At 72.9% G+C, this 57671-nt stretch carries 47 protein-coding genes (1 of these 47 running past the window's edge); 18 read left to right on the top strand and 29 right to left on the bottom strand.

Translation table 11 applies throughout. From position 1 onward, the window contains the following. Positions 1–1466, bottom strand: the 5' portion of a protein-coding gene (locus ACZ45Z_RS26420; protein WP_468367166.1) for an FAD-binding dehydrogenase. Its footprint begins 190 nt before the window's first position; the window shows 1466 of its 1656 coding nt (coding positions 1–1466); the start codon lies at positions 1464–1466; the stop codon falls past the left edge of the window. 237 nt (positions 1467–1703) lie between these two features. On the opposite strand from ACZ45Z_RS26420, the gene ACZ45Z_RS26415 reads away from it, so the two are divergent. The 7 genes from ACZ45Z_RS26415 to ACZ45Z_RS26385 all read left to right on the top strand — a co-directional run bounded on the left by ACZ45Z_RS26415 (position 1704) and on the right by ACZ45Z_RS26385 (position 7570). After that, positions 1704–2600, top strand: coding sequence for a DMT family transporter (locus ACZ45Z_RS26415; RefSeq protein WP_468367163.1), 897 nt, complete (start codon positions 1704–1706; stop codon positions 2598–2600). A gap of 45 nt (positions 2601–2645) precedes the next feature. After that, positions 2646–3197, top strand: a complete 552-nt coding sequence (locus ACZ45Z_RS26410) for an NUDIX hydrolase (RefSeq protein WP_468367161.1) — start codon at positions 2646–2648, stop codon at positions 3195–3197. A gap of 42 nt (positions 3198–3239) precedes the next feature. Continuing rightward, complete coding sequence (locus ACZ45Z_RS26405; protein ID WP_468367158.1) at positions 3240–3650, top strand: YidH family protein; 411 nt, start codon at positions 3240–3242, stop codon at positions 3648–3650. A gap of 69 nt (positions 3651–3719) precedes the next feature. Continuing rightward, positions 3720–4031: a DUF202 domain-containing protein gene (locus ACZ45Z_RS26400; protein WP_468367155.1), complete on the top strand. Its 312-nt coding sequence runs from the start codon at positions 3720–3722 to the stop codon at positions 4029–4031. A 109-nt stretch (positions 4032–4140) separates the two neighbouring features. Next, the gene (locus tag ACZ45Z_RS26395) at positions 4141–5175 is read left to right on the top strand and encodes an MBL fold metallo-hydrolase (RefSeq protein WP_468367153.1); all 1035 of its coding nucleotides are present in this window, start codon (positions 4141–4143) and stop codon (positions 5173–5175) included. 110 nt (positions 5176–5285) lie between these two features. Beyond that, positions 5286–6347 carry a phosphotransferase family protein gene (locus ACZ45Z_RS26390; protein ID WP_468367150.1) on the top strand — a complete coding sequence of 354 codons (1062 nt, stop codon included), beginning with the start codon at positions 5286–5288 and terminating at the stop codon, positions 6345–6347. An 8-nt stretch (positions 6348–6355) separates the two neighbouring features. Beyond that, positions 6356–7570 carry an acyl-CoA dehydrogenase family protein gene (locus ACZ45Z_RS26385; protein WP_468367147.1) on the top strand — a complete coding sequence of 405 codons (1215 nt, stop codon included), beginning with the start codon at positions 6356–6358 and terminating at the stop codon, positions 7568–7570. Between the two features lie 75 nt (positions 7571–7645). Here ACZ45Z_RS26385 and ACZ45Z_RS26380 read toward each other — a convergent pair whose 3' ends face one another. From ACZ45Z_RS26380 to ACZ45Z_RS26370, 3 genes are all read right to left on the bottom strand, one after another. After that, positions 7646–8251, bottom strand: coding sequence for a TetR/AcrR family transcriptional regulator (locus ACZ45Z_RS26380; RefSeq protein ID WP_468367144.1), 606 nt, complete (start codon positions 8249–8251; stop codon positions 7646–7648). A 56-nt stretch (positions 8252–8307) separates the two neighbouring features. Further along, positions 8308–9969 (bottom strand): class I adenylate-forming enzyme family protein, encoded by a 1662-nt coding sequence (locus ACZ45Z_RS26375; protein ID WP_468367141.1) that lies wholly within the window; start codon positions 9967–9969, stop codon positions 8308–8310. Positions 9970–10090: 121 nt separating this feature from the next. After that, on the bottom strand, positions 10091–10861 hold the full coding sequence (locus ACZ45Z_RS26370; RefSeq protein ID WP_468367139.1) for an SDR family oxidoreductase: 771 nt from the start codon (positions 10859–10861) through the stop codon (positions 10091–10093). A 161-nt stretch (positions 10862–11022) separates the two neighbouring features. Here ACZ45Z_RS26370 and ACZ45Z_RS26365 point away from each other — a divergent pair, with 161 nt between their 5' ends. Further along, positions 11023–12297, top strand: coding sequence for an exo-beta-N-acetylmuramidase NamZ family protein (locus ACZ45Z_RS26365; protein ID WP_468367136.1), 1275 nt, complete (start codon positions 11023–11025; stop codon positions 12295–12297). 45 nt (positions 12298–12342) lie between these two features. On the opposite strand, the gene ACZ45Z_RS26360 is transcribed toward ACZ45Z_RS26365, so the two are convergent. After that, positions 12343–15165 carry a penicillin acylase family protein gene (locus ACZ45Z_RS26360; protein ID WP_468367134.1) on the bottom strand — a complete coding sequence of 941 codons (2823 nt, stop codon included), beginning with the start codon at positions 15163–15165 and terminating at the stop codon, positions 12343–12345. A 259-nt stretch (positions 15166–15424) separates the two neighbouring features. Here ACZ45Z_RS26360 and ACZ45Z_RS26355 point away from each other — a divergent pair, with 259 nt between their 5' ends. Next, on the top strand, positions 15425–16033 hold the full coding sequence (locus ACZ45Z_RS26355; RefSeq protein ID WP_468367131.1) for a hypothetical protein: 609 nt from the start codon (positions 15425–15427) through the stop codon (positions 16031–16033). Between the two features lie 135 nt (positions 16034–16168). Next, complete coding sequence (locus ACZ45Z_RS26350) at positions 16169–17608, top strand: amidase (protein ID WP_468367128.1); 1440 nt, start codon at positions 16169–16171, stop codon at positions 17606–17608. 43 nt (positions 17609–17651) lie between these two features. On the opposite strand, the gene soxR is transcribed toward ACZ45Z_RS26350, so the two are convergent. Continuing rightward, entirely contained in the window at positions 17652–18194 is a 543-nt protein-coding gene (soxR, locus tag ACZ45Z_RS26345; protein ID WP_468367125.1) for a redox-sensitive transcriptional activator SoxR, read from the bottom strand. Positions 18195–18301: 107 nt separating this feature from the next. Here soxR and ACZ45Z_RS26340 point away from each other — a divergent pair, with 107 nt between their 5' ends. Next, entirely contained in the window at positions 18302–18763 is a 462-nt protein-coding gene (locus tag ACZ45Z_RS26340; protein WP_468367122.1) for a MaoC family dehydratase, read from the top strand. A gap of 82 nt (positions 18764–18845) precedes the next feature. Here the strand turns inward: ACZ45Z_RS26340 and ACZ45Z_RS26335 are convergent, their stop codons facing one another. Both ACZ45Z_RS26335 and ACZ45Z_RS26330 read right to left on the bottom strand, forming a co-directional pair. Next, positions 18846–19487: a TetR family transcriptional regulator gene (locus tag ACZ45Z_RS26335; RefSeq protein WP_468367119.1), complete on the bottom strand. Its 642-nt coding sequence runs from the start codon at positions 19485–19487 to the stop codon at positions 18846–18848. A gap of 142 nt (positions 19488–19629) precedes the next feature. Then, a complete protein-coding gene (locus ACZ45Z_RS26330) occupies positions 19630–20781 on the bottom strand; it encodes an acyl-CoA dehydrogenase family protein (RefSeq protein WP_468367116.1) in 1152 nt (383 codons plus the stop codon). Between the two features lie 136 nt (positions 20782–20917). Between ACZ45Z_RS26330 and ACZ45Z_RS26325 the strand changes: the two genes are divergently transcribed. Beyond that, on the top strand, positions 20918–21562 hold the full coding sequence (locus ACZ45Z_RS26325; RefSeq protein ID WP_468367112.1) for a TetR/AcrR family transcriptional regulator: 645 nt from the start codon (positions 20918–20920) through the stop codon (positions 21560–21562). A 177-nt stretch (positions 21563–21739) separates the two neighbouring features. Then, positions 21740–22819 (top strand): urea transporter, encoded by a 1080-nt coding sequence (locus tag ACZ45Z_RS26320; protein WP_468367109.1) that lies wholly within the window; start codon positions 21740–21742, stop codon positions 22817–22819. A gap of 28 nt (positions 22820–22847) precedes the next feature. Here ACZ45Z_RS26320 and ACZ45Z_RS26315 read toward each other — a convergent pair whose 3' ends face one another. The 6 genes from ACZ45Z_RS26315 to ACZ45Z_RS26290 all read right to left on the bottom strand — a co-directional run bounded on the left by ACZ45Z_RS26315 (position 22848) and on the right by ACZ45Z_RS26290 (position 32028). Then, a complete protein-coding gene (locus tag ACZ45Z_RS26315) occupies positions 22848–24221 on the bottom strand; it encodes an MFS transporter (RefSeq protein WP_468367106.1) in 1374 nt (457 codons plus the stop codon). A 183-nt stretch (positions 24222–24404) separates the two neighbouring features. After that, complete coding sequence (locus tag ACZ45Z_RS26310; RefSeq protein ID WP_468367103.1) at positions 24405–25487, bottom strand: Zn-dependent alcohol dehydrogenase; 1083 nt, start codon at positions 25485–25487, stop codon at positions 24405–24407. 65 nt (positions 25488–25552) lie between these two features. Next, positions 25553–26947: an aldehyde dehydrogenase family protein gene (locus ACZ45Z_RS26305; RefSeq protein ID WP_468367100.1), complete on the bottom strand. Its 1395-nt coding sequence runs from the start codon at positions 26945–26947 to the stop codon at positions 25553–25555. Positions 26948–27267: 320 nt separating this feature from the next. Beyond that, on the bottom strand, positions 27268–28713 hold the full coding sequence (locus ACZ45Z_RS26300; protein ID WP_468367097.1) for a CitMHS family transporter: 1446 nt from the start codon (positions 28711–28713) through the stop codon (positions 27268–27270). A gap of 120 nt (positions 28714–28833) precedes the next feature. After that, positions 28834–31152: a molybdopterin-dependent oxidoreductase gene (locus tag ACZ45Z_RS26295; protein WP_468367094.1), complete on the bottom strand. Its 2319-nt coding sequence runs from the start codon at positions 31150–31152 to the stop codon at positions 28834–28836. 171 nt (positions 31153–31323) lie between these two features. Further along, a complete protein-coding gene (locus ACZ45Z_RS26290; protein ID WP_468367092.1) occupies positions 31324–32028 on the bottom strand; it encodes a TetR/AcrR family transcriptional regulator in 705 nt (234 codons plus the stop codon). A gap of 139 nt (positions 32029–32167) precedes the next feature. Here ACZ45Z_RS26290 and hmgA point away from each other — a divergent pair, with 139 nt between their 5' ends. Both hmgA and ACZ45Z_RS26280 read left to right on the top strand, forming a co-directional pair. After that, positions 32168–33493: a homogentisate 1,2-dioxygenase gene (gene hmgA, locus ACZ45Z_RS26285; RefSeq protein ID WP_468367089.1), complete on the top strand. Its 1326-nt coding sequence runs from the start codon at positions 32168–32170 to the stop codon at positions 33491–33493. 16 nt (positions 33494–33509) lie between these two features. Then, a complete protein-coding gene (locus tag ACZ45Z_RS26280) occupies positions 33510–34259 on the top strand; it encodes a GntR family transcriptional regulator (protein WP_468367087.1) in 750 nt (249 codons plus the stop codon). Positions 34260–34293: 34 nt separating this feature from the next. On the opposite strand, the gene ACZ45Z_RS26275 is transcribed toward ACZ45Z_RS26280, so the two are convergent. Continuing rightward, positions 34294–35685 carry an MFS transporter gene (locus tag ACZ45Z_RS26275; RefSeq protein ID WP_468367084.1) on the bottom strand — a complete coding sequence of 464 codons (1392 nt, stop codon included), beginning with the start codon at positions 35683–35685 and terminating at the stop codon, positions 34294–34296. 222 nt (positions 35686–35907) lie between these two features. Here ACZ45Z_RS26275 and ACZ45Z_RS26270 point away from each other — a divergent pair, with 222 nt between their 5' ends. After that, entirely contained in the window at positions 35908–37194 is a 1287-nt protein-coding gene (locus tag ACZ45Z_RS26270) for a type ISP restriction/modification enzyme (RefSeq protein ID WP_468367081.1), read from the top strand. 244 nt (positions 37195–37438) lie between these two features. Here ACZ45Z_RS26270 and ACZ45Z_RS26265 read toward each other — a convergent pair whose 3' ends face one another. After that, positions 37439–37702 (bottom strand): hypothetical protein, encoded by a 264-nt coding sequence (locus ACZ45Z_RS26265; protein WP_468367078.1) that lies wholly within the window; start codon positions 37700–37702, stop codon positions 37439–37441. Between the two features lie 260 nt (positions 37703–37962). After that, positions 37963–38769, bottom strand: coding sequence for an SGNH/GDSL hydrolase family protein (locus tag ACZ45Z_RS26260; RefSeq protein ID WP_468367076.1), 807 nt, complete (start codon positions 38767–38769; stop codon positions 37963–37965). Positions 38770–39081: 312 nt separating this feature from the next. Here ACZ45Z_RS26260 and ACZ45Z_RS26255 point away from each other — a divergent pair, with 312 nt between their 5' ends. Further along, positions 39082–40323 (top strand): S8 family peptidase, encoded by a 1242-nt coding sequence (locus ACZ45Z_RS26255; protein ID WP_468367073.1) that lies wholly within the window; start codon positions 39082–39084, stop codon positions 40321–40323. A gap of 154 nt (positions 40324–40477) precedes the next feature. On the opposite strand, the gene ACZ45Z_RS26250 is transcribed toward ACZ45Z_RS26255, so the two are convergent. The 12 genes from ACZ45Z_RS26250 to ACZ45Z_RS26195 form a co-directional block, all read right to left on the bottom strand. Then, entirely contained in the window at positions 40478–41590 is a 1113-nt protein-coding gene (locus ACZ45Z_RS26250; RefSeq protein ID WP_468367070.1) for a CapA family protein, read from the bottom strand. Between the two features lie 20 nt (positions 41591–41610). Further along, positions 41611–43371: an ABC transporter ATP-binding protein gene (locus ACZ45Z_RS26245; protein WP_468367480.1), complete on the bottom strand. Its 1761-nt coding sequence runs from the start codon at positions 43369–43371 to the stop codon at positions 41611–41613. Between the two features lie 200 nt (positions 43372–43571). Continuing rightward, positions 43572–44006: a lasso peptide biosynthesis B2 protein gene (locus ACZ45Z_RS26240; protein ID WP_468367067.1), complete on the bottom strand. Its 435-nt coding sequence runs from the start codon at positions 44004–44006 to the stop codon at positions 43572–43574. Then, the gene (locus ACZ45Z_RS26235; RefSeq protein ID WP_468367064.1) at positions 44003–44257 is read right to left on the bottom strand and encodes a lasso peptide biosynthesis PqqD family chaperone; all 255 of its coding nucleotides are present in this window, start codon (positions 44255–44257) and stop codon (positions 44003–44005) included. Before ACZ45Z_RS26235 ends, ACZ45Z_RS26240 begins: the two co-directional genes overlap by 4 nt. A 173-nt stretch (positions 44258–44430) precedes the next feature. After that, complete coding sequence (locus ACZ45Z_RS26230; protein ID WP_468367061.1) at positions 44431–46290, bottom strand: lasso peptide isopeptide bond-forming cyclase; 1860 nt, start codon at positions 46288–46290, stop codon at positions 44431–44433. Between the two features lie 26 nt (positions 46291–46316). Further along, a complete protein-coding gene (locus ACZ45Z_RS26225; RefSeq protein WP_468367058.1) occupies positions 46317–46427 on the bottom strand; it encodes a keywimysin-related RiPP in 111 nt (36 codons plus the stop codon). 524 nt (positions 46428–46951) lie between these two features. Next, positions 46952–48268 carry a cation:proton antiporter gene (locus ACZ45Z_RS26220; protein ID WP_468367055.1) on the bottom strand — a complete coding sequence of 439 codons (1317 nt, stop codon included), beginning with the start codon at positions 48266–48268 and terminating at the stop codon, positions 46952–46954. Then, complete coding sequence (locus tag ACZ45Z_RS26215) at positions 48262–48900, bottom strand: flavin reductase family protein (protein WP_468367052.1); 639 nt, start codon at positions 48898–48900, stop codon at positions 48262–48264. Before ACZ45Z_RS26215 ends, ACZ45Z_RS26220 begins: the two co-directional genes overlap by 7 nt. 127 nt (positions 48901–49027) lie before the next feature. Beyond that, positions 49028–50578: a tryptophan halogenase family protein gene (locus ACZ45Z_RS26210; protein ID WP_468367049.1), complete on the bottom strand. Its 1551-nt coding sequence runs from the start codon at positions 50576–50578 to the stop codon at positions 49028–49030. Positions 50579–50904: 326 nt separating this feature from the next. Next, on the bottom strand, positions 50905–51603 hold the full coding sequence (locus ACZ45Z_RS26205; protein ID WP_468367047.1) for a class I SAM-dependent methyltransferase: 699 nt from the start codon (positions 51601–51603) through the stop codon (positions 50905–50907). A 681-nt stretch (positions 51604–52284) separates the two neighbouring features. Beyond that, the gene (gene panD / locus ACZ45Z_RS26200; RefSeq protein ID WP_468367045.1) at positions 52285–52701 is read right to left on the bottom strand and encodes an aspartate 1-decarboxylase; all 417 of its coding nucleotides are present in this window, start codon (positions 52699–52701) and stop codon (positions 52285–52287) included. Positions 52702–52797: 96 nt separating this feature from the next. Beyond that, a complete protein-coding gene (locus ACZ45Z_RS26195) occupies positions 52798–53562 on the bottom strand; it encodes a thioesterase II family protein (RefSeq protein WP_468367042.1) in 765 nt (254 codons plus the stop codon). A 258-nt stretch (positions 53563–53820) separates the two neighbouring features. Here ACZ45Z_RS26195 and ACZ45Z_RS26190 point away from each other — a divergent pair. Continuing rightward, the coding region (locus tag ACZ45Z_RS26190; protein WP_468367040.1) for an amino acid adenylation domain-containing protein at positions 53821–57671 on the top strand (3851 nt) is incomplete at its 3' end.

Here is a 57671-nt window from a genome sequence, read left to right as displayed (position 1 = left end):
TCCAGTCCGCCGAGGGTCTTGCGGGTGAGGATGTTCAGTCGTACGGCGATCAGCGGGCCGGCTTTCGGATCCAGCAGCCGGTGCGGGGCGGCGGTGCGGATCAGCCGGTCGCCGAGGTATTTGCGGGCCCCGCGCATCGCCGTGACCTGGAGGTCCTTGGTGAAGGAGTTCGCGATCTCGCGGTCGCGCGCCACGATCTCGCCGCGCAGCGCGGCCTCGTCGATCAGCGGTTCCTTGGTCAGCGCGTTCATCCGCCGCACCAGGTCCGTCAGGGAGCGTTCGACGATGAAGTCCGCGCCGTGCTCCATGAACGCCCGCACCGGGCCCGGCGCTCCCGATCTGGCCCGCCCGAGGACGTCCCGGACGCTCTTTCCGGTCAGATCGGGATTCTGTTCGGATCCCGAGAGGGTGAACTCCTTCTCGATGATCTTCTGGGTGAGCACGAACCAGGTGTGGTCGTGGCCGGATCTCATGATGTGTTCGAGGGTGCCGAGGGTGTCGAAGCCGGGGAAGAGCGGCACCGGCAGCCGCTTGCCGCGCGCGTCGAGCCACAGCGGCGAGGGCCCGGACAGGATGCGGATGCCGTGCCGCGGCCAGATCGGGTTCCAGTTGTCGATGCCCTCGGTGTAGTGCCACATCCGGTCACGGTTGATGATCCGGCCGCCGGCCGCCTCGGTGATGCCCAGCATCAGGCCGTCCACATGCGCCGGTACGCCGGAGAGCATCCGCTCCGGCGGCGTGCCCAGCCGCGCGGGCCAGTTGGCGCGGACCAGGTCGTGGTTGCCGCCGATGCCGCCCGAGGTGACGATCACCGCCTGGGCCCGGAGTTCGAAGGCGCCCGCCACCTCCCGGCCGCTGGGGGTGCCGCGCTCGGCGTCGGACGGCTCCAGGATCTCGCCGCTGACCGTGTCCAGACTGCCGGCGCTGCGCGCCAGGCCCGTGACCCGGTGGCGGAAGCGCAGCTCGACCAGGCCGCGCGCGACACCGGCCCGTACCCGGCGCTCGAACGGCGCGACGACGCCCGGTCCGGTGCCCCAGGTGACGTGGAAGCGGGGTACGGAGTTGCCGTGCCCGGTCGCGTCGTAGCCGCCGCGCTCCGCCCAGCCGACGACGGGGAAGATCCGCAGGCCCTGGCGGTGCAGCCAGGAGCGTTTCTCGCCCGCGGCGAAGTCGACGTACGCCTCGGCCCACTGGCGCGGCCAGTGGTCCTCGGGGCGGTCGAAGCCCGCCGTGCCGAGCCAGTCCTGCCAGGCCAGCTCGTGGCTGTCGCGGATCCGCAGGCGGCGCTGTTCGGGCGAGTCCACCAGGAAGAGGCCGCCGAAGGACCAGTGGGCCTGCCCGCCGAGGGACTGTTCGGGTTCCTGGTCCAGCAGGATCACCTTGCGTCCGGCGTCCACCAGCTCGGCGGTGGCCGCCAGCCCCGCCAGGCCCGCTCCGATCACGATCACGTCAGCGTCGTACGCCATCTCTGCTCTCCTCATCGGAAAACGCCGGACACGCCGGGCCGCGGGGCGCCTCGCACACCCCGGCCGCCGTGGTGGCAATGATCCTCAGTGCACCCGGCTACGGCGTCAACACCTTGTTACCTGGTGGTAGAGCCGGGTGGGCGGGAGAATGAGGGGTGACGCGGGCCACCACGCGGCCGCCGTCGGATAGCTATCCTCAGGCGCATCCCCCGCCCCGCGCGATACGAGGTGTGCGACGTGACGGTGATACTGCTCGCCCTTGGCGCGGCCTGCTGTCTGGGACTCGGCTTCGTCTTCCAGCAGGCCGCGGCACAGCACGCGCCCAAGCAGGACTTCCTCTCCCTGCGCCTGCTGCTCGACCTCGTACGGATGCCGCGCTGGGTGGCCGGCATCGCCCTGATGGTCGCCGGGATGGCGCTCGGCGCGGTGGCGCTGGGCATGGGCGACATCTCGCTGGTGGAGCCGCTGCTGGCGACGAACCTGCTGTTCGCGATGGCGCTGGCCCGGCGGCTGACCCGGCAGCGGCTCGGCCGGACCGGGTGGGGCGGGCTGTGGCTCCTGGCGGGCGGGGTGACCGCGTTCATCGTGGGGGGCCGGCCGCGCGGGGGCAGCGACAGCGAGGTGGGACAGCTCTCGCAGTGGCTGATCATGGGCGGGGTGCTGGCCATCGCGCTGCTGCTGGCCGCCGTCGCCAAACGCGAGCGGGTGCACGTCAGCCTGGAGGCGTCGCTGCTGGGCCTGGCGGCCGGGCTGGTCTACGGGCTCCAGGACGCGCTCACCCGGATCTGCGGGGAGCGATTCGAGAGCGGCGGCTGGCCGGCCCTGCTCACGACCTGGCAGCCGTACGCCATCGTCGTGCTCGGTGTGCTGGCCCTGGTGCTGGTGCAGAGCGCGTTCGAGACGGCGCCGCTGCGGCTGTCGCTGCCCGCGCTGACCGCCGCCCAGCCGCTGGCCGGGATCGCCTGCGGGGTCGGCTTCCTCGGGGACCAACTGGAGATGACGACCGGCGCGCTGGCCTGGGAGGCGGCCGGGATCGCGGCCGTCGTCACGGGAATCGTGCTCATCGGCAGCCATCCCGCGATGCCGCCGGGCGCCGGGCAGACGGAGGACGCCCGGGAGCTGCAGCCGCACTGAGCAGTCCCCCGGACGGCCCCGCCCCCGTGGTGGTTGCATGGCTCCATGACCGCTCAGCAACCGCTCAACGCCCGGCAACCGCTCAACGCGGACGAGATCCTCGACGTCGTCGACGAGAACGACCAGGTCGTGGGGCAGGCCCCGCGCGGCGAGGCGTACGCCCGCCGGCTGCGCACCCGCTGCGCCTTCGTCCTGGTACGGGACGCCGAGGACCGGATCTTCGTCCACCGGCGCACCCCGCACAAGCTGGTCTTCCCCGGGCACTACGACATGTTCGTCGGCGGCGTGGTCGGCGCCGGCGAGAGCTACGACGAGGCGGCGCTGCGGGAGGCGGAGGAGGAGCTGGGCGTCACCGGCCTGCCGCGCCCGGAGCGGCTCTTCACGTTCCTGTACGAGACGCCGGAGCACACCTGGTGGTCCGCGGTGTACGAGGTGCGCTGCACCCTGCCGGTCGCCCCGCAGGAGTCGGAGATCGACTGGCACGCCTTCGTCACCGAGGAGGAGCTGACCCGGCGGCTCGGACAGTGGCCGTGGACGCCGGACGGCCTCGCGGCGTACGAGCGGCTGGTCGCCCGGGGCGCGGCAGGAGAGCTCTGAGGTCCCGGGGCGCGTCCCGGGACGGCCGGTAGGGTTTCGGCCATGCTCCTCACCGACGCCCTGCGGTCGGCCGGCGCGAGCCTGCGGCTGTGGTGCTCACCGGCGCGGGTCCGCCAGGAGGGCACGACCCCCGACTACCGCTTCTCGCTCGCCAACGAGCGGACCTTCCTCGCCTGGCTGCGCACCGGGCTCGCGCTGGTCGGCGGCGGATTCGCGGTGGACCAGTTCCTGCCCGGCCTGCCCGGCGCGCTGCGGGTGACCGGCACGGTGGTGCTGCTGGCGGGCGGTGCGCTGTGCGCGCTGCGGGCGGTCAACCACTGGGTGCGGTGCGAACGCGCGATGCGGCGCGGCGAGGACCTGCCGCTCTCCCGCTTCCCGACGGTGCTGGCGCTGGGCGTCGGGGTGCTGGCGGGGGCCCTGGTGGTGCTGGTGCTGACAGGACGGACCGGGTAGGTGCGGGGGCCCGGGTGGCGGGAGGGTGCGCGGGCACGGCCCGGGTGGCGGGAGGCGGCCCGGCCCTCGGTGCCCGCGCGGGATCCGGGGTTGCAGCCCGAGCGGACACGGCTGGCCTGGCGGCGGACGACGCTGTCCGTGACGGCCGTCGCGGTGCTGGCCGGGCGGCGGCTGGTGGTGACCGGTGCGCCCGGGGCGGCGGAAGTGGCGCTGGCGGTGCTGACGGTCTCGGTGTGGTGCGCGTTCGTCGCGGTCGCGCACGGCCGGACGCGGGCGCTGGCGGCCGGTCGACCGGCCCGGCTGCCGCCTCGGACCGTACTGCTGCTGGCGGGCTGCACCGTCGCGCTGGCGGTGGGCGGCGCGGTGATCCTGCCGGGGTGAGCGGGGGCCGCCGCGGGTACCGTGACGCGACACCCGCCGCCGCCCGGGACGGACGTGAGGCCGTACGGGCAGCGGGCACTGACCGACCATCAGCCGAGGGGACACAGCCATGGGCAGTACGGCGACGCCGCCGACCAGCGATCCGTACGACGCCGGGCCGCCGGCCCGCGGAGCGAGTGCCACGGACGCACCCGTCGCCGAACCCTCCGCCGCCGCCCCGCCCGGCGGCGCGTCCCCCGTCGGGGAGCCGTATCTCCTCGAACTGGCCGCCGGGGTCCACGCGTTCATCCAGCCGGACGGCGGGTGGTGCCTGAACAACGCGGGTTTCGTCACCGACGGGGAGGACACGCTCGTGGTGGACACCGCGGCCACCGAGCGCCGTGCGCGCCTGCTGCGCCGCCGGATCACCGAGAGCGGCGCTCCGGCGCCCCGCACGGTGGTCAACACCCACCACCACGGCGACCACACCTACGGCAACGGCGTCTTCGCCCCGGAGGCGACGATCATCGGGCACGCGGCCTGCCGCCGGGAACTGCTGGCCGCCGGGCACCAGCTCCACACGATGTGGCCGGGGGTGGAGTACGGCGACATCCGCCTCACCGCGCCGTCCGTCACCTTCACCGACGAGCTGACCGTGCACGTCGGCGGCACGGAGGTCCGGCTGATCCACCCCGGCGTCGCGCACACCACGGGCGACACCATCGTCTGGCTGCCCCGGCAGCGCGTCGTCTTCACCGGCGACCTCGTCTTCCACGGCGGCACCCCCTTCGTCCTCATGGGCTCGCTGGCCGGGTCGCTGCGCGCCCTGGAGCTGCTGCGCTCGCTGGACGCGGAGACCGTCGTCCCCGGGCACGGCCGGGTGACGGGGCCCGAGGTGTACGACGACGTCGAGCGCTACCTGCGGTTCGTCGACGCGCTGGCGCGCGCGGGCCGGGCGGCCGGCCGCACCCCGCTGGAAGTGGCCCGGGAGGCGGACCTGGGGCCGTTCGCGGAGCTGGCCGAGAGTGAGCGGCTGGTGGCGAATCTGCACCGGGCGTACGCCGAGCTGGCGGGCGCCGCGCCGGGGGCGCCGCTGGACCCGGTGGCGGCATTCGCCGCGATGACCGCCATGAACGGCGGGGTTCCGATGCCCTGCCACGCCTGAGGCGCGCCGCGGCGTGACCGACGCCCTACGCACGGGCACTGGACGCCATACCGACTAGTCGGCATGATCGTGGCAGCAACCGAGACGACCCTTCCGTTCGGAGGAGCACGATGAGCAAGGGCACCCCTCCCCCTCAGGACGCGGCCCGGGAGGTTCCCCCGGGCCTCGACCTGGAGCGATTGCGCGAGCATCTGGACCGGGAGCGGCCGGGCCTGGCCGGCGGGCCGCTGCGCGCGCGGCTGATCGAGGGCGGGCGGTCCAATCTCACCTATCGCGTCACCGACGGCGCCTCCTCCTGGGTCGTGCGCCGCCCGCCGCTCGGCCACGTCCTGGCCACCGCGCACGACATGCGGCGCGAGCACCGGGTCATCAGCGCGCTGTACGACACGCCGGTGCCGGTGCCCGAGGCGCTGCTGCTGTGCGAGGACGAGTCGGTCATCGGCGCGCCCTTCTACGTGATGGAGCTGGTGGAGGGCACGCCGTACCGCACCGCCGACCAGCTCCGGCCGCTGGGCGCCGAGCGCACCCGCGGGGTCGTGCTCTCCCTCGTCGACACCCTCGTCGCGCTGCACGCGGTCGACCCGGAGGCCGCCGGGCTCGGCGACTTCGGCCGCCCCGAGGGCTTCTTGGAGCGCCAACTGCGGCGGTGGGGCAAGCAGTTGGCGGCGTCGAGGAATCGCGACCTGCCGGGGATCGACGCGCTCCACGAGGAGCTGGCCAAGGCGCTGCCCGACTCCCCCGCGCCGACGGTGATCCACGGCGACTACCGGCTGGACAACGTCCTGGTCGGCGCCGACGACCGGATCACGGCCGTACTGGACTGGGAGATGTCCACCCTCGGCGATCCGCTCACCGACCTCGGGCTGCTGGTCATGTACAGCGAGCAGCGGGAAACCCCGGACTCCCCCATCACCACCACCCGCGGCGCGCCCGGGCACCCCGAGCCCGCCGAGCTGATCGAGCGCTACGCGGCCCGGTCCGGGCGGGATGTCTCGCAGGTCGCCTGGTACACCGCTTTCGCGTACTTCAAACTCGCGGTGATCTTGGAGGGCATCCACTACCGCTACACCCTCGGCCAGACGCTGGGCGCGGGCTTCGACCGGATCGGCGAGGTCGTTCCGGTCTTCATCGAGCACGGCCGTTCCACCCTGTCCGCTCTCAAGGAAGGCTGAGGCACCTCATGGACTTCGCATTCGACGCCCGTACGGAAGAACTGCGGCAGAAACTGCTGGCGTTCATGGACGAGCACGTCCTGCCGGCCGAGGAGACCGCGCACGAACAGCGGGCGCGGCTCGCCTCCCCCTGGGACACCCCCGCGATCGTCGAGGACCTCAAGGCCGAGGCGCGGCGCCAGGGCCTGTGGAATCTCTTCCTGCCGGACGCGGAGCACGGCGCGGGGCTGACGAATCTCCAGTACGCGCCGCTGGCGGAGATCACCGGCCGCAGCCCGCAGCTCGCCCCGACCGCGCTGAACTGCGCGGCCCCGGACACCGGCAACATGGAGGTGCTCGCGCAGTTCGGCGACGAGGCGCAGCGCAAGCAGTGGCTGGAGCCGCTGCTGGCGGGCGAGATCCGGTCGGCGTTCGCGATGACGGAGCCGGACGTGGCGTCGTCGGACGCGACGAACATCGAGACGCGGATCGAGCGGGACGGTGACGACTACGTCATCAACGGCCGCAAGTGGTACATCTCCGGCGCGATGAACCCGCTGTGCCAGATCTTCATCGTGATGGGCAAGACCGACCCGGACGGCGAGGACATCCGCCGCCAGCAGTCGATGATCCTGGTGCCGCGCGACACCCCCGGCCTGGTGGTCAAGCGCGCAATGCGGGTCTACGGCTACGAGGACCACTACCACGGCGGGCACGCCGAGGTGGTCTTCGACAACGTGCGGGTGCCGGCGGCCCATCTGATCGGCGAGGAGGGCGGCGGTTTCGCCATCGCCCAGGCCCGGCTCGGCCCCGGCCGGATCCACCACTGCATGCGGCTGATCGGCATGGCCGAGCGGGCCATCGAGCTCATGTGCCGCCGGGCGGTGACGCGTACGGCCTTCGGCAAGCCGCTGGCGCAGCAGGGCGTGGTCCAGGCGTGGATCGCGGACGCGCGGGTGGCGGTGGAGCAGTTGCGGCTGCTGGTGCTGAAGACGGCGTGGCTGATGGACACCGTCGGCAACAAGGGCGCGCACACCGAGATCCAGTCCATCAAGATCGCCACGCCCCGGACGGTCGTGGACATCATCGACCGGGCGGTGCAGTTGTACGGCGCCGGCGGCGTCAGCCAGGACTTCCCGCTGGCGGAGCTGTGGGCGGCGGCGCGGACGCTGCGTCTGGCGGACGGCCCGGACGAGGTGCACCAGCGGTCGCTGGCCCGCCGGGAGCTGAAGAAGTACCTCTAGGGAACGCACCGAGGAGCCCCCTGGCCGTGCGGCCGGGGGGCTCCCGCGTCGTCGCCGGTGGGTGCGGGCGCTGCCCTACGGGCGCAGCGCGCGCAGCAGCAGCTCGGCGAGGTGGTCGGCGACCTGCTGCGGGCTGAGCGGGCCGCCCTCGCGGTACCACGTGCCGAGGTGGTGCACCGAGCCGAAGTGGTAGTCGACGACGAGGTCGGCGGGGATGTCGGCGGCGAACACCCCGGTGCGCTGGCCCTCCTCGATCAGCGCCCGGAACCGCTCGTGGTAGCGGCGCCGTTCGGCCCGTACCTGCTTGTCCTTCTCGGGGCTGAGGTGGTGCATGGAACGGAAGAAGATCTTCGTGTCGTCGAGGTTTTCGATGGTGGTGACGACGACATCGGCGGCGGCGTCCCGCAGCCGCCGCTCGACGGGCGCGTCGGAGCCCGCGAAGTGGTCGAGCCGCTCCTGCTGGAGGCGCAGGACGCGGCCGTAGACCTCGTGCAGCAGATCGTCCTTGGAGCCGAAGTAGTGGTAGAGGGCGCCTTTGGTGACGCCCGCCGCGTCCACGATCTCCTGGACGGAGGTGCGGTCGTAGCCCTGCTCCGCGAAGAGCCTGGTGGCGGTGGCCAGCAGCCGCTGGGCCACGGGCTTCGTGCTGCCGTGTCCGTTGCCGTCCGTCGTGCCGGCCATCGCCCTCACCTGTCCTTCGTGCTTGCGCCGCCGATGTTCCCGCGCGGCTTTCGTGGTCACGCGCGGTGGCGCAGCTCCCGTCGGAGGATCTTGCCACTCGTCGTCTTCGGAAGCTCGGGCAGGATCCGCACCTCCCGTGGATATTTGTACGCCGCGAGCCGTTCCTCGCAGTAGGCGGCCAGCTCCGCGGGCTCGGCGGCCAGGTCCGGCCGCAGGCTGACGTAGGCCCGCACCGTCTCACCCCGGTAGCTGTCCGGCACCCCGACGACGGCCGCCTCGCGCACCGCCGGGTGGGTGTAGAGGACGTCCTCGACCTCGCGCGGCCACACCTTGAAACCGGAGGCGTTGATCATGTCCTTCTTGCGGTCGACGACGTACAGCCAGCCGTCGTCGTCCATGAAGCCGACGTCGCCGGTGCGCAGTTCACCGCCGGGGAGGGCCTCGGCGGTGGCGTCGGGCCGCCGCCAGTAGCCGGGGACGACCTGGGGGCCGCGGACCGCTATTTCGCCCTGTTCGCCGAACGGCAGGTCCCGGCCGTCCTCGCCGATGATGCGGACGACCGTGTCGGGGCCGGGCACGCCGACGGCCAGGGTGCCCGAGACCTTGTCGACGGGCGCCTCCCTGCCGGGCGGGACGCTGGCGCAGGGGGCGGTGCATTCGGTCAGGCCGTAGCCGTTGTGGAGGTACGGGCCGAAGCTCGCGCGGAACTTCTCCACGAGGGCGGGCGGCAGCGGCGCGCCGCCCGAGGACATCGTCGCGAAGGACGAGAAGTGGTCGCGGGTGACGCGGGGGTGGGCCATCAGCGCCATGTAGGCGGTGGAGGGGCCGACGGTGTAGGCGGGGCGGTGCTCGGCGAAGGCGTCCAGGACGACGCCCGCCTCGAAGCGGTAGGCCAGCGCGAGGGTGCCGCGATTGGTGAAGCAGGCGGCCAGTTCGCACACCATGCCGGTGATGTGGAAGAGCGGGGCGAGCGCGAAGTAGGTGGCGCCTTCGGGCAGGCCCAGGCCGGTGCGCTGGCGTTCGGCGTTGTAGCTGATGTTCCCGTGGGTGTTGGTGGCGCCCTTGGGGGTTCCGCTGGTGCCGGAGGTGTAGCTGATCAGGGCGAGGTCGGCGGCGGTCAGCCCGGGGTCGGCCGGCACGGCGCGGATGCGGCCGGCCGTGCGCGCGGCGGTCAGCAGGTCGTCGGCGCCCTCGCGCGGCCCGAGCCGTTCGCCGCGCAGGACGCGGCTGTCGTCGCGGGTCTGGAGGTCCAGCTCGCAGGCGGTCAGCGCGATGCGGACGGAGGGCGTGCCGGCCACCGTGTCGCGCAGGTAGGCGTCCCAGGTGCGGTCGGCGCAGATGACGGCGGTGACCTCGGCGTCGTCCAGGATGTGCCGCAGCTCGCCGGACTTGTACATCGGGTTGACGGGCACCGCCACGCCGCCCGCTTTCCAGACGCCGAGCAGGGCCAGCACGAAGTGCGGGGTGTTCTGGAGCATGACGGCGGCCCGGTCGCCGCGCCGGAAGCCGCGCTCGACGAGGTGGGCGGCGATGCCGTCGGAGAGCGCGTCGGTGTCGGCGTAGGACAGCCGGCCGTCGAAGTAGGCGAGCGCCGTGCGGTCGGGGACACGGCGGACCGCGTCCCGGAAGGCGTGCAGCGTCGAGGCGGGCGGCCGGACGGGTGCGCGCTGGGCGTCGTTGAGCTGCGCCAGCCACGGCTTGTCCTGGTAGGAGGTCATCGGGGTGCGGCCCTTTCTTCCTGATCGCCTGATCATCCCTGTAAGGGACCCTGGGGTGCCGTGCGGGGGGGGGGGGGGGGGGGGCGCCCCCCCCCCCCCCCCCCCCCCCCCCCCGGTCGTGTCAGTCGCGGGCCTCGGCCTGTTCCAGCTTCCGCTGGAGGTGGTTCATGCCGGCGAGCCAGCGGTCGGGGTCGGTGGCCCGCGCGGCGTAGTAGCCGGCGACCTCCGGGTGCGGCAGGACGAGGAAGCGGCGCTCCTCGATGGCGGTGAACAGCGCGTCGGCGACGGCGGGCGGCTCGATGGCGCCCGGGTTCAGGACCAGGTCGCCGGCGGCTCCGGTGACCGCCAGCATGTCGGTGCGGACGCCCTGGGGGCAGATGGCGTGCACGTCGATACCGCGGTGGCGGTAGGTCGCCGAGAGCCATTCGGCGAACGCGTACGCGCCGTGCTTGGTGACGCTGTACGGGGCGGAGCCGACCATGGTGAGCAGTCCGGCGGCGGAGACGGTGGACACGAAGCGGCCGCCGCCGCGCTCCAGCCACTCCGGCAGCAGGTCGCGGGCGGCCCGGACGTGCGCCATGACGTTGACGTCCCATGCCTGGAGCCAGACGTCCTCGGCGGCCTCGGGGCCGCCGGCCGGTGCGACGCCGGCGTTGGCGCAGAAGACGTCGACGGTGCCGCCGAGCGCCTCGCGGGCGGCGGGGACGACGGTGGAGGCGTCACCGGGGACGGCCACGGCGCCTATCTCCGCGGCGGTCTTGGCGGCCTTGGCCTCGTCCAGGTCGTTGACCGCGACGCGGGCGCCCGCGGCGGCGAACCGGCGGGCCAGCGCGGCGCCGATCCCCCCGCCCGCCCCGGTCACGACGACGGCCTTGTCCCGTACGGCTTCCACGCGGTGTCTCCCTCGGTCGGGTGTACTCGGCAGGCTGGCAGACTAACCAGTCGGTATGTCCCAGCGGAAGAGGCCACGGCAAGGACGGCCCGGTGCGTTCCTTGTCCGCCCCGGGCGCGTTAGCGTGCGCACGACACGTATCCGCTCACGGAGGTGTACGCATGGCCCTGTCGAGACGCGTTCTGCTCGGGCATCTGGCGGCGACCGGAGCGGCGGGCGCCGCCGTCACCACCGCCACGACCCCCGCCCAGGCCGCGCCGCCCGCCCCGCGCGGGCGCACGGTGCGCACCGGCTTCGACCGGCTGGCCGCGGACGGCTACCGCCCGCTGGCCGGCCGGCGGATCGGCGTCGTCACCAACCCCACCGGCGTCACCTCCCGGCTGCGCCACATCGTGGATGTGATGCACGCCGACGAACGGGTACGGCTGACCGCCGTCTTCGGCCCCGAGCACGGCTTCCGGGGCACGGCCCAGGCGGGCGGCTCGGAGGGCCGCTACGACGATCCCGCGACCGGCCTGCCCGTCTACGACACGTACAACAAGAGCGGCAAGGACCTCGCCGCCATCTTCACCGCCTCCGGCGTCGACACGATCGTCTTCGACATCCAGGACGTCGGCGCCCGCTTCTACACCTACATCTGGACCCTGTACGACTGCATGGTCGCGGCCGTGCTCGCCGGCAAGCGCTTCATGGTCCTCGACCGGCCCAACCCGGTCACCGGCCGGGCGGCGACCGGCCCGGTGCTGGACAAGGCGTACGCCTCCTTCATCGGCCGGGAGCCGATCTCACAGGCGCACGGGATGACGGTGGCGGAGCTGGCCCTGCTGTTCAACGGGGAGTTCGTCCCCGAGGCCGCCGGCCGGCCGGTGGAACTGGAGACCGTCCTGATGTCGGGCTGGCGGCGCGGCGACTTCTTCGACGCGACGGGCCTTCCGTGGGTGCCGCCCAGCCCCAACATGCCCACCGCGGACACCGCGCTGGTCTACGCGGGCACCTGCCTGTTCGAGGGCACCAACCTCTCCGAGGGACGCGGCACCACCCGGCCCTTCGAACTGCTCGGCGCCGACGGCATCGACCGGCACTGGGCCGCCGCCCTCACCGAACTCGCCCTGCCCGGCGTCCACTTCAGGGAGGCGTACTTCGCGCCGACCTTCTCCAAGTTCCAGGGCAAGACGATCGGCGGCGTCCAACTGCACGTCCACCACCGCGCCGCCTTCGACCCGGTACGCACCGGCATCGCCCTCCTGGTCACCGCCAAGCGCACCTGGAAGGACTTCGCCTGGCGCCCGGACCACGGGATCGACCGCCTCACCGGCTCCGCGACGGTACGGAAGATGATCGACGCCGGCTCCGCGACGGACGAGATCGTCGCCGCGTGGCAGAAGGATCTGACACGGTTCCGGGCGGTGCGGGAGCGGTATCTGCGGTACCACTAGGCGGGCGGCGGGCCCCGGGTGTGCTCCCGGGGCCCGCCGGCTGCCCTACCGATGCGCCGGAAACTCCACCACCTGCTGGTAGGTCGGCCGGTTCTGCCAACTGATGGCGGGGTGGGTCAGGCCGCCCACCGCGCGGTGGACGATGGCGTCGGCGCACCACTGGTCGCCGGCCTCGCAGGTGCTGTCGCCCGGGTAGACCTGTTCGGCGGTTTTGGCGGCGGCCCGGCGGAGGGTGGTGAGCAGGGTGGTGCGGCAGGACGACAGGTCGCCGTTGCCGCAGAAGGGGGCGGCGAGGCGGCCGTGGACCGTGTCGCCGAGCACCGACCGCAGGTCCTTGTCGGCGTAGCTCCACCAGCCGTACTGGAAGGCCGATCCGGCGTGCCCGCCGGTCGGGCCGTGGCCGGCCGAGGGGGACTCGTCGGTGGCGAGGTTGGCGCGCAGGGCGTCGTAGAGGTCGCCGCCCAGGCCCGGTTCGAAGACGGCGTCGATCAGCAGCGGCCACCAGGCGTCCATCAGGCGGACCGCGTCGGGATGGGTGTAGGTGTGCGAGCCGGCGGTGGTCTCGCGGCGTTGCGCGCCGTCCTTCCGCCACGCCTCCAGCCGTTGCACGGCGGTTTTCAGGGCCGGGTCGGTGACGGGCGCGCTGCGCAGGACCCGCAGCAGTTCGGGGAGTACGTCCTCGCCGCGCAGGTCGGTGACCGCGGCCTCGGACATGGCGCGGGTGAGCGAGGCGCGGGTCACGCCGCCCTCCTCGGTGAGTTCGCGTACCCGGTCGTCCAGGAGGTCGCCGCGGTGCACGGAGCCGTTGCCGAAGCCGGCGGAGTCGTAGTCGTCGGCCTGTTTGTTGTTCCAGGAGATGTAGTAGTCCTGGTTGACGGACTGCGGGTGCTGGGCGGGCGGGGTGTAGTCGGTGGTGTTGGTCCGCGGGTCGTAGCCCTGCCACTCGTAGGCCCGGCCGGCCTTGACGGGCAGCGCCGGGTCGACGCCGGGGGCGCGGACGGGGTTGAGGCCGCTGTTGTAGAACGCGGTGTCGCGGGAGTCGGCGTAGAACCAGTTGAAGGCGTAGCCGATGTGCTGGGCGGCCTTCTTGAAGGTCGTGGCGTCGCGGACGTAGGAGGGGTCGTTGAGCATCTGGAAGCCGATGATGGAGTCGGCCTCGTGCCGGTAGGTGGTGCGCAGCGCCGTGTAGGCGACGGGCCGGCCGCCGAGGGTGGCGCGGTGGGTGACGGTGCCGTACTTGGTGCGGAAGACCCGCATCCGGTAGGAGCCGGCCGCGGTGGGGTCGGCGATGGTGGGCTTCCAGGAGTTGGCGCGTTCCAGCTTCTCCATGGGGACGCAGGCGCCGTGGTAGCGGTAGGAGGTGGAGTCCTTGGTGGGGGCGGAGCCGTCGGCCTCGCACAGGTCGACGGCGTAGGTGTCGGTGATGTCCTGGCCGGCCGAGGTGGCGCTCCAGGCGTAGTCCTGGCCCCGGCCGAGCTGGACGTACATGCCGACGCCCGCGAAGGAGGCGCCGCGCGCGCTGATGCCGGGGCCCTGGATCTCCTGGAGCATCAGCAGTTGCGGCGCGAAGTAGCCGGTCTGCGGGCCGAAGACGGCGACCGGGTGGCCGCTCGCGGTGTGCTTGCCGGACACCAGCAGGGCGTTGGACATCCCCCGGTGCTGGGTCGGGTCGAAGCTGCCCCCGGGCAGCACCCCGTCCTTGAAGAGCCCTTCCAGCTTCTTGTACTTCGGCGGGGCCTTGACCGGCTCCTCGGGCGGCGTCCCGTCCTTGGCGGTGGCGGCGCCCCGGCGGTCGAAGACCAGCGGTTCGGGGGTGACCGTGCCGCGGTCGGGCAGCGCGGTGCCCTTGGCCTCGGCCGGTTTGACCGCGTAGGGGAAGCTGCTGCCGTCGTGGAGGGTCTTGGTGGCCTCGGGGTCGTCGCGTTCGCGGAAGGACTCCCAGACCTCGGTGCCCTTCTCGACGCCGTACTTCTGCTGGGCGGCGAGCAGCGCTAGGGCGGAGGGCACCTCGCCGCCGCCCCCGTTGCCGAACAGGCCGCCGACGACGGAGGCCAGGGCGATCAGGTCGGTGAGCTTGAAGGGCGCGATCTCCCCCGCGTTGGTGAGGGCGTCGACATGGCCGGTGAGGACGTACTCGCCGGGGAAGTAGCGGCCCTTCTTGGACTCCTCGCGGTAGGCGTTGATGCCGTCCACGTACGCCTGGGCGTCCGCCATGGCCTGTTTTCCGCGGGGTCCGTTGTTGTCCCGAATGCGCTCCACCTGGGCCTGGAGGTCGGCCTCGGTGTACGGCGCCTGCGGCCAGAACTGCTGCTCCAGGCCCTGGTTGGCCGGGGCGCCGCCCGCGAAGGAGGTCAGCTCACCGCGTCCGATATGGCGGAAAAGGTCCATCAGCCACAGCCGGTCCTGGCCAGCCGCGTAACCGGCGCCGTATTCGGTGCCATAGCGGGTAGTGCCCTTGATATGCGGGACACCGGTCTTCTTGTCGCGGGTGATGGTCACGTCGTCGCGTGGCGAGCTGACCTTGGCTGTCTGGTCCTGGGGGACGCCGAAGGAGGCGTCGTTGAAGAAGTGGGTGAGCGTGTCGTCGGTGAGGGACTGATAGCCGGTCGCCAGCGCGTTGTACGGCGCGAGTTGGTCGGAGGCGTGGGCCGGCCGGGTGCCGAACAGCTTGTTGCCGAGGATCTCCACCAAGGTGGCGTTGCCGTTGGCGCCGGGCGGCAGGATGTCGGCGCACTGGCCCCGGCAGTAGTCGCCGGTGCCGGCGGGCCCGGTGGCCGCGGCGGTGGGGGGCGGCGCCAGCAGCGTGGCACCCAGGGCGCACAGGGCCGCGGCGGCAGCGGTCCTGAGCCTTCCGGTACGTCGTCGCATTCCTGCTCCTCGATGGGGGTCCCCCCGGCTCGTCAAGAGCTTGGGGAAGGGCGTGCGGGACGTTACCGGCGGTTACTCGCCACCGGAAGATGAACAACCGTCACCTTCGCCAATTCCCCACACGCGCCCACCAGGTGCCGCGTCCCGCGTCGCGATCCACCACCTCGCAAAACCGCACGTGAATTCGAAGGATCCAGGTGGTGATCGGTTACGTCTCTTCTTTGTCCAGTCGTGTCCTCCCCACGGAGGTGGGATGAAATTGGCCGGTTTCAGAGCTCTCGCCGAACAGGTCCGCAATCCACGACTCGTCGCGACCCAGCGGCGAACCGCCCTGCGCAAATGCCTTGAACGCTTCGCCCCTTACGGGCACCGGGCGACCTGGCACCATCTGTGCACCCGGGCCGGCATCGCGACGCAGGACCGCGATCCGGACCCGGAGCGGCTGGTGGCCGCACTGGGTGAACTGGAAGAAGCGCGCGCCCTGTGGCTCGCGTACGAAGAGGAATTCGCCGCCCGGCGCCGCCGGGAGAAGCACGACGGCATCCGCCAGCCGAGCGCCATCGACGACTGGCACCGCCGCACCTGGGGCGGCTGCGACATCGTGCCGTGCGAGGCACCGCACCGGCACCCCGCCGCCCGCCTCGCCGTCGTGCTGCGCCGCATGATCGCGGCCATGGAGTCGGGCCAGCCGCGCCGGGACTGCCCGGTGTGCGGCGGAACGCGCTTCGCCTGGCTCCCGGAGCCGGCGGACTGCCCGGCGTCCGGGCCGGTGTGCCGCGAGTGCGGCGTGGTGGCGCCCGCGTCCGTGCTGACGTCCGAGACGCTGACGGCCGCGGCCCGCGGCGACCGGGCGTACGCGGCGGCCTGACCCGCTGGAGGCCGGGCCGGCCGCCAAGCGCGCGGTGGCCGGCCCGGGCCGAAGAATGTCCCGGCGGGCGCGCCGCCGCCCGCGTCCGTTCGGCGCCCGTGCCGTACGGACACCGCGAGGAGAGGGTGGACGTCCATGGCCGCACCGCACGACCTGACCGCGCTCGAACAGGCCGCGGCGATCCGGTCCGGTGACCTCTCCCCCGTCGAGCTCACCGCGCACTACCTGGCGCGGATCGAGCGGCTGGACGACGCCCTGGGCGCCTTCTTGACCCGCACCGACCACCTCGCCCGCGAACAGGCCGCCGCCGCCGAGCGGGAGGCGGTCGCGGCGCGCCGGGAGGGGCGCGAACTGCCGCCGCTGTTCGGCGTCCCGGTGCCCGTCAAGGACCTCACCCAGGTCGCGGGCGTGCGGTGCACCCTGGGCTCGCGGGCGCTGGCCGGCCATGTCGCGACGGTCGACGACCATGTGGCGGGTGCGCTGCGCCGGGCCGGCACGATCCTGCTCGGCAAGACCAACACCCCCGAGTTCGGGCTGTCCTGCCACACCGAGAACGACCTCGCCCCGGCCGCCCGCTCCCCGTGGGGCCCCGGCCTGTCGGCGGGTGGTTCCAGCGGCGGCGCGGCGGCGGCCGTGGCGGGCGGTCTGGCACCCCTCGCGCACGGCAGCGACGGCGGCGGCTCGATCCGCATCCCGGCGTCGCTGTGCGGGCTGTTCGGCCTCAAGCCCAGCCGCGGCCGGGTCAGCGGCGGCCCGTGGTCGCACGACGTCACCGGCCTGAGCACGTCAGGGCCGCTGGCCCGTACGGTCGCCGACGCGGCCGCGCTGCTGGACGTCATGGCGGGCACCATGCCCGGCGACCCGTACGCGGCCCCGTCGCTGCCGCCCGGCGAGACGTTCGCCGGATACGCCCGCCGCGCGCCCGGCCGACTGCGCGTCGCCCTCCTCACCGGGGTGCCCGAGCCGTCCGCCGGCCTCCACGCCGACTGCCGGGCCGCCACCGCCGACGCGGCCGCGCTGCTCGACGGGCTCGGCCACCGGGTCGAGGAGGCGGCGCTGCCCGACGACCACGGCATCCGGCACGCCTTCGCCCGGGTCTGGTCGGTGATGGCCGCGGGCCGTCCGGTACCGGCGGGGCGCGAGGAGCTGCTGCTGCCGCTCACCCGCTATCTGCGCCGCCGCGGCGCCGAGATCTCCGGCCGGGACTTCGCCGCGGCGCTGGGCACGTTCCGGGCGTTCGGCCAGGCCGTCGCCGACCGCCTGATGCCGGCCGGCGGCTTCGACGTGCTCCTCTCGCCGACCCTGGCCGCACCCGCGCTGGCCGTCGGCGCTCTGCGCGACGACGGCGACCCGAAGGCCGAGTTCGCCGCCGCCGGCGCGTTCACACCGCTGACCGCGCTCTACAACGCCACCGGCCAGCCCGCGGTCAGCGTCCCGCTGTACTGGAACGCCGGAGGGCTGCCGGTCGGGGTGATGCTCGCCGGCCGCTACGGCGAGGACGCCACCTTGCTCTCGCTGTCCGCGCAGGTGGAGGCGGCCCGCCCGTGGGCCGGACGCAAGCCGTCGGTGTGGTGACGGCGGCCCGGGCCGCCGCGCGGCGGGCCGGGCCCAACGGCGGTCAGCCCGCGGCGGCGGCCCCGCCCGCACCGGCACCCGCGCCCCCGGGCCCGCCCGGGGCGGCGCACGGGGCCGGGTCCTTCGCGCCCCGGTCGACGCGCAGCCGCCGCGCGCCGGGCCCCTGCTCGCCGAGGTTGTCGTAGGGGTTGGACAACGCGCACTTCTCCAGCGAGAGGCAGCCGCAGCCGATGCAGTCGGTCAACCGGTCCCGCAGTTCGACGAGTTGGCCGATCCGCTCGTCCAGTTCCGCGCGCCACACCTCGGACAGCCGGGCCCAGTCGGCGCGGTTGGGTGTGCGCTCGTCCGGCAGCTCGGCGAGCGCGTTCCGGATGACGGCGAGCGGGATGCCGACGCGCTGCGCGGCCCGGACGAAGGCGACCCGGCGCAGCGCGTCACGGGTGTAGCGGCGCTGGTTGCCGGCCGTCCTGGTGCTGCTGATGAGCCCCTTGGACTCGTAGAAGTGCAGCGCGGAGACCGCGGCGCCGCTCCGCGCGGAGAGCTGGCCGACGGTGAGTTCATGGACCTTGAACGGAAGCTGGGGCACCGCTCAACCCTACTTCCGGGCTGTTTCTGGGCGTTGACAGCGGTGCCCGTACTCAGCATGCTGAGCAAGCGCTTAGTAAGCGGTACGGACGAGGAGGCGGACGAGAAATGGCAGAGCCCCGAGTGTTTGGATCGCTCGACGAACTGCGGGCCGCGGTCGGCGAGGACCTGGGCACCAGCGACTGGCTGGAGATCGACCAGAAGCGGATCGACCTGTTCGCGGAGGCCACCGGCGACCACCAGTGGATTCACGTGGACCCGGAGAAGGCGGCGGCCGGTCCCTTCGGCACGACGATCGCGCACGGCTATCTGACGCTGTCGCTGCTGCCCGCCCTCGTGCCGCAGCTCATGCGGGTCGACAACGTCAAGATGGGCATCAACTACGGCACGAACAAGGTCCGCTTCCCCGCCACCGTCCCGGTCGGCTCGCGGCTGCGCGCCACCGCGCGGATCGCGGAGGTCACCGAGGTGCCCGGCGGGGTCCAGCTCGCGACGACGGTGACGATCGAGCGCGAGGGCGGCGACAAGCCGGTGTGCGTGGCGGAGTCGGTCAGCCGCTTCTACCTGTGAGCGGGCGGGCCGGACGGCCGGACGCGCGCCCCGGCGGGAGCACCGCCACGGCCGGGGCACGCGTCCGGCCCCGGCCCGCGTCTCACGCCGCGCCCGCGCCCGACCCGGCGCCCACCATCCGCAGCACCAGGCCCGCGTAGAGCCGGCCGACCTCGTCGGGGGTGCGGGTCCCGGAGGCGGAGAACCACCGGGCGACGTCCACGCACAGGGACAGCACCGCGAGGGTGGTGCCCGGCACGTCGTCGGCCCGGAACTCGCCGCTGTCCGCGCCGTCCTGGATGATCTGCCGCAGCAGCCGGTCGGTGCGGCGGCGCAGGTCGGTGACCTCGGCGAGGTGCTCCGGGCTCAGCGCCTGGAGTTCGTACTGGATGACGCGGGCGGTGGTGTGGTGCTCGGCGTGCCAGCGCGCGAAGGTGTGGACGGCGTCGCGCAGCCGCTCGGTGGCGCTGCCCGGGGCCTCGGCGGCGGCGCCCATGATGCGCAGCGCCTTCTCGTGGCCGATACCGCTGATGCGGTAGAGCAGCTCCTCCTTGGTCTTGTAGTGGATGTAGAGGGCGGCGGGGCTCATCCCGGCCCGGCCGGCGATGTCGCGGGTGGTGGTGGCGTGGTAACCGCGCTCGGCGAACGCCTCGACGGCGGCACTGACCAGCCGTCGCGCGGCGTCCGGGGTCACCCCGGCCCACTCCTCGCTCTCCTCCGCAGCCCGCTCCGCCGCCGCACCCATCGCGTACCCCGCTCCTCGATCCGCCAGGGAACTTCCTCTGACGGATCGAACACCATACCGCGCCGCTGAGCAAGCGCTTAGGGGCGCGGCGGACGGCCGGCGGGTGGAGGCGGGCGGCAGGCGGCGGACCGGCGTCGGGCCGTCAGAAGGCGGAGACGCCGGTGAGCGCCCGGCCGATGACCAGCTTCTGGATCTGGCTGGTGCCCTCGTAGAGCGTCATGACCCGGGCGTCGCGCAGCAGCTTGCCGACCGGGTACTCGTCGATGTAGCCGTAGCCGCCGAAGACCTGGAGGGCGTTGTTGGCGGCGCGCACCGCCGCTTCGGAGGCGAACAGCTTCGCCTTGGACGCCGCCGTCACGAAGGGCTCGCCGCGCTCGATCAGATCGGCGACGCGCCAGGTCAGCAGGCGGGCCGCGTCCACGTCGACGGCGATGTCGCTGATCAGCTCCTGCACCAGTTGGTGCCGGGCGAGGGGCTTGCCGAACTGCTCGCGTTCGCCCGCGTAGCCGATCGCCGCGTCCAGGGCGGCCTGGGCGATGCCCACGCAGCCGGCGGCGACCGACATCCGCCCCTTGGCCAGCGCGGACATCGCGACCGAGAAGCCCTTTCCCTCGGGACCCAGCAGGGCGTCGGCGGGCACCCGCACGCCGTCCAGGACCAGCTCGGCGGTGGCCTGACCGCGCAGGCCCAGCTTCCCGTGGATCTCGCGGCGGGACAGGCCCGGACTGTCGGCCGGTACGAGGAAGGCGCTGACGCCCTTGTGGCCGGGCTCCGGGCCGGTGCGGGCGAAGAGCAGCACGAGGTCGGCCCAGGTGCCGTTGGTGATGAACATCTTGGCGCCGTCGATGACCCAGTCCGCGCCGTCGCGGACCGCCCGGGTGGTGAGGCTGCCCGCGTCCGAGCCGGTGCCCGGCTCGGTGAGGCCGAAGCAGCCGACCGCCTCGCCGGAGGTCAGCCGCGGCAGCCAGGTCCGCTTCTGCCGCTCGTCGCCCCAGGCGGCGAGGGTCTTGGCCACCAGGCCGAGGGAGACGGAGACGATGCCGCGCACCGAGGAGTCGCCGCGGCCCAGTTCCTCGGTCACCAGGACGTAGGAGAAGTGGTCGCCGCCGGAGCCGCCGTACTCCTCGGGGACGGTCAGTCCGAGGAAGCCGAGGGCGCCGAGTTTGGCGACGATGCCGCGGTCGACCTGTTCGGCGCGGTCCCAGGCGGTGGCGTGCGGGGTGATCTCGCGGTCGACGAAGTCCTTGGCGAGCTGCCGCACGGCGGCCTGCTCCGCACTGAGTTCCAGGTTCATGTACGACCCCTCGGGGACAGGCGCGGTGCTCCGGCGCGGCGGCCGGCGGGCGGGGGCGGGCACGGCGGCGGGCCGTGCCGCCCGACACTTAATTAGCACTGCTAGTTTTCTGGCGGCAGCCTCTACTATGTGGCTCATGGCCCGACCCCGCAAGCCCCTTCTGAGCCGCGAGCGCATCGTCACCACGGCGCTGGCGCTCATCGACGCCGGAGGGCTTCCGGCGCTGTCCACCCGCCGGCTGGCGGCACAGCTCGGCGTGAGCGGGCCCTCCCTCTACAACCACTTCACGACCAAGGACGAGATCCTCGACGCGGTCGCCGACACCGTCATCGCCGAGGTCGACGTCTCGGCGCTCGCGGCCGGGGCGGACTGGCGGGCGGGGCTGCTGGCCTGGGCGCGTTCCTACCGCGCGGCGCTCGCCGCCCATCCGCACATCGTGCCGTTCCTGGCCCAGGGCCCCGGCCGCCGCCCGGCCGGGCTGAAGATGGCCGACGCGGCGTTCGGCGGCATGGTCGAGGCGGGCTGGCCGCCCGCGCAGGCCACCCGGATCTGCGCGATGGTCCGCTACTTCGTCGCGGGGTCCGCGCTGGGCTCGTTCGCCCGCGGCTTCGTGGACGATCCCGGCGCCTACGACCCGGCCGACTATCCGCACCTGGGTCAGGCCCACCTCCTGGCCGAGCACCAGCGCCAGGTGGACGAGGGTGCCTTCGAGACCGGCCTGCGGGCCCTGGTCGACGGCCTGGCCCTGCACCATCCCGAACGCGTCCCGCCGCACGGCTGACGGGCACCGCCGTCCGCACGCGGCGGCCCCGCCGCGCCCTCCGCGCGCGCCCGCCCGGCACCGCCGCCGGCGTGCGCTGTCCGGGGACCGGTCAGGCCGTACCGCCACACCCCGGGCAGCGGTAAAGTCCACCGGTCCCCTGGCGGGCAGGGGCGGTTGGGTGATGCGGGAGGCGGCGTGCGCGAGCCGGGCACGGCCACATACGAACGGTTCATCGCACTCCACCGGTCGGTCCTCGGCCCGGTGCTGCGCGGTATCGGCCAGGTCGTCTTTCTGCCGAGCGCGGTGTCCGGCGCGGTGTTCTGCGCCGGGCTGTTCGCGGCCGACTGGGAGTTGGGCCTCTACGGCCTGCTGGGGACGGTGGCCGGCACCGCCACCGCGCGCGTCCTGGGCGTGCGCCGCGGCCGGATCGCGGGCGGGCTGGAAGGGTTCAACGCCTGCCTGGTGGCGGTCGCTTTCGCGGCCTTCCTGGGCGCCCGCCACCTCTCGACGGCCCTGCTGGCGCTCGCCGGCAGCGTGGTGGTCATCGTCATCACCGGCGCCGTCGGGCGGATCCTGGCGACCTGGGGCCTGCCCACCCTGACCCTGCCGTACTGCCTGATGGCGAGCGGCATGACGATCGCCGCCCCCGGTTTCGAGCGGATCTGGCATCACGGCGCGAGCCTGGCCGCCCTCGCCCGGCCGGCGGCCGGCCCCACCGCGCTGGCCCCGGCCGACCTGTGGCACGCCTTCTTCGCCAACTTCGCCCAGATCTTCTTCCTGCCGCAGTGGTACCTCGGCCTCGTCTTCCTGATCGGCGTCTTCGCCGCCTGCCGCCTGCTCGGCGTCCTGGCCTGCCTGGGCAGCGTCGTCGGCATCCTCACCGCCTGGGCCCTCGGCGCACCGGCGGAGCAGGTGGCCGAGGGCACGATGGGCTACAACGCCGTGCTGGTGGCGATGGCCCTGGGCGGGGTGTTCCTGACCGCGGACGCCTGGAGCGTGGCGTACGCCGTCGCGGGCGCGGTCACCGCCACGGGCCTGAGCGCGACGATGGCCGCCGTGTTCGCCCCGGCCGGCGGTCACACCTTCACCTGGCCGTTCGTGCTGGTCTCGCTGGCGTTTCTGGCGGCGGCGCCGGCGTTCCCGAGGCTGCGCCGGGCCGGGGCGGCGGACGAAACGACCGGCGGGGGCGGCGGCCGGACGACGGCGCCGGTGCGCGCGGCCGAGCCGGGCGGCCCGGCGCCGGAGCCCGCGGAGCCGGGCGGGGCCGCCCTCTGACGGCGCCGCCGGCGCCGCGCCCTCGGCCTCACGGTCCGGCGGGGGCGGCCGGTGTCACCTCCCCGGCCGGCGCCGCGGTGGCACGCGCGCGGCGGGACAGCAGGCGGATGGAGACGAGCGCGATGACGGACAGGCCGATGATGTAGGCCGACACCGACAGCGAGGTCCCGGTCGCCTCCAGCAGCAGGACCATGACGAACGGCGCGAGCCCGCCGCCCAGGATCGCGCTGATCTGGTAGCCGAGCGAGGCGCCCGTATAGCGCATCTCGGCGGTGAACAGCTCGGCGAACAGCGCCGCCTGCGGGCCGTACATGATGCTCAGGAAGCAACTGCCGACGAAGGTGCCGACGGCCATCCACAGCAGGGACGCGGTGTCGATGAGCAGGAACATCGGGACCGCCCAGACCAGCAGGCCGGCGGCGCCCGCGGCGTAGACGCGCAGCCGGCCGACGCGGTCGGAGAGGGCCGCCGCGGCCGGTATCAGGACGAGTTGGGTGAGGCTGACCAGCAGGGTGAGGGTCAGTACGGACGTCCGTTGCATGTGCAGTTCGCGGGTGGAGTAGTCCAGGACGCCGGTGATCAGGATGTAGAACGTGGCGGTGTTCACGGCGAAGGAGCCGCCGGCGAGCAGGACCGTGCCCAGGTGGTGGCGCAGGATCGTGCCCAGCGGTGAGCGCCGCGCCTGTTCCGCCTTCTCGACGGCGGCCAACTCGCTCTCCGCGGCCCGGAATTCCGGGGTCTCCTCGACGCGGGTGTGGATGTAGCGGGCGAGGACGAGGACCAGGACGCCGAGGAGGAAGGGGATCCGCCAGCCCCACGCACCGAAGGACTTCTCGTCGGTGACGGCGCCGGCGACCAGGAACACGGAGTTGGCGGTGACCACGCCGATGGGGACGCCGAGCTGGACCAGCGAGCCGTACAGCCCGCGCTTGCCCTCGGGGGCGTATTCGGTGGCCATCAGCATCGCGCCGCCCCACTGCGCGCCGACGGCGAGGCCCTGGAGCACCCGCAGGACGACGAGCAGGATGGGCGCGGCGATCCCGATGGTGGCGTAGGAGGGGAGCAGGCCGATGCCGGTGGTGGCCAGGCCCATGACGGTCAGCGCGAGGACCAGCATGGGCTTGCGGCCGCGCCGGTCGCCGAGGTGGCCGGCGAGGACACCGCCGACGGGGCGGGCGAGGAAGCCGACGGCGAAGGTCGCGAAGGCGGCGAGGACGCCCGCTGCCTTGCTGCCGGCGGGGAAGTAGGAGTCGCCGAGGACGAGCGCGGCGGCGATGCCGAAGACGAAGTAGTCGTACCACTCGACGGCCGAGGCGAGGGCCGCGGCGGTGGCGACCTTGCGGCGGTTGGCGGCGGGCGAGGCGCTGTCGCTGTCGTGTGGCGCGGAGGGGGCCGTGTCCATGCGTGCACGCTCCGGTGGGTGCGGGAGGGAGGGGGGCGGCGCCGTGATGTCGGGTGACCGTACCGACCGGCCGGTACGGCGTCAACGGAGTGCGCGGCACGAGTTTTTCCGGCCCCCGTACGCGCGCGGGGCCGGAGCGCTTCCGCGCCCCGGCCCCGGCTCCCCCGTCGGCCCCCGCCCGCCTCAGAAGACGATCAGCGCCCGTCCGCCCTTGCCCGCCAGCATCGCCTCGAACGCGTCCGGGATGCCGTCCAGCCCGATCCGCTCGGTGACCAGCCCGGACAGGTCCAGCGCGCCGGAACGGACGTGTTCGGCGATGACCGGGAGGTCGCGTGCGGGGTCGCTGTTGCCGTAGACGCAGCCGGAGAGGGTCCGGCCGAAATAGAACAGCTCCAGGGCGGTGAACGTCACCCGCTGGTCCTGCCCGCCGATCCCGACGACGGTGGTGCGCCCGCCGCGCCGGGTGGCGGACCAGGCGGTGCGGATGGTGTCGGCGCGGCCCACGCACTCGATGGCGACGTCGGCGCCGTGGCCGCCGGTCAGTGCGCGGATCCGCTTGGCGGTGTCCTCGCCGGCCACGACGAACTCGGTGGCGCCCGCCGACCGGGCCAGTTCCTCCTTGTCCGGTGAGAGGTCCACCGCGATGACCGGGCCGGCTCCGGCGATCCGGGCCGCCTGCAACGTGGCGAGCCCGACGCCGCCCGCCCCGAAGACCACCACCGACTCCCCCGCCCGCACCCGGGCGCTGTGGTGCACGGCGCCCCAGCCGGTGAGCACCGCGCAGCCGAGCAGGGCCGCGTCGGTCAGCGGCACCCCGTCCGGCAGCGGCAGCGCGGCGTGCGCGGGCACCACGGTCTCCTCGGCGAAGGCGGCGGTGCCCAGGCCCGGGTAGAGGTCGCTGCCGTCGGCGGCGAGCTTGGCGTACGGCGCGGCTGCGGCCAGCGCGGCATCGGCGCACAGCCAGGGCTCGGCCAGGGCGCAGAAGTGGCAGGTGCCGCAGGACGGCGCCCAGTTGAGGACGACCGGGTCGCCGGGGGCCGCCGTCGTCACCCCGGGCCCGACGGCGGTGACGGTGCCCGCGCCCTCGTGCCCGAGGACGGCCGGGGCGGGCTGGCGCAGGGTGCCGTTGGACAGCGACAGGTCGGAGTGGCAGACGCCGGCGGCGGCCAGGCGGATACGGACCTGGCCGGGCCCCGGCTCGGGCAGGTCGATCTCGGCGACGTGCAGCGGGGCGTTGACGGCGGGCAGTACGGCGGCGCGGACCACGAGGACTCCTGGGTGCGGAGGACGGCGGGCGGAAGGGGAAGGGGAAGGGGTCGCCGGGCGGCGCGTCAGAACTGCAGCGACTTCGTCTGGAGATATTCGCCCAGGCCGTGCGGGCCCAGCTCACGGCCGACGCCGGACTGCTTGTACCCGCCGAACGGCGCGAGCGGGTTGAAGCGGCCGCCGTTGATGTCCACCTGCCCGGTGTCCAGGCGGCGGGCGAAGGCGACCGCCGTCGCGTCGTCGCGGGCCCAGACGGCGCCCGCGAGCCCGTAGACGGTGCCGTTGGCGATCTTGACGGCGTCGTCCTCGTCCTCGTAGCGCAGGATCGCCAGGACCGGACCGAAGATCTCCTCCTGGGCGAGGGTCATCTCGGGGGTGACGTCGGCGAAGACGGTGGGGGTGACGTAGTAGCCGGGGCCGGCGGGCGCCTGGGGGCCGCCCGCCACGAGCCGGGCGCCCTCGGCGACGCCCTGCTCGATGTAGCCGCGCACCCGGTCGCGCTGTTCGGCGCTGACCAGCGGTCCGATCTTCTCGCCCGGTGCGTACTTGGCGGCCGCCTCCGCGGCGAGCCGCACGGCCTCGTCGTAGTCGTCCTTGTGGACCAGCATCCGCGTCCAGGCGCTGCACGTCTGGCCGGAGTTGGCCATGACGTTGGCGACGCCGACGGCGACGGCCTTGGCCAGGTCCGCGCCGGGCAGGATGACGTTGGCGGACTTCCCGCCGAGTTCCAGGGCCACCCGCTTGATCGCGGCGCCCGCCGCGGCGCCGATCTTCCTGCCGACGGCCGTGGAGCCGGTGAAGGAGACCAGGTCGACGCCCTCGTGCTCGGCGAGCGCCTGGCCGGCGACCGGGCCGAGGCCGGTGACGAGGTTGAAGACACCGGCGGGCAGGCCGGCCGCGTCGGCGCACTCGGCGAAGAGCTGGGCGACCAGCGGGGTGTCCTCGGCGGGCTTGAGGACGACGGTGCAGCCCGCCGCGAGGGCCGGGGCGACCTTGGCGACGACCTGGTGCAGCGGGTAGTTCCAGGGCGTGATCGCGGCGACCACGCCGACCGGTTCGAGCAGCACGGTGGAATTGCCGATCTTCTCCTCGAACGCGAAGGAGCGGGCGAGGTCGGCGTAGGAGCCGCACACCGCGAGCGGCACCCCGGCGTGCACGGCCTTGCTGAACGCCGGCGGCGCGCCGAGTTCGGCGGTGACGGTATCGGCGATCTCGTCGGCGCGCGCGGCGAGTTGGTCGCGCAGCGCGGCCAGCCGGTCGGCGCGCTCGTGGGGCGGGGTGGCGGCCCAGGCGGGGAGGGCGGCGCGGGCGGCGCGTACGGCGGCGTCCACGTCGCGCGGGGAGCCGGCCGGGACGGTGGCGATCACCTGTCCGTTCGCGGGGTCGCGGACGGCGATGGTGCCGCTGCCCTCGGCGGGCCGCCAGTTGCCGTCGATGTACATCGCGTCGTGCTGCTTCACGTCGTGGTCCTCCCGAGCCGCCGGTGTCGTCCGCCCCAAACTAGCGCCGGTAGTTTTGTGGCGCCAGAGAGCCTCTCAAGGGTGACGGCTCGCGCACCGGCGGGGGATGTCGGATGGCTCACAACAGCCCCCGGCCGGGGACCGGCGGCCCTCCTACCGCTCGGCGTCGCGGGCGGGGTCCGGGCAGCACTCTCGTCCCGCGCCGGACGACGATCGACGGGGCGCCCATGCCGAAGCAGAGGCGCCCCAGGCCCGTCACGCCGCTCCAGGCCGCCATCGCGGGCAGCGAGCGGCGAGCGGCGAGCCTGCCCGGTCGGGCGCTAGATGATGCCGAAGAGCAGGCCGGCGCACAGGACGACCAGGGACGTCAGCGCGGCCCATTTGATGGTGAATCTGGTGTGGTCGCCGAATTCGACCCGGGCCATGCCGATCAGGACGAACACGGCGGGCACCAGCGGGCTGGACATGTGCAGCGGCTGGCCGACGAGCGAGGCGCGGGCGATCTCGATGGGGGCGACGCCGTGTGCGGAGCCGGCCTCGGCGAGGATCGGCACGATGCCGAAGTAGAAGCCGTCGTTCGACATCAGGTAGGTGAGCGGGACGCTGAGGATGCCGGTGACGATGCCCATGTGCGGGCCGAGGGAGTCGGGGATTCCGTTGACCAGCCAGCGGGCCATGTGCTCGACCATGCCGGTGCCGGTCAGGACGCCGGTGAAGACGGCCGCGGCGAAGACCATGCCGGTGACGTTGAGGACGTTCTCGGCGTGCGCGGCGATCCGGGCCTTCTGGTCCGTCATGCGGGGGAAGTTGACGGTCAGGGCGATGGCCGCGCCGAGGAGGAAGAGCACCGGGATCGGCAGCGTCTGGAGGATGAGCAGGGTCAGCAGCGCGAGGGTGAGCGCGGCGTTGAACCAGTAGAGCTTGGGGCGCAGGGTGGCGCGCCGCGGGTCCAGGCCCTGGAAGCTGCCGTCGGGACCGTCGCCCGCGGCGTCGTCGGAGGGGACGGCGGTCGTGTCGGCGGCGTCGGTACCGCCCGTACCGTCCGTACCGCCCGCACTTCCGGCCCCGGTGCCACCGGCCGCCGCGCCGCCGCCCGCCGTGACGAGCACCTGCTCGGCGTCCTTCTCCGCCACCGTGTCGCCCAGTGCCAGCACGCCGAGCCGCTTGCGCTCGCGCAGCCCCAGGACGTAGGCGAGGACGAAGACGGCGACCAGGCCGACGGCCAGCGCCGGGATCATCGGGATGAAGATCTCGCCCGCGTCGAGCTTGAGGGCGGTGGCGACCCGGGCGGTCGGGCCGCCCCACGGCAGGGTGTTCATCACGCCGTTGGCGGTGGCGGCGACGCCCGTCATGACCACCAGGCTCATCTTCAGCCTGCGGTAGAGCGGGTACAACGCCGAGACGGTGATCATGAACGTGGTGGAGCCGTCACCGTCGAGCGAGACGATCGCGGCGAGTACGGCGGTGCCCACGACGATGCGCAGCGGGTCGGCCTTGCAGAACCGCAGGATGCCGCGGACGACGGGGTCGAAGAGCCCGACGTCGATCATCACCCCGAAGTAGATGATGGCGAACATCAGCATGGCGGCGGTCGGGGCCAGGTCGCCGATGCCCTTGACGACGTAGTCGCCCAGGTTCGCGCCCTGTCCGACCAGGACGCAGAACAGCGCGGGAATGAGCACCAGCGCCGCTATCGGCGACATCTTCTTCATCATGATCAGCACCAGGAAGGTGGCAATCATGACGAATCCTAGGATTGTCAGCATGGGGAGCCCTCACGTTCGCCCTTGAACACCCACCGGGGATGGCGGTCGTGGCGACGTTAGGTGCCGCAAAGTTTTGTTAACAAGACCTTGACGCGCGAGCAATACGAGCAAAACCCCAGGTCACGGCAGAGGAGACGGAGTCGGCGGCACCGCTGCGAGCTGCACCGGCAGGCCGTTGAGCACCGCCGTCCCCGACAGGGGGTCCAGCCGGGTGCCGTCGCTGAGCTGGTTGACGTTCGCGCCGGGGTCGGCGGCCGCCACTCCCATGCGGGTGCCGGGCCGGTCGTGCCCCCAGCCGTGCGGCATGCTCACCACTCCCGGGCGCACCGCGTCGGTGATCTCCACGGGCACCTCCAGCTCCCCGCCGTCCCCCTTCAGCCGCGCCCGGCCGCCGTGGGCCAGCCCGAGCCGCGCCGCGTCCTCGGGGTGGACGTGGACGGTGCAGCGGTTGCTGCCGCCGGCCAGCGCGGGGACGTTGTGCAGCCAACTGTTGTTGGAGCGCAGGTGCCGCCGCCCGACGAGGAGCAGGCCGTCCGGGCGCCGGTCGAGGCTCGCGCGCAGCCGGGCCGTCTCGGTGGTGATCGGCTCCGGGCACAGGTCGACGACGCCGCCGCGGGTTTTGAGCAGGCCGGGCACCCGCGGGGTGAGCGGGCCGAGGTCGATGCCGTGCGGGTGCGCGAGCAGCCGGGTCAGGTTCAGGCCGTCGGGGTCGGCGCCGAAACCGTCGCCGTACGGGCCGAGCCGCAGCATCATGTCCAGCCGCCGCTCGGCACCGGTCAGCCCGGTCAACTCGGCCGCCAGCTCGGCGGGTCGGCGGCCGTGGACGGGTGAGTGCGGATCGGCGACGGCCTTGGTGAGGGCCGTGTCGATGACCATGGCGTCGACCAGGCCGGGGTCCGCGCCGTCCTGGCCGCCCAGGGCGAGGATCAGCCGGGCGTGGATCTCGCACTCGTCCAACTCCCCGTCGGCGAGCGGCAGCACCGGCCGGGTGTAGCGGGCCTGGTTGCGGACGGCGAGGGAGTTGAAGGTGAAGTCGTAGTGCGCGGCGCGGGACGGCGGGGGCGGCGGCAGGATGACGTCGGCGTGCCGGGAGGTCTCGTTGAGGTAGGGGTCGACGCTGACCATGAAGACGCCGGCCAGTGCCCGGTCGAGCCGGTCGCCGTCCGGCGCTGACAGCACGGGGTTGGCGGCGATGGCGATGACCGCGCGGACCGGACCGGCCGGTGCGCCGGGGTGTCCCGGGCCCGCCCCCGGGGTGTCGATCTCCTCGGCGAGCGCGGCCAGCGGCAGCTCGGACTTGGCCTCGGGGTGGCCCGAGACGCGGCTGTGCCAGCGGCCGAGGTCGAATCCCCGGCCGGGCTTGGGTGGCCGGGGCGCGGCGCCGGTCGCCGACAGCGGGAACATGATCCCGCCGGGCCGGTCGAAATTGCCGGTGAGGATGGTGAGTACGTCGACCAGCCAGCTCGTGAGGGTGCCGAATTCGACGGTGCTGGCGCCGATGCGGCCGTATACGGCGGCCCGGTCCGCGGCGGCCAGTTCGCGGGCGAGCGTGCGGATCTCGTCGGCGGGCACGTCGCAGGCGTCCGCCACCGCTTCGGGGGAGAAGTCGGCGGCCAGCCGCTCGACGTCCCGGATCCCCTCGATGTGCGCGGCCCGCTCCCCCGGGTCGGTCAGGCCCTCCTCGAACAGCACGTGCGCCATGGCGAACAGCAGCAGCGCGTCGGTGCCGGGCCGGATGGCGAGGTGACGGTCGGCGAGCCGGGCGGTGCGGGTGCGCCGCGGGTCGATCACGGTCAGCCGGCCGCCGCGCCGCCGCAGCGCCTTGAGCCGGCCGGGGAAGTCCGGCGCGGTGCACAGGCTGCCGTTGGACTCCAGCGGGTTGGCGCCGATCACCAGCAGGTGTCCGGTGCGGTCCAGGTCGGGCACGGGGAGGGCGAGCGGGTCACCGTAGAGCAGGCCGCTGGAGACGTGCTTGGGCATCTGGTCGACGGTGGAGGCGGTGTAGAAGTTGCGGGTGCGCAGGGTGCTCAGCAGGACCGGGGGGTAGAGCGCGCCGGCGACGGTGTGCACGTTGGGGTTGCCGAGGACGACCGCGACGGCGTCCGGGCCGTGCTCCTCGATCACCGGCCGCAGTCCGGCGCGCACGGCGGCGAACGCCTCGTCCCAACCGGCCTCGCGCAGTTCCCCGTCGCGGCGCACGAGGGGGCGGGTGAGCCGGTCGGGGTCGGCGTCCACCTGGGCGAAGGCGGCGCCCTTGGGGCAGATGAACCCGCGGCTGAAGACGTCGTCGCGGTCGCCCCGGACGGCCGTTATCCGCCCCGGGCCGGGGGCGCCGCCGCCGTCGGCGGCCCCCGTCCCGGCGGTGCCGCCCTCGACGGTGACGCTCAGCCCGCAGGTGGCCTCGCACAGCGGGCAGATGCGCAGGGCGGTACGACTCATCGGTCCCTCCCGGGGACGTTCCGGTGACGGGGGTCCCCCCTGCTCAGGCGAGGCCGAGACCTTGGGGGAGGTGCGCGTACGGTCCGACCATACCGACCAGTACGCATGAGGGAACCCCGGTGGCGGAAATCCGCCGGTGTCACTCCCTGGCCCGCCCCGCCTCCGCCGGTCTCACTCCGGGGTCCGCCGCGCCTCGGCCGGTCCCGCCTCCGCCGGCCGCCCCGCCTCCGCCCCGTCCAGATATCCCGCCAGATACGCCCGCAGCAGCCGCTTGGCCTCGGCGACGACGACCGCGTCGCCCGCCGGGTCCGTACGGAAGGCGAGCTGGAGCAGGGCGTCGGCGGCCTCGACCGCGACCAGGAAGGCGGTGCGCAGCCGTGCGTCGGCGGGGTCCAGGCCGAGCGGGCCGGCGAGCAGCGCCAGCAGCCGGTCGGCGACCGCGTAGTTGGCCCGCCGGCTCTCGCGCGGGGCGGGAACGGTGAATTCCACCAGGGCGAAGCCCGCCACCGTCCGTTTCATGGCGAGGTATTCGTCGACCACCACGTCCACCACCCCCGGCCACGCCACCGGCTCCTCCCGGGCGGCCAGGCGGGCGGTCAGGCCGGCGGTGACCCGGTCCGCGTAGGCGTCGAGATTGCGGCGGGCGAGCGCCTCGGCCAGGGCGCGTTTGTGCGGGAAGAAGCGGTAGACGGAGCCGATCGGCACCCCGGCGCGTCCGGCGACGGCCCGGGTGGTCAGGTCCTCGTAGCCGGTCTCCTCCAGCAGTTCGGCGCACGCGTCCAGGATGCGGGCCAGGCGCTCGGCGCTGCGCCGCTGGACGGGGGCCCGGCGGAGCGCGGTGGGCGGCGGATCGGGCGGCGGGGTCGGCTGCTGCACCCGGCCATCCTGCCCCCTTGCGGACGGGCGGTGTCGAGTCGGCCGTTTTCCGCCACGGCGGCCGGGACCCTGGCGTTGACGAGCCCCGATGCGAATCCTAATGTCTTGCATAGGATTCCTTGAGCGGCGGGAGCGCGCGATGACAGGTACGGGAAACGAACAGGCGCAGAAGACGGCCGCGGGGCTGGCCTACGCCACCGGCTTCGGCAACGAACACAGCTCCGAGGCCGTCCCGGGCGCGCTGCCGGTGGGCCGCAACTCCCCCCAGCGCGCCCCGCTCGGCCTGTACGCGGAGCAGCTCAGCGGATCGGCGTTCACCGAACCGCGCCGCGACAACCGCCGCTCCTGGCTCTACCGCGTCCGCCCCTCGGCCGCGCACCCGCCGTTCGTCCGCGCCGAGCGGGGCGCGATCCGCTCCGCGCCGTTCACCGACTGCGTCCCCGACCCCAACCGGCTGCGCTGGAATCCGCTCCCCGACCCGGCCGGCCCCGTCGACTTCCTCGGCGGACTGTGGACGCTGGGCGGCAACGGCGACGCGACCCAGCGCACCGGCATGGCCGTGCACCTGTACCACGCCAACACCTCCATGGACCGGCGGGTGTTCAGCGACGCGGACGGCGAGCTGCTGATCGTGCCGGAGCGCGGCGGGCTGCTGCTGCGCACCGAATTCGGCCTGCTGCGGGCCGCGCCGGGCGAGGTGGCGCTGATCCCGCGCGGCGTGCGCTTCCGCGTCGAGCTGCTGGACGCCACCGCGCGCGGCTATGTCTGCGAGAACTACGGCCGGCCCTTCCAGCTCCCCGACCTCGGCCCGATCGGCGCCAACGGCCTGGCCAACGCCCGGGACTTCCGCGCACCGGTCGCCGCCTACGAGGACGTCGAGGGACCGGTCGAGGTCGTCAACAAGTTCTGCGGCAACCTCTGGACGGCGACCTACGACCATTCGCCGCTGGACGTCGTCGCCTGGCACGGCAACCACGTCCCGTACGTCTACGACCTGCGCCGTTTCAACGTCATCGGGTCGATCAGCTACGACCACCCGGACCCGTCGATCTTCACCGTCCTCACCTCGCCGTCGGACACCCCCGGGCTCGCGGGCGTGGACTTCGTCGTCTTCGCGCCGCGCTGGCTGGTCGGCGAGGACACCTTCCGGCCGCCCTATTTCCACCGCAATGTGATGACCGAGTACATGGGGCTCATCGAGGGTGCCTACGACGCCAAGGCGGAGGGATTCCTTCCGGGCGGCGGCTCCCTGCACAACATGATGTCCGCGCACGGCCCCGACCGGGAGACCTTCGACCGGGCGAGCGCGGCCGAGCTGGCCCCCCAGAAGATCGACGACGGCCTGGCCTTCATGTTCGAGACCCGGTGGCCGCTGACCCTCACCGAGCAGGCCCGGGACGCCGGACACCTTCAGCGCGGCTACGACGACGTATGGCAGGGTCTCCAACGCCACTTCCGCCCGTGACACCGGGGACCGTCTCGTGACCACCTTCGCTCCCGACTCGCTCGACCTGAACCGCAAGCTGCCGCTGTGGTACCAGGTCTCGCAGTCGCTGCGCGCCTCCATACTCGGCCGCTCCCCGCAGGCACCGCTGCGGCTGCCCACCGAGGACGCCCTCGCCGCGCACTACGGCGTGAGCGTGCTCACCATGCGCCAGGCCCTCAAGGAACTGGAGGCGGAGGGCCTCATCAGCCGGCACCGGCGCCGCGGCACGTTCATCGAGCCGAGCGCGCGGCCCGGCGCGCCGGTGCGGCTGCTCGGATCGGTGGACGCCATCGTGGCCCAGCAGTCCGGGATGAGCACCGCCCTGCTGGAGCACGGCCCGGTGCCCGTACCGCCCGAACTGTCGGAGTACTTCCCGGATCTGGCGGAGGTGGCCGGCTTCCGCCGGCTGCGCAGCGACGAGGAGACGGCCGAGCCGACCAACCACGCGCGCAACTACGTCCGCCCCGACATCGCCGCCCGCATCGACCTCGCCGACCTGGAGCGCTGGCCGATGACGAAGGTGCTGCGGGACGCGGTGGGCGTCCGCATCAGCCGGATCACCGACACCGTGGAGGCGCGGCTGGCGGACCCGGAGACCGCCCGGCTGCTGAACGTCCCGCTGCTCAGCCCGATCCTGCACTACACGGGCATCACCTACGACGACGCCGGCCGGGTGGTCGACGTCGCCCGTATCCACTACCGCGGCGACCGCTTCTCCTTCACGGTCACCCTCGACGCGCACTGACGGGCCCGACGGCCCGGCGAGCGTCGCCGGCCCCTCAAATGCGCTCCAGGCTCCGCCCCGTGCTCCGCGGCCCCAGCAGCGCCACGTCCACACACAGCAGCACCATCAGCGCCGCCGAGCCGGCGAACACCGCGGCCGGCCCCAGGTCGGTCAGCACGCTCAGCGCGACGAACGGCAGCACGACCGAGGTGAGCCGGGACAGCGAGTAGGTGATGCCGATGGCGCTGCTGCGCAGGCCGGTGGGGAACAGCTCGGTCTGGTAGACGTGGAAGGCGTTGGAGAAGACGTTGCTGCTCACCGTCAGCGCGACACCGAAGGTGACGACGGCCCAGGGGGCGGAGGCGAAGCCGAACGCCAGGCCGCAGGCGGCGATGGCGAGCGCCGAGGCGATGATCAGCGTGCGGCGCTCGATCCGGTCGATGAGGGTGACGGACAGCGCCGAGCCGATCGGGTAGCCGCAAAAGGTCAGCGCCGCGTACAGCAGGGACGCGGTGACGGTGTGGCCCTTGGCCGTCAGCACCACCGGCGCCAGGGAACCGAAGCCGTAGTAGCCGACGGTCTGGAGCACCTGGAAGATCCACCACATGACCGTGCGCCGCCGGAAGTCCCCGCGGAACATCTCCCCGAGCGGCACCCGCCGCTCGGGAACGGTCTCCGCCTCCGGTACGGACGGCAGGCTCTCGCCGGTCTCGCGCGCCACCCGCTCCTCGATCCCGGTCACGATCCGCCCGGCCTCCTCGCCCCGCCCGTGCAGCACCAGCCACCGGGGCGACTCCGGGAGCCGGGTGCGCATCAGTTGGAGGAAGGCGGCGCCCAGCGCGCCGGCGGCCAGCAGCCAGCGCCAGCCGTCGACGCCGAACAACTGCTGCCCGGCCACCAGCCGGGCGCCGAGCAGCGCGGCGACCGGGACGCCGAGGAAGCCGACGGTGTAGGCGTAGGCGATGTAGCGGCCGCGGACCGCGCGCGGCAGGAACTCGGCGAGATACGTGTCCACCAGCACCAGTTCGGCGCCGAGCCCCAGACCGGCCGCGAAGCGCAGGACGAGCAGCCAGCGCAGGTCGGGGGCGGCGGCGCACAGGAGGGAGAAGAGGGCGTAGGCGCCCAGGTTGACCAGGAACATCCGGCGCCGCCCGAAGCGGTCGGCGAGCACGGAGAGCACGTTGGCGCCGGCGAACATGCCGAGGAATGCGGCGGCGATCACCCAGGCTTTCGCGGTGTGCCCGAGGTGCCACTGTTCGGCGAGGACCGCGGCGAGCACCCCGCCGAGGAAGATTTCGTAGAGGTCGAAGAAGGCGCCGATGCCGACGACGAGGGTGAGGCGGCGGTGCCAGCCGGACGGCGGCAGCCGATCGAGCCGTGCGGCGACCCGGGCGCCGGTGGGGGTCCCCCCGCGCCGTCCAGGCGTGGGGGAGACGGTGTCCGTCATGTCGGTCCTCCCCTGAGCGGGTCCCGGCACGGGGCGGCGCACGTCCGCGCCCGCGCTTGGGGCGTACGGCGTGGACCGTACCGCCCCAAGATCAGTTGGCAAAAGGGCGCCCGGTGCGGGGCCGGGCGGGTGGCCGGTACGGGGCGGGCCGGTGACCGGCGCGGTGGCGGGGGCCGTGGTTACCATGCCGGGGTCAACCGAACGGTCCGGGAGGGGCTCCGCGTGACGGCGAAGCAGGACGCGCCACGGCTGTCCGATCTGATGCCGTGGTCGGTGGCGCCGCCGCGGCTCGGCCGTTCCTGGGTCATGGGGCCGGATCCGGCGGTGCTGCGCGCCCGCTGGCGGCGGCTGGTGGAAGCCGGCGACCCGGCGACCCGCGAGCGGCTGTTCCGCCCGTCCCGGGCCCGGACCCTGCGCTCCGCCGTCGGACAACTGCCCGGGCAGGCGACCCCCACCGGCCGGCTGGCCCGGGCGGGCGGCCCGTGCCCGGAGCCGGTCCGGGTCCTGCACGGGCCGTTCGACCAGCAGTGGCTGCTGCCCGACCACCGGCTGATCGACGCGGCGCGGCCGGAGCTGTGGCGGGTCGCCGACGAACGGCAGGTGTTCGCCGTGGAGTTGGCGCAGGTGCCACAGGCGCCCGGGCCCGCGGTGGTGTGCTCGGCGCTGCTGCCGGACGGGCGGTCCCCGGCCGGCCGCCCCGGGCGGATCCATCCGCTCTACCGCCGGCCGGGCGGCGCCGAACCCAACCTCACGCCCGGCCTGCCCGAGCTGCTCGCCCGCACCCTGGACCGGCGGCCCGGCCCCGCCCAGATCCTCGCCTGGATCACCGCGAGCGCCCACCACTCCCCCGACGGCTGCACCGTGCCGCTGACCGCCGACCCCGCCCTGTGGGACGAGGGCGTCGCGCTCGGCGAACGGCTGCGGTGGCTGCACACCCGGGGCGGATACGCGCACACCGGCGCCGGGCCCACCACCAAGGCCCCCACCGGCGCCGGGCCCGCCGGTGAGCGGCCGCGGCTGCCCGGCGGCCGGCGCCCCTACGTACGCGCCGCGCTCCCCGACCGCGGCCTGCCGCACGGCGTCGTCTACGACCGCGCCGAGGAGGCGCTGCTGCTCGGCAGCGGCCGGATCGCGCCGGTACCGCCGGGCGCCTGGGACTTCCACGCGGGCGGGGTGCGGGTGCTGGAAGCCTGGTGCGAGGAGCGGACCGCGGCGGGCCCGGCGGGCACCGAGCCGCCCGCGCCGGACTCGCTCGCCGCTCTGCGCCCCGCGGCCTGGCCGCAGGCGTGGACCTCGGAGCTGCTGGAGCTGATCACCGTCCTGGCCCTGCTGTCCGAACTGGGCCCGGGCGTCGGGGAGTTGCGGCGGCGGACGGCCGACGGGCCGCGGATCGGGGCGGACGCGCTGCGGGCGGCGGGCGTCCTTCCCGCGCCGGCGGCCGCGCGCCGCCCGGCGTCCGTGCTCGACCATCACGAAGAGGGGCCGGAGGGACAGTTCGCCCTGTGGTGAGCCGGGCGGGCGGGCGCGGCCGACCGTGGCCGGACGCGAAAAACCACCCGTCGCGGGGAGACGGGTGGCCGGTGTCGGGCGCGGGTGGTGGGTGGGGGGAGAGCCGTGCGGCCCCCGGAGGACAGGGAACCCTGCCCTCCGGCGAGCACACCGAAGCGCTACCGAGCCCTCGGACTGACGGGCGAGGGGATCGCAGCGCTGCGCCGGGACGGTGTGTCGCCTGAGGTACCGCCTCACGCGACCGTCAGCCGTGACCGCCGAACAGCGACCGCCGCAGCCTGCGCAGCGGCGCGAACAGCGACACCCGTGCACCGCGGCTCTTCGTCGTGCGCGAGTGATCACGAGCGGTGAGCTCCTGCATCAACGACGTCGCGCCCTGGGCCTCACGCTGCGGGATGGCGGGACCACCCAGCACCGCGAGATGGCGGTCCAGACGCGCACTCGACGCGCCGCTTCCGCATTTGATGGCAGGGACTCGCGCCCTGCTACGCACTGTTATCTGTTCCATGACTCTCCCCACCCGTACGAGGGCACCCGGCCCGGGCAGGGTAACCCTATCTCTCTTGGAGGACACACGTGCAGACCGGCCAACGAATTCACCTGTCCCGCCTCGACGTTGACGAACACGATACGGAACTCCCCGTAGAGGGCACCGACCAGGGCGAGTTGAGTGACCGTCGGACGCGGTGGCGGGCGGCCTGACGGGCCACCGTATGGGCGAGGAGGGTCCGGCCCGCGGCCCCTCCTCGGTGTCGGTCGGGTGGGGGTTTACGCGGCGGAGCCGAGCACGGGCAGATAGCCGCTGGACTGGCCGGCGGCGGTGGGGTGGTAGGAGGACTCGACCGGGTAGGTCACGCTGTGCAGCCAGGGGCTGCCGGAGCACAGTTCGTGTCCGGCGAAGGTGGTGTTGACGTCGGCGAAGGAGAAGCCGTGGTCGGCGGCGCGCTTGGCGGTGACGCCGTTGATCTCGTCGGCGGCGCCGTTGATGGCGGTCCGCGACTTCTCCGACAGGCCGGCGAAGCAGCTCCCGCCGAGCTTGTAGAAGCGCGGGTAGCCCAGGACCACGACGCGGGCGGCCGGGGCCTTTTGGCCGATGGCGCTGTAGACCGAGTCGAGCTTGGCGGGCAGGGTGTTGTCGATGTACTCGACGGCCTTGGCGACGCGGGCCAGGCACGCGCTCTCGGAGTTGAGCGCACAGGTGGTCATGGTGTCGGCGAATCCCGCGTCGTTGCCGCCGATGGTGATGCTCACCAGGCCGGTGGAGGAGTTGAGCGGGGCGAGCTGACCGCTCAGAACATCACCCGTACGGGCACCCGAGCAGGCGGTGAACGTGAACGACGAGGGTGAATGCGTGGCCGCCCAGAGGGCCGGATAGGCCTTGGTGCTGCGCTTGCAGGCGCCGCTGCCACTGTCGTAGCTACCGGCGCCGACTCCCGAGGAGTAGGAGTCGCCGAGGGCCACATAGCCCGTGGCGGTGGAGAGTTGGGCGGACGCGGCGGCGCTCGCGCCGGTGAGCGCGAGCGCCGTGGTGACAAAGAAGGCAGCCGTCATGGCCGCGAATCGGGACAGTCTCATGGAACCTCCCTTAGCAGGGTCTCTGCCTCTTCCGTGGTAGCAGGACTCCCGTGACGTCGGAAGTGTCCATGCCAAGAATGGTGCGGCCTTCACCAGACCTCCGCCGACGCACGGCGCTTCCCACCGCCGCGTCACCGCCTCATGACGTGCATATGACATCTCGGCCGAAGCCTTGCTACGCACCCCTCGCTCCCCGACTCTTTTGACGGGCGGTCAGCGACACCCCTCGGGCCGCCCGCCGTGTACCACCCGTACGCCCATCACCCCCCAGCGCGCGCACCGGCGCGCCACCGATGAGGAGGACCCCTCGCGATGGCAGTGACGCGTTCCACCACCCCGCGCTCCACCACCCGCAGGCCCGCCCGGCTACGGCTCGCCGCGGCGCTCACCGCGACCACGGCGGCCGCCGCCACCGTGTGCGCCCTCTCCCTCCCCGCCCACGCGGCCCCGGCCCGCGGCACCGTCGTGGGAGCCGGCGCGGCGGACGCCGTGACCGGCAGCTACCTCGTCACGCTGAAGCCCGGCAGCGGCCTGAAGTCGGCCTCGGCGGACGGCAGAGGCGTGATAGCCCACTACGGCGGCACGGTGCGCCGGACCTACACCGCGGCCCTCAACGGCTACGCCGTCACCCTCTCCCCCGGCCAGGCCGCGCGCCTGGCCGCCGACCCCGCCGTCGACCGCGTCTACCAGGACCGCACCCTGCACGCGCTGGGCACCCAGACCGACCCGCCCTCCTGGGGCCTGGACCGCGTCGACCAGGCGAGACTGCCGCTCGACCAGAAGTACACCTATCCCGACAGCGCGGGCTCCGGCGCCACCGTCTACGTCATCGACACCGGCGTCCGCGTCAGCCACCAGGACTTCGGCGGGCGCGCCACGAACGGCTACGACGCCGTCGACAACGACTCCACCGCGCAGGACGGCAACGGCCACGGCACGCATGTCGCCGCGACCGCCGCGGGCACCTCCTACGGTGTCGCCAAGAAGGCGAAGATCGTGGCGGTGCGGGTGCTGAACAACTCCGGTTCCGGGACCACCGCCCAGGTCGTCGCGGGCATCGACTGGGTGACCAGGAACCACAGCGGTCCGTCGGTGGCCAACATGTCCCTGGGCGGCGGCGCGGACGCGGCCCTGGACACCGCCGTACGGAACTCCATCAAGAGCGGCGTCACTTACGCCATCGCCGCCGGCAACTCGGGCGCGGACGCGCAGAACTACTCGCCCGCCCGGGTCGCCGAGGCGCTCACCGTCGGCGCGACGACCTCCACCGACGCCCGCGCCGGCTACTCCAACTACGGCAGCCGGCTTGACCTGTTCGCGCCGGGCAGCGGCATCACCAGCGCCTGGAAGACCTCCGACACCGCCACCAACACCATCTCCGGCACCTCGATGGCCACCCCGCACGTGACGGGCGCCGTCGCCGTCTACCTCGCCGGTCATCCGAACGCCACCCCGGCCCAGGTCGCCACGGCCCTGACGAACGGCGCCACCTCCGGAGCCGTCACCAACCCCGGCAGCGGCTCCCCCGACAAACTCCTCCGGATCGTCCCGTAGGGCGTGGCTCCCGTAGGCCGGTGCACTCGTAGGCTGGCGCTCTCGTAGGCCGGAACTCCCTTGAGGGAGTCGGCAGATCACCCGTAACGCCGCCTCCAGCGGGCTTCGGACGGCACCTCGTCCGGAGCCCGCCGGCAGGGACGGGGCGGCGTCCTCATGACGGGCGGAGCGTGAGGGTGCCCTCCGGGCGGGAGTGGACGGGCGGGCGGAAGCCGGAGCCGATCCGGTCGAGGAGGTCCCGCAGCCAGAGCGTGTCGGCGTGCGGGGCGGGCCGCAGGGTCATCCGGCGCGCCTGTAGCGGGGCGATCCGTATCTCGCGGAGCCGGCCGGTGTCCGGCTCCAGACAGACGAGATACGGCAGCCGCAGGTCGTCGCGGTAGTGCTCGTAGCCGGTGATGCCCTCGTAGTCGTCGATGAAGTCGCCGCAACCGTGGAGGATGAGCTTTCCTCTGTAGACCTCCAGGGGGCGCGGGTGGTGCGAGGAGTGCCCGTGCACGACGTCCGCGCCGCCGTCGATCAGCGCATGGGCGAAGGCGACCTGGTCACGGGGCACCTGGTAGCCCCAGTTGGAACCCCAGTGGACGGAGGCCACCGCCAGGTCGCCCGGCCGCTTGACCAGCCGCACGCGGCCGGTCACCTCGGCCGCGGCGGCGGCCGTCGCCGCGGCCGTGAAGGCCACCCCGCTACGGTGCGCGGTCGCCGCCCAGGACCGTGGGATGCCGCTGGTGGGCAGCCCGAAGGAGAAGACCAGCAGCCGGCCGCCGCCGTCGAGGGGGACGATCGCCGGGCGGTGCGCCGCGTCGGTGTCCCGGCCCGCCCCGGCCGTGGCGATTCCCGCGCCCGCCAGGGTGTCGAGCGTCTCGGCCAGTCCGCGGCGGCCGAAGTCCAGGACGTGGTTGTTGGCCAGCGCGCAGACGTCGGGGCGGGCGGCGGCCAGGCAGGGGAGGTTGGCGGGGTTCATGCGGTAGTGGATCTCCTTGCCGGCCGCGTACTCGCTCACGCGCGTGACGCTGGTCTCCAGGTTGACCACCCGGGCCGCCGGCGCGGCCTCGTCGAGCACCCGCAGCGCGTCCCCCCACGGCCACGCGTAGGCGACCGGGCGCGGAATCGGTCCGTTCGCCGCCTCCGCCAGCGCGACGTAGCCGCGGGCGTCGCGCACGTACGGCTCCCGCAGCGCCGGGTCACCGGGGTGCGGCAGGATCTGGTCGACGCCGCGACCGAGCATGACGTCTCCGCAGAGGAAGACGGTGACCGGGTCGGTGCCCATGCCTCCAGGCTAGAACGGCCTCACGGGGCCGGGGGCGCGGCGGGTGGCCGGAGCATCTGTCCGGCGGCCAGATCGCGGTAGGCGGGGCTGGTAACGAGCAGGTCCTCGTGGCGTCCGCAGGCGACGGTGCGGCCGTCCTCCAGGACGACGATCCGGTCGGCGTGCCGCACCGTGGAGAGCCGGTGGGCGATGACCAGCACGGAGCACTCCTGGGCGGCGCCCTTCAGCACCGTGGTGAGCGCGGTCTCGTTGATCGCGTCGAGGTGGGAGGTCGGCTCGTCGAGCAGCAGGAGGGACGGGCGGGCGAGCAGGGCGCGGGCCAGGGCGACCCGCTGGCGTTCGCCCGCCGACAGGGTGCCGCCGCGCTCGCCGAGCCGGCCGGACAGCCCTCCGGGAAGGCGCGCGACGACCCCTTCGAGCTGGGCGAGCGCGACGACGCGGTGGACCTCGGCGTCGGTGGCGCCGGGAGCGCCGTAGGTGATGTTGTCCCGCAGCGAGCCCCGCACGACGTGGGTGTTCTGATCGACGACGGCGATGCGTGCCCGGCACTCGTCGCGGCTGAGCCGGGCCGCCGGCCGCCCGTCGAAGACCAGGGTCCCCGCCTGCGGTTCGTAGAAGCGGGCCACCAGGGCGAAGATCGTGCTCTTGCCGGCGCCGGACCGGCCGACGAGGGCGACCTGCTGCCGGTGCGGGACGGTGAAGGACACACCGCGCAGCACCGGCCGGTCCGGCGTGTAGCCGAAGCGGACGTCACACAGGGCGAGCGCCGGCGCCGCGTCCTCCGTGTGCCCGGGGTGCTCCCGGGCACCCCGCGCCGTACGGGCGTCCCCGGGCGCCCCCACCGCCCCGGTGGGCTCCGCGGGCAGGGCCAGTACCTCTTCGACGCGCTGGTAGGCGCCCATGCCGCGCTGGATCAGGCCGACCGCGCGGAAGACCGACGACAGGGGCAGTACGAGGTAGGAGGCGTACAGCAGGAACGCGACGAGGTCGCCGAGCGAGTTGGCGTGACCGTTGACCCGCAGGCCGCCGATGACCAGGACGAGCAGGAAGGAACCCTGGACGGCGAGTTCGACCGCGGGGCTCATCACGGACGCGAGTTTCGCGGTCCGCACGCCCGCGTCGTACGCCGTCTCCACACGCTCCCCGATGCGCCGCGCCTCGCGTTCCTCCGCGCGGTGCACGCGGACCATCGGCAGGGCCCCCAGCGCCCGTTCCAGGTCGGCGGCGATCGCGCCGACCGAGTTCTGCATGCGTTCGGAGGCCGTCCGGATGCCCTTGAGCAGGGAGGCTACGACCACGGCCGCGGTGGCCACGGTGAAGGCGACCAGGAGCAGCAGCAGCGGGTCGATCCACACCATCAGGACGATCGCCCCCGCCGCGACCAGGGCCCCCGTCACCAGGTCGACCAGGGCCTGGGCCACCACTTCCCGCAGCAGGGTGGTGTCGGCGGTCACCCGGGAGATCAGGTCGCCGCTGCGGTGCCGGTCGTACTCCCGCATCTCCAGCCGCAGCAGCCGCGCCACCAGACCGTGCCGCAGCGCGCGGACGACGCCCTCGCCCATGCGCTCCAGTACGAAGCGGCCCACCGCGCCCGTCGCCGCTTCGGTGACGAACAGCACGGCCAGGAGCAGCAGCAGCGGCCAGAACACCGGTCCGCGGCCGCTCGCGTCCACGACGTGCTTGGCGACGAGCGGCTGGGCGAGCCCGAGGCCGGAGCCGATCAGGGTGAGCACGGTGGCGAGCACGATGGCGGGCCGGTGGCGGGCCGTCAGCCGGTACATGGTGGCGACGGCGGCCCGGGTCGAGCGGTCGGGGGGCGCCGTGCCGAGGGCCGGGGCGGGCGGGGCGCCGTCGCGCGGGGCGGTGCCGGGGCGGGCGCCGGCGGGCGCGTCCGGGTCCGCGTCGGTGGTGGCGTCCGCGTCGGTGGCGGCGTCAGCGTTGGTGGCGGTGGCGTCCGCGTCCGCCGCCGCCCGGCTGCCGGTCACGGTGCCGGCCGGCGCACCGGGGCCACGGTGATGAGCCGGGTGAAGTAGTCGTCCGGCACGCCCTCGGCCACGGGGCGCCCCTCCGCCTCGATCCAGGCGTGCGCGGTGAACGGGGGCACCACGCGGACGCCCGTGCACCACGTGGGCCAGCTTCCCCGCAGCCGGCACAGCAGCGCGGCGCCCAGCGAACGCGGCAGGCAGCCGCGCGGCCCCGCGCAGCGCAGGCTGACCGCGCACATGGCGTCCCGCGCGTCCTTGGCCTGGGCGGCGGAGGCCGGCGTGGCGCCGCGCCGCACGACGCCGAGCACGGCGCGGATCCGGCGCGGCGGCAGTAGCGACAGGACGACGGCGGGCACCAGGACCAACAGTGCGGCCAGCCGCCGGGCCAGGGGGACGCCGATCGGCCGTTCCAGCGCGCTCGGTGTCGTCATGCGGCCAGCCCCGAAGCGCGCAGCTCGTCCACCAGGGCCGCGACGTCCCGTGCCGCCTGGTCGCGGTCGACGTCGAACTCCGTGACGAGCGCGTCGACCGCCGCCGCTTCCTCGGCGCCCGCCAGCAGCGTCCGGACCACCAGCGTGCCGGTGGGGTTCAACTCCCAGTAGTTTCCGCTGCGTTCGTCCAGCAGGACCGTGCCGTAGTCGGTCTCCGCCGTGGAGACATCCGCGCCGAACCGCAATGCCATGGTGTGTCTTACCTTTCTGCCGTGAGCGTGAACCGTGGGCCCTGACCGCCGGTCCCGACCGGGAGCCCTGACCGGGAGCCCTGACCGGAAGCCTTGACTACCCGCCGTCGGTCCTGGACTTGGACGTACGCCGGTGAGCCGCGAGGCCGGAGGGCCGGGACGTGGCGCCCGTGTCAGGAAGCGGCCGGTGCCCCGTACCTCTCCTTGGCGCGCGAGAGAGAGCGCAGCCACACCTCGCACGCGATCGTCGAGTACAAGATCGCGTCGCCCAGCCCGGGGGTCGCGGGCCGCTGTGCCAGCCGGCGCAGGGCCTCGCCGTCCACCAGGCCGAGCCTCTCCAGCCGCGAGTCCTCCCACAGCGCCAGCAGGTCACCGCGGTGTTCCCGCAGCCCGTTGGCGGCGTCCATGGAGGCCGCGGCCTTGTTGTTCCGCTGGAGGCACACCTCGGGCACGATGCCGCTCATGGCGGCGGTCAGGAGGGGTTTGTACCGCCAGGGCGTCACCCGCTCGCTCGGGCGTACCGCCAGGCACGCCTCGATCACCCGGTCGTCGAAGAACGGTGACGCCATCGGCACCCCGGCCCGCGCGCACATCCGGTCCCACTGCCGGATGACGCGCGTGGTGGAGCGGATCTGGTCCAGGTCGGCGTGCAGGCCGCGGTCGGGGTGCAGCGGCACCGCGCCCGCCGCCGCCTCGTCCAGCACCCGCCCGGCCATCCGTGCCGCGTCGGGCGTCACCCAGTCGAACAGACGGGGCGACATGCCCCAGCCGAGGCCGCTGCTGACGGACGACGGCAGCGGGTCGCGCAGCCGGTGGGCGGAGTCCGCCAGCCACTTGCCGTACGGCCGCGAATCGGCCAGGGCGCGCGCCATCCCGCCGAGCGGCCACTGCCACAGGGCGCGGAATCCGCGCAGTTGCCGCAGTGCGAACAGCGGGCGGGTGCGCGACAGCCGGTGGTAGTACGCCTCGGAGCACCAGGCGACGTGGTCGCCGCCGATGCCGGTCAGATGCAGCCGGCTGCCCCGCTCCGCCAGTCCCGGCAGGTGGTGCAGGACCCTCGACCGGTCCATGACGCCGATGGTCGGCTCGTCCAGCAGGTCATCGATGTCGAGCAGGTCGGTGTAGACCAGCGGTGAGGCGTCGGCGTCCCAGACGACGTGCTCGACGTCCGGCAGGAAGCGGGCCGCCTGTTGGGCCCAGTGCAGGTCGGTGTCGGCGGGGTCGCGTCCGGGCCAGGTGCTGGCCACCACCCGGGCCGGGCCCCGTGCGGCCAGGAAGCAGATGGAGGTCGAGTCCAGGCCGCCGGACAGGTCGCAACTGACCACGCCGCCTTGCCGCGTACGGGCGTCGACGGCTTCGGTGAGGGCGTCCCGGACGAGGGGGGCGTTGTCGGCGAGCGGCCGGTCCGGCTCCGGTGGCGTCCACCAGCGGGACCGGCGCGCGGTACGTCCGTCCGCCGCGATGATCAGCGCGTCCTGAGGCGGCAGTGCCGTGACGCCGTGCCAGAGCGATGCCTCGGCCAGCGGGTGCGGGACCGGCCACAACAGCCGTACCGCCAACTGCTCTTCGTCGGGCTCGGTGCCGAGCGCGGCGGCGAGCACCTCGGCGCTGGTGGCGGCCACCCGCACACCGCCGATGTCGGCGTGGAAGACCAGCCGGAGCCCGGAGGCGGTGCCCTGTACCCGCGTCCGCCCGTCGAGCGCGGCGATCAGATGGCAACTGCCGGGCAGCGTACGTGCCGCTGTGTCGAGTTCCGCGAGATCCCGCAGTTGGCCCACGCGTCGTTCGAGTCCGGCGGCGTCGATCGGGCAGCAGCCGACCAGGGCGACCGCGGCCGTACCGACGCGGGCGGTCACGAGCTCCTCGTCGTGCCACCGGCCGACCAGCCAGGGCCGTCCCGAGGCGTGTGGGAGGGTGCGTGTTCCCGGGCGGGCGAAGGAGCGGGCCACGGCGGCGGCATCCGCACGGTCGGGAAAGACCGCGAAATGCGCGTCGCCGGGGCCCGGACCCGCACTTTCGTGCGTTTCAGTCATGGCTTCGAATCAACGAACCGTCGCCGTCAGTTCTTGCTCAGGATCAGACGGTCGTTTCCGGAACTCTGGAGAAGCCCGGTCTTCTTGCGGAAGGACCCCAGTCGGGCGAGCGTCGGTGCCTCATAGGACTTCTTCATGACGTCTCCTCGGTGCGGTTTTCGCCACGGTCTCCCCGGGCGGCCCGAAGCCGGAATACCGGATCCGTGCCACCCCTGCCCTGACTCATCCGGAGCCCGGAACAGGGAGACGAGGCGTGGGGCAGACGCTAGACGCCCCGCACCGGGAGGACGCAACACCCCGAGCCGAAGTCCGATTGTGTGACTAATGAGATGCCGCACTCATATGACGCCCCGTCATGCCGCACCCGAACAATCCCGCCCCACCCCACCGCTCCCACCCCCACTCTCCGACGAAACGTTTCGAGCTGCACCGCAGAGAATCCCCCAGCCCCAGGCAGAGGGGGGGCGCGCAAACTCCCCCAACGGAGCCGCCAGCGCACTCCGCCACCCCATCCGCGCTGAATTTGCCCTTCCGCTTTCCCGCCACCACGGCCGAGAACTTCCGCGGGCGCGGGCCTGTCGGTTGTCGGTCGGTGGGGCGGGTCGGGCGGCGAGCCCCGGCCGAGTCCTCCGCTGCGGTTCCGTCTCCGGCTTCTCCGGTGTTATCGAGAGGGAAGGGACGCCAGCGGAGTGTCGAGTGGGGTGGGTGTGGGCTTGGGGGTTGGGTCCAGGGACTTGAGGAGGGGGCCGGTTATGGCGGTGGTGATCAGGGCCATCAGGACGAGGACCGTCAGGCCGGACGCGCTGATCAGGTGGAGTTGCCAGCCGATTCCCGCCACCACGAGTTCGGTGACGCCGCGGCAGTTCATCAGGGCGCCGAAGCGCAGGGCGTCGGCGCGGGGGAAGCCCATGGCCCGTGCGGCGCCGCCGGCGCCGATGATTTTGGTGAGGGTCGCGGCGAGGAGGATGCCCGCGAACACCAGCCAGGGCCCGGGGTTCAGGCCGAGTGCGCCGATCGAGACGTTGAGGCCCACGCCGGCGAAGAACAGGGGCAGGAGCACCGTGAGGGTGAAGCCCTGGAGTTGCTGGTTCATCCGGGCGGTGACCGTGGAGCCGCGGGGTACCGCCGTGCCGAACAGGAACGCGCCGATCACAGCGTGCAGGCCCAGCAGGTGGGTGATGACGGCGTAGCCGATGGCGCCGACCAGCAGAAGGGGCAGCAGCCGTTCTCCGCCCGGCCGTCGCTCCGCCTTCGCCACGATTCGGGCGAGCAGCGGGCGCACCACGAGTGCGGTGAGCCCGATGAGGGCCAGGGTGATGCCGACGGTTCCCGCGATGTGCAGGGTGCCGCCGGTGCCGGTCACCGCGAGGATGACGGTCAGCCCCAGCCAGGCGACGCCGTCGCCCACGGCGGCGGTGGCCAGCGAGAACGACCCGAGTGGTGAACGGTCCAGGCCCAGGTCGACCAGGAGTCTGGCGAGCACCGGCAGGGCGGTGATCGACATCGCCAGCCCGAAGAAGAAGAGATAGCCGGCAAATTGGGGCGCCGAGCCGCGCAGCATGGCGGGCGCGGCGGCCGCGATGCCGAGGCCGGCCAGGAACGGCAGGCCCATCCCTCCGACGACGGCCGCGCCGAGTGCCTTGCGCCCGGTGCGGTGCGTCTGTTCCATGCGCAGTTCGCAGCCGAGCAGGAACATGAAGGTCACGAGGCCGAGTTGGGCGGCCATGTTGAGCGTGGAGGTGACTTCGGGGGGCAGCAGCCATGCCTGCCCCTCCGGCCATATCCAGCCCAGCGCCGAGGGGCCGAGCAGCAGGCCGCCGAGGATCTCGCCGATCACCAGAGGCTGGCCCAGCCGGCCGAGCAGCATGCCCAGCAGATGGCTGAGCAGCACGATCACGGCGACGGCCAGCAGGAAGCGCGCCATTGGATCGAACGCGGTCTGGCCGCTGGGGGCGGCCAGTTCGCTCGCCGTCAACATGACGGGTCCGTGACGTCGGCCGGTCTCGGGGGCGTCCCGGGCACACGCTGCGGCGCGGGGATCTCACCGCCCGGCCAGGAGGCGAACCGGTGCGCCCCGTACAGCAGCGGTGTCCCCGCCACCTGCACGAGTCCGGTCACCAGGCCCAGGACCACCGTGTGGTCACCCACCTCCGCCAGGTGGGCCACCTGGCATTCGGCGGTCGCGAAGGCGTCGTCGGTGAGCCATGGCAGGCCGGCCTTCGGCGAGGGCTGCCAGGCGGTCCGCGCGAACCGGTCCGCCACCGGCTTGGCGAAGGTCTCCGCGGTGTGCCGGGCCCGGTCGTGCAGCAGGTTCACCGCGAACATGCCGTGGGTCCGCAGGGCTTGGAGGGTTTCCCCCCGAGTGGTGAGGCAGACGGAGAGGATCGGCGGATCAGCCGTGACGCTGGCCAGAGAGGTGCAGGTCAGGCCGCGGGGGCGGAGGTCGGGGCCGTAGGTGGTGACCACCGCGACCCCGGCGGGAAAGGCGCTCATCAGCGACCGGAAGCCGTCGGTGGGCACCGGCGCCCGGAGCTGCTCGGTCGTCTCCCATCGGAGGGGACGCGGGGCAGTGGGTGCTGGGGAGGGGGATACGGGCAGGCGGCTGACCATGCGCGGTTGCCCTTCAGGAGAGAGGGGTGGGCATACGAGAGGGGACGGCATACGGGTGCGTACGGCGCCGATGCCCGTCCCCGCGGGGGTGGGTGACGGGCATCGGCAGATTGTGGAAGGCCCGCGCTCAGCGGTTCTTGTTGATCGAGGCAAGGTACTCGTAGCAACTGGGCAGGGAGTTGACCAGGTGCTCCGTGTCGGCCTTCAGCGCCGCCAGCTCCGCGCGCGCCCCGGCCGGGTCGATGTGCGCGAGCGTGGGACGCGGCCGCGCCGGCTCGTGGCCGAGGCCCAGCAGCATCGTGATCCACGAGTACTGCTCGAAGCCGTGGTAGGCCGGGTAGATGGTGTGCTCGTCCAGGAGGTGCGAGGAGGCCGTCTCCAGCCGCTCGGCGAGCCCGTCGGGAATGGGGCGGACCTTGGCCTCCTTCCAGTACGGGGTGTCCTCGCGCTGCGCCGCGCGGTAGTGCAGGACCAGGAACTCCTTCACGCCGTCCAGGACGTGCGCGACGCGGTCGTTGTAGTCCTTGGTCAGCGACGGGTCCCAGTGCTCGTCGGGGAAGTTCTTCACGAGCTGCTCGATGCCGTGCTGGATGAAGAAGATTCCGGTGGACTCCAGCGGCTCGACGAAGGCGCTGGACAGGCCGATGGCGACGCAGTTGTTCACCCAGGAACGGCGGTTGCGGCCGATCCGCATACGGATGTGGTTGGCCTCCAGGTCGTCCTTGCCGGGCGCCGCGAACTCGCGCAGGGTGCGCTCCGCCTCCTCCGGGGTGCAGAACTCGTCGGAGTAGACGTAGCCGTTGCCGTTGCGGCCGAACAGCGGGATCGTCCAGATCCACCCCGCGTCCATCGCCGTCGCGGTGGTGTAGGGGTTCATGCCCTTGGTGGCCTGGTCGGGCTGCGGGACGCGCAGGGCGACCGCGCGGTTGTTCGGCAGCACGTCCTGGAAGGACTCGAAGGGCTCCTCCAGGGTCTCGTTGATCAGCAGACCGCGGAAGCCCGTGCAGTCGATGAACAGGTCGCCGGACAGCTCCCCGTGCTCGCGGGTGGTGACATGGCTGAGCCAGCCGCGCTGGTCGCGGGCGACGTCGACCACGTCGTCCACGACGTGCCGTACGCCGCGGTCGGTCCCGTACTTGGTCAGGAACTTCGCCAGCAGGCCGGCGTCGAAGTGGTACGCGTAGGGGAACTGGTCGCGCTGGTCTTCGAGGGTCGAGCGGCCCAGAGAGCCGTCGAGGTCGCCCGCGAACAGGGAGCCGTCGAGCAGGCGCGGCGAGCGCTGCGCCTCGCACAGCGCCGGCGTGATGAAGCAGGAACGGTCGAAGGGCTGGCTGCGGTCCCCCTCCAGCAGCCACCAGTCGGCGAGCGTGAATCCCTCGGCGGTCCGCAGCCGCTCGAAGGGGTGGTAGAAGTGGTGGCCGGGCTTCCGCCAGTTCTCGAAGCGAATTCCCAGCTTGTAGGAGCCCGCGCACTCCGGAAGCCATTCGCTCTCGTCGAGGCCGAGGTAGTCGAAGAAATGCCGGACGGTGCTGAAAGTCGCCTCTCCGACACCGATGGTGGATACCCGGTCGGATTCCACCAGCGTCACGTCTATGCGGTCCCCGAACGCCGCTTTCAGATATGCGGCGCTCATCCAACCCGCGGTACCACCACCGACAATGACAACTGACTTGATCACGCTGAAACTCCTGCGTCGAAGAACCGGGACCAGCTAGTCAGGGATGAGAGCTGGATCGTGCTGGCAACGCCCGCCGAGGGCTGGACGGTCGGCCTGGGGCGAAGTTAGTCAGGTCCGGTTTTTCTTTCGTTATCGAAGTTTCATGGTCGCTATTCCGGGTGGACATGAGGCATTGGTTCCGGGTCGACATGAGGTGTTGGTTCCGTGTGATCGCCGAGGTCACGCGGGGGGCGGTCCGTGAACGCGCCGGGGCCCCGGAACGCGAACGTCCGCCGGCGGAGCAGGAAATCCTGCTCCGCCGGCGGACGTTTTCGCTTCGGTGAGGACTACGGAAGCGTGAAGAAGATCATCGGGTTGTGGTCGCTGTTCCGCACCGGCTCGTCGAGCCCCAAGTCCTTCTTGACGGCGGCGAGTTGCTCCGTCACCTGGGGGGCCTTCGCCGTGGACGGCGTGAAGAACTCGATGTTCTTCTCGGCCAGCCACTTGACGATGACGGAACCCTCGCTGAACGGCTTCGGGCGGCGGCCGTGGAAGACGTCGTGGACGCTGGTGGGCGTGCGCGCGGGGACGGCCGGGAAGAGGTTGTCGATGTACCAGTGGGCGAAGCGGGAGCCGTGGTCGGCGTCGATGAAGAGGTAGTCGGTCCGGGCGGGGACCTTTTCCGGGTGCTGCTGGATGTCGCCCTTGGTGAACGTCCAGCGGTCCGCGGAGAGTTCGGCCGGGACGTTGCGCACCACGTTGTCGACGATGTCGAACGAGTGCAGATGGCCGGTCCCGTTGTCGCGCAGCGCGCTCAGGATCCACATCGTCGACCAGCCGTAGAAGGTCCCGACCTCCACCACGGTTTCGGGGCGCAGGTCACGGAGCAGCAGATACGTGATCTCCGCCTCGTAGTCGTCGAGCTGCGCCTTCATCGCCTTGCCCCGGTCCCGGAGGAACTTTCGCTGGGCGTCACGTACCACCCGCAATTCCTCCTGGTACTTCGCGTACAGGCCGCTGATGTGCTCGACGGTTATAGCTTCCATTTTCCCTCCACCGGGATATTGCGCATTGATGAGAACGGACACTGGTTCAGGGGAACGACACATCCGGGGCGCTCGCTGCTGCGGTACGGGGCGGCAGGGCCTGCGACAACAGGGTCGAGGCGGGCGTCTCCCGCAGCGGGCTGTCGCCCGTCAGAGGGCCTTGGCCGCGGAGAACCACGCGGCATCAGGGCCGGATCGCCGGAAATCTCCACGGCAGGTCCGTCGCTTCGCGGGCTGGAGGGAAGGTTCTTCCGCTCAGGCGGGGGCCGCGTACCGCACCCGCGGGGTTCCGGCGTGCACGGAGGGCAGCCGCAGCGGGGCAGGCACGCCGACGGTCGGCATCACGCTCAAGAACCATTAGTCCGTAGCTTTCGGGTACGACGAGCACCCCTGGGCAGCTCGGGGCAGCGGTCGTCGAAGACCCTGGCAGACGCCGTTATCGCGCGGTTATCGCCGCGCTATCGGCGGGTCAAGGGCCCTATCGGCGCGTCGAGGGCCTTGTTGGCGCGTCAAGGGCCTTGGGTACCGCGTCGTCTGCCGCTCGCCCTCGCCGCGCTCGCCGCGCTCGCCTCTGAGCGAGGGCGAAGACGGGGCGAGGGGCGAGGCGGGCTTCGCAGTCCGATGGCGGAGGAAGGGCCGGCCACGTTCCGTCGTCCACGAGGCCGGCCGAAGGCGGTGCCGCTATGCGGAGACGACATCCCCCCGCTTCAGGCCGGAGCCCGCGGGCACCTCGGCGGGATCGTCGCCGAGGCTGATGGCCTTGTTCTCCTCGTCGACGAAGACCACCCGCGGCCGCAGCTCACGCGCTTCCGCGTCCTCCACGGCCGCGTACGCGATGATGATCACGAGGTCGCCGGGGCTGATGAGCCGGGCGGCGGCACCGTTGATGCCGATGATCCCGGAGTCCCGGGGGCCTTCGATGACGTAGGTGGACAGGCGCGCGCCGTTGTCGATGTCGACGATGTCCACCTTCTCGCCGGGGAGGAGGTCGGCGGCTTCCATGAGGTCCGCACTCACCGTGAGAGAGCCCACGTAGTGCAGATCCGCCTGGGTCACGGTGGCCCGGTGGATCTTCGACTTCATCATGGTCCGGTACACGTTTCTCATTCCTTCGTTCAGCGGTGGATGACTCTTCTCGGGCCCGTCGGGCCCCGGCGCCGCAGCTCGCTGCGCGCCGGGCGCCCGCCGCCCCGCCTACCCGAGGGCGACGAGCCGCTCACGGATGTCGCGGACCAGCTCGGCTTCGTGGGGGACGAGGTAGAAGTGCCCCCCGGAGAACGCGCGTGTGTCGCAGCGGGCCGAGGTCAGCTCCGCCCAGGCCCGGACGTCGTCGGGGGTGGGGCCGGGGTCGTCGGTCCCGTAGTAGGCGACGACGGGGATGTCGAGGGCGGGGGCCTTGGGTCCCGCCACATACTTTTCGAGCAGCGCGTAGTCCGCGCGGATCGGCGGCAGGACCAGGTCGCGCAGCTCGGGGTCCCGCAGCACCTCCGCCCCCGGGCCGCCGAGCCCGGTGACCGTGGTCAGCAACTCCTCGTCGGTGAGGTCGCCGGTGCTGATGCGCCGCAGGCGGTGGGGGGCGGCTCGGCCGGAGACGAGGAGCGCCGCCGGACCCGCCACCCCGCGCGCGGCGAGCAGGGCGGAGACCTCGTGCGCCACGGACGCGCCCATGCTGTGGCCGAAGAAGACGGTGCGGGGCGTCATGTGGCCCGCCAGTCCGTCGGCTATCCGACCGGCGAGCTCCGCCATGCTCGTGATGCCGGGTTCGGCGATGCGCTCCTCACGGCCCGGGTAGCGCACGGCGCTCACTTCCCAGTCGGCCGGGAGCTGCTGGGGCCAGGTGCGGAAGAAACTCGCCGAGCCGCCGGCGTGCGGGAAGCAGATGAGCCGCAGCCGGGGTGCGGCCACCGGCTGGAACGTACGCAGCCACCGCGCGGGGAGCGAGCCAGAAGAGAGAGGCATGCGCGGCAGGTTAGGGGGCGGACCTATCGGCGGCGTATCGCCCGTCTAAACCGTACGAACGCCAGGTCAGGCGGGTCCGGAGCGAAGTGCCAGCGATAACGAGACGAAAGCTGAGCCACTTACCTTCGCAGACTGGCGTAATACGCGGGGACTTGCGACGTGGCGAGGCCCTTCGTGCCGCGCCGGGTCACCACTCCGCGGGCCGATTCCTCACACGCGCCCATGGCCTCATCACGTACTGCACTAGGAGTCAGCGGCATGGCTGAAGCATCGATGCACGGTTCAGATCTGCCGGGCGGGCAGCTTTCTCCCATGGACTCGGCTGAGCTCCCGCACGTGCCGGCCGAGTGGAACGACACGGCACGTGAGGTGCCGGCGACGGGTCTGCGGGAACTGTTCGAGGCCCAGGCCGCGTTGACGCCGGACGCCGACGCGGTGCTCTGCGGCACCGAACGCCTGTCGTACGCGGAGCTGAACTCCCGGGCCAACCGACTGGCGCGCCGGCTGCTGGCCCGCGGTGTCGGGCCCGAGGACTACGTGGCGGTGGCCCTGCCCCGGACGGTGGAGCTGCCCGTCGCCCTGCTGGCCGTCGTGAAGACCGGTGCGGCCTATCTGCCCGTCGATCCCGAGCACCCGGCCGACCGTATCGGCCACATCCTCTCCGACGCGCGCCCCGTCTGCGTGCTCGCCGCCGCGAGCACCGTGGCGAACCTGCCCGTCGACGCCGACCGCCTCCTGGTCACCGACGACGCCGCGACCCGGGCCGCGATCGCGGCTCTGCCGGGCACCGATCTGACGGACAGCGAGCGGCCCGGGACCCGTTCGCTCGGCCACCCCGCGTACGCCATCTACACCTCGGGGTCCACCGGACGTCCCAAGGGCGTGGTGATCTCGGCGGGAAGCCTGGTCAACTTCCTGGCGGCGATGAAGGACTCCTTCGCGCCGAAGCCCTCGGACCGGTTCCTCGCCGTTGCGACGGTCGCCTTCGACATCGCGGGCCTGGACTTCTACCTGCCGCTGATCTCGGGCGCCTCGGTGGTCATCGCCACGTCCGAGCAGGTCCGCGACGCCGCACAGCTCGCCGAACTGCTCACCACCTCCGGCGTGACCCTCATGCAGGCGACCCCGTCCCTCTGGCAGGGCCTGGTCTCCCAGTACCCCGACGCCCTGCGCGGTCTGCGGATCCTCGTCGGCGCCGAAGCGATGCCGCCCGCCCTGTCGCGCAGGATGACCGAGCTCGCGGTGAGCGTCACCAACCTCTACGGCCCGACGGAGACGACCGTCTGGTCCACCCTCGCGGACGTCACCGGTGAGGGGGCCGCGCCCATCGGCCGCCCGATCGGCAACATGCACATGCATGTCCTGGACTCGGAGCTGCGCCCGGTCCCGGTCGGCATGCCGGGGGAGCTCTACATCACCGGGCACGGACTGGGCCGGGGATACCTGAACCAGCCGGGGCTGACCGCCGAGCGCTTCGTGGCGAGCCCGTTCGGTGCTCCCGGTGAGCGCATGTACCGCACGGGCGACCTCGCGAAGTGGCGGCCGGACGGGGAGCTGGACTACCTGGGCCGGGTCGACTTCCAGGTCAAGGTCCGCGGCTACCGCATCGAGCTCGGCGAGATCGAGTCCGTGATCGTCACGGACCCGGGTGTGGCGCAGTGTGTGGTCATCGTCCGTGAGGACCGGCCCGGTGACCAGCGCATCGTCGCCTACGTCGTTCCGGTCGACGGGGACGAGCGGCTGGACGTGACCGGTCTGCGCGACAGGGCGGCCCAGGCGCTGCCCGCGTACATGGTGCCCTCGGCCTTCCTCCAGCTCGGCTCGTTCCCGCTCAACCCGAACGGCAAGGTGGACCGCAAGGCCCTGCCCGCGCCGGAGCTGCCCGCCGCGCCCACCTCGCGCCGGCCCCGCAACGCGCGGGAGGAGATCCTGTGCGGGCTCTTCGCCCAGATCCTCGGGGTGGACCGGGTCGGGATCGACGACAACTTCTTCGACCTCGGCGGGCACTCCCTCCTCGCCACCCGTCTCACCAGCCGCATCCGCAACACGTTCGGTGCGGAACTCGCGGTACGTGATCTCTTCGAGGCCGCGTCGGTCGCCGCTCTCGCCGACCGGCTGGACGACGCGGCCGGGGCGCGTGCGGCGCTGGTGCCGGTGGAGCGGCCCGCGCGGGTGCCGCTGTCGTTCGCGCAGCGGCGGCTGTGGTTCCTGCACCAGTTGGAGGGGCCGAGCGCGACGTACAACCTGCCGATGGCGTTGCGTTTGTCCGGGGCACTGGACCTCGACGCGCTGCGCGGGGCGATGGCCGATCTGGTGGACCGCCACGAGAGCCTGCGTACCGTATTTCCCGAGACCGACGGTGTCCCGTACCAGCGGGTGCTGACGGGCGACGCCGTCCGGCCCGAATTCGAGGTCGTCCCCACCACCCCCGACGGCGTGGGCGCGGCGATCGAGGAAGCGGCCGCGCACCTCTTCGATCTGTCCGCCGACATCCCGCTGCGTGTCTGGCTGTTCGAGACGTCGCCGGTTGATCATGTGTTGCTGGTCCTGACCCATCACATCACCAGTGACGGCTGGTCGATGGACCCGCTCCTTCGCGACCTGTCGGCCGCGTATTCGGCCCGCTGCGACGGCGTCGTTCCGCAGTGGACGCCGCTGCCGGTCCAGTACGCCGACTACACCCTGTGGCAGCGTGAGGTCCTGGGCGAGGAGAGCGACCCGAACAGCGTCATCTCCCGCCAGATCGACTACTGGCGCACCGCGCTGGCCGCACTCCCCGAGCAGTTGGAACTCCCCACCGACCGACCCCGGCCGGCAGTGGCCACACACCGAGGCGACACCGTCCCGTTCACCTGGGACACCGACCTCCACCACGGCATCACCCGCCTGGCACGCGAACACCAGGCAAGCGTCTTCATGGTCGTCCAGGCGGCGCTGGCAGCGCTGTTGACCCGGCTCGGCGCGGGTACGGACATCCCGATCGGCTCGGCGATCGCCGGACGTAACGACGACGCCCTCGACAACCTCGTCGGCTTCTTCGTCAACACGCTCGTGCTGCGCACCGACACGTCCGGAGAGCCGACCTTCGCCGAACTCCTGGCGCGGGTGCGGGAGACGGACCTCGCCGCCTACACCCATCAGGACGTGCCCTTCGAGCGGCTCGTGGAGATCGTCAATCCCACGCGCTCGCTGTCGCATCACCCTCTCTTCCAGGTGATGTTGACCTTCCAGAACAACGACGCCGAACTGGAACTGCCCGGACTGACAGCGCGGCACTATGCGCTGGACCTCGCGTCGGCCAAGTTCGACCTCTCCTTCGACGTGGAGGAACAGCACGACAGCAGCGGTGTGCCGTCGGGTATGCGGGGGTCGGTGGAGTTCGCGACCGACCTGTTCGACCGGCAGACCGCCGAGAGCATCGCGGCATGGTTGGAGCGGTTGCTGCGCAATGCCGTTGAGGACGCTTCACGGCCGATCGGGCAGTTGGAAGTGCTCTCCGCGCAGGAGCGGGAGCTGCTGCTCCACGGGTGGAACGACACCGCGCACGACGTCCCGGAGACCACGCTGGCGGAGCTGTTCGAGGCGCAGGTGGCCCGGACCCCTGACGCGCCTGCCGTGGAGCACGACGGCACCGAGCTCACCTACACCGAGCTCAACACCCGCGCAAACCAGCTCGCGCGTCACCTGATCAGCAAGAACGTCGGCCCGGAGCGGACCGTCGCCCTGGCCCTGCCCCGCACCATCGACGTGGTCGTGGCGATCCTCGCCGTCACCAAAACCGGCGCCGCCTACCTCCCCATCGACCCCGGTCACCCCGCCGACCGCATCGCCTACATCCTCGGCGACGCCCAGCCCACCCTGCTCCTCACGGACACCACCACCGCCGCCCAACTGCCCGACACTCCCCTGGCCACCCTCACCCTCGACACCCCGGCCCTCACCGAACACACCGCCGGTCTCGCTGCCACGAACATCGCTGACGGCGATCGGTTGAGTGAAGCGAAGACGTCTCATCCGGTGTTTGTGATCTACACCTCCGGCTCCACCGGAAACCCCAAGGGCGTCGTCGTCGAACACCGCTCCCTCAACCTCTACCTCCGCTGGGCCCA

It is taken from the genome of Streptomyces sp. NPDC031210, assembly GCF_055570395.1.
Note: the sequence above shows the minus strand (reverse complement) of the source record. Positions and strands in the feature narration are given on the sequence as shown.

Coding starts and splice junctions, on each gene's coding strand:
- ACZ45Z_RS26410 (WP_468367161.1), top strand. CDS start 2,646: ATGACCGCTCAGCAACCGCTCAACGCCCGGCAACCGCTCAACGCGGAC.
- ACZ45Z_RS26405 (WP_468367158.1), top strand. CDS start 3,240: ATGCTCCTCACCGACGCCCTGCGGTCGGCCGGCGCGAGCCTGCGGCTG.
- ACZ45Z_RS26395 (WP_468367153.1), top strand. CDS start 4,141: ATGGGCAGTACGGCGACGCCGCCGACCAGCGATCCGTACGACGCCGGG.
- ACZ45Z_RS26390 (WP_468367150.1), top strand. CDS start 5,286: ATGAGCAAGGGCACCCCTCCCCCTCAGGACGCGGCCCGGGAGGTTCCC.
- ACZ45Z_RS26385 (WP_468367147.1), top strand. CDS start 6,356: ATGGACTTCGCATTCGACGCCCGTACGGAAGAACTGCGGCAGAAACTG.
- ACZ45Z_RS26380 (WP_468367144.1), bottom strand. CDS start 8,251: ATGGCCGGCACGACGGACGGCAACGGACACGGCAGCACGAAGCCCGTG.
- ACZ45Z_RS26375 (WP_468367141.1), bottom strand. CDS start 9,969: ATGACCTCCTACCAGGACAAGCCGTGGCTGGCGCAGCTCAACGACGCC.
- ACZ45Z_RS26365 (WP_468367136.1), top strand. CDS start 11,023: ATGGCCCTGTCGAGACGCGTTCTGCTCGGGCATCTGGCGGCGACCGGA.
- ACZ45Z_RS26360 (WP_468367134.1), bottom strand. CDS start 15,165: ATGCGACGACGTACCGGAAGGCTCAGGACCGCTGCCGCCGCGGCCCTG.
- ACZ45Z_RS26350 (WP_468367128.1), top strand. CDS start 16,169: ATGGCCGCACCGCACGACCTGACCGCGCTCGAACAGGCCGCGGCGATC.
- ACZ45Z_RS26340 (WP_468367122.1), top strand. CDS start 18,302: ATGGCAGAGCCCCGAGTGTTTGGATCGCTCGACGAACTGCGGGCCGCG.
- ACZ45Z_RS26335 (WP_468367119.1), bottom strand. CDS start 19,487: ATGGGTGCGGCGGCGGAGCGGGCTGCGGAGGAGAGCGAGGAGTGGGCC.
- ACZ45Z_RS26330 (WP_468367116.1), bottom strand. CDS start 20,781: ATGAACCTGGAACTCAGTGCGGAGCAGGCCGCCGTGCGGCAGCTCGCC.
- ACZ45Z_RS26325 (WP_468367112.1), top strand. CDS start 20,918: ATGGCCCGACCCCGCAAGCCCCTTCTGAGCCGCGAGCGCATCGTCACC.
- ACZ45Z_RS26315 (WP_468367106.1), bottom strand. CDS start 24,221: ATGGACACGGCCCCCTCCGCGCCACACGACAGCGACAGCGCCTCGCCC.
- ACZ45Z_RS26300 (WP_468367097.1), bottom strand. CDS start 28,713: ATGCTGACAATCCTAGGATTCGTCATGATTGCCACCTTCCTGGTGCTG.
- ACZ45Z_RS26295 (WP_468367094.1), bottom strand. CDS start 31,152: ATGAGTCGTACCGCCCTGCGCATCTGCCCGCTGTGCGAGGCCACCTGC.
- hmgA (WP_468367089.1), top strand. CDS start 32,168: ATGACAGGTACGGGAAACGAACAGGCGCAGAAGACGGCCGCGGGGCTG.
- ACZ45Z_RS26275 (WP_468367084.1), bottom strand. CDS start 35,685: ATGACGGACACCGTCTCCCCCACGCCTGGACGGCGCGGGGGGACCCCC.
- ACZ45Z_RS26265 (WP_468367078.1), bottom strand. CDS start 37,702: ATGGAACAGATAACAGTGCGTAGCAGGGCGCGAGTCCCTGCCATCAAA.
- ACZ45Z_RS26260 (WP_468367076.1), bottom strand. CDS start 38,769: ATGAGACTGTCCCGATTCGCGGCCATGACGGCTGCCTTCTTTGTCACC.
- ACZ45Z_RS26255 (WP_468367073.1), top strand. CDS start 39,082: ATGGCAGTGACGCGTTCCACCACCCCGCGCTCCACCACCCGCAGGCCC.
- ACZ45Z_RS26250 (WP_468367070.1), bottom strand. CDS start 41,590: ATGGGCACCGACCCGGTCACCGTCTTCCTCTGCGGAGACGTCATGCTC.
- ACZ45Z_RS26245 (WP_468367480.1), bottom strand. CDS start 43,371: ATGTACCGGCTGACGGCCCGCCACCGGCCCGCCATCGTGCTCGCCACC.
- ACZ45Z_RS26240 (WP_468367067.1), bottom strand. CDS start 44,006: ATGACGACACCGAGCGCGCTGGAACGGCCGATCGGCGTCCCCCTGGCC.
- ACZ45Z_RS26235 (WP_468367064.1), bottom strand. CDS start 44,257: ATGGCATTGCGGTTCGGCGCGGATGTCTCCACGGCGGAGACCGACTAC.
- ACZ45Z_RS26230 (WP_468367061.1), bottom strand. CDS start 46,290: ATGACTGAAACGCACGAAAGTGCGGGTCCGGGCCCCGGCGACGCGCAT.
- ACZ45Z_RS26225 (WP_468367058.1), bottom strand. CDS start 46,427: ATGAAGAAGTCCTATGAGGCACCGACGCTCGCCCGACTGGGGTCCTTC.
- ACZ45Z_RS26220 (WP_468367055.1), bottom strand. CDS start 48,268: ATGTTGACGGCGAGCGAACTGGCCGCCCCCAGCGGCCAGACCGCGTTC.
- ACZ45Z_RS26215 (WP_468367052.1), bottom strand. CDS start 48,900: ATGGTCAGCCGCCTGCCCGTATCCCCCTCCCCAGCACCCACTGCCCCG.
- ACZ45Z_RS26205 (WP_468367047.1), bottom strand. CDS start 51,603: ATGGAAGCTATAACCGTCGAGCACATCAGCGGCCTGTACGCGAAGTAC.
- ACZ45Z_RS26195 (WP_468367042.1), bottom strand. CDS start 53,562: ATGCCTCTCTCTTCTGGCTCGCTCCCCGCGCGGTGGCTGCGTACGTTC.